The following is a 57,671-nucleotide window of genomic DNA, read 5'->3' on the forward strand; positions in this document are numbered from 1 at the left end:
GCAGAGCTTTTAAACCGAATTAAAAGTAAATTGCCAAAACCTACGGAAACAATTCCTTTTAAAAATGGTAGTTTTAATTTTGAAGGGGTGAATGTTCAAGTACATGGTTTCAAATATGCAGCACATACTGCCGATACAGGTGTTTGGTTAATTCCAAATGAGAAAGTTGCACATATTCCCGATCTAATAAATGCCGATCAATTACCTTATTGGGGTTTCGCTGGTGCTGAAGTTCCTCTTTATTTTGAAGAAAATTTAAAAGAATTAAAAAGTTTAAATTGGGTATTTCTGAGTGGTGGCCATGGAAATGTTGGATCTAAGGCTGATGTAGATTTCTATTTAGAGTTCCTAAAAGATATGAAACAAGCAGTGGGCCAATCATATGGCGTGGTGCAGTGGGGAGTAGGAGCTCCTGATCCTCAGAAAACAAATTCACATATGGCCCAGCTACCAGCATATCTTGATGCAATAGGTAATCAGGCAACTGAATATTTGCGACCAAAATATGGACAATATTATGGGTTTGAAACTTCAGTTCCAAAGAATGGTGAAATCACAGCTTTATTAGTAAGCATCCGGCTAACACAGCCTTACCAAGCGGTCCTATAAGCCTTAATTTAGTTCCCACCTAAAAACAAGTGGGGACTTAATCCATGAACATGGATATATATTCAGCAACACCTCCTGTTGCTAAAAAACGCAGAACATACAGCAAAGAATTCAAACTCAGTATTGTCAATGCCTGTAAAAATCCTAATACCTCGATCGCTTCGGTCGCACTGCAACATAGTATTAATGCCAACCTTGTCAGTCGTTGGATCAGGATCTTCAGCCATCATGAGGGTGCCGTGCAGGATCCTACTCATGTGAATCCAGCATTTATTGCTTTGCCTTACACTGCTGCAATCAGCCAACCTATTGATGAGAGGATCACGTTGTGTATCACCGTGCCTCATACGAATAATGATATTCAGCTAAAATGGCAGACATCAGAAATACCTGCCTTGGCAGAATTACTCAAGGCACTGGCAACATGATCCGTATCAATGAAATTTGGCTCTCTACCCAGCCCATGGATATGCGAGCAGGAATGGATACTGTCATGGCTCAGGTGGTGAGAGCCTTTGGCTACATCAAACCGCATTGCGCCTACCTGTTCTGTAATAAACGTGGTCATCGTATGAAAGTGTTGGTACATGATGGACTGGGCATCTGGCTGTGTGCCCGGCGTTTGGAACAGGGTAAATTTCACTGGGCTCAAGTTCACCAAGGTGAAACCGTGGCCCTCAGCCCGGAACAGTTACAGGCATTAATCCAAGGTTTGCCCTGGCAGAGAATTGGATTGCAGCAAGTGGTGAATATGCTCTAAACCAAGCTCGACCATTCTGCCATCCTCCAAACGTTCTATTTCATTCTCTTCATGACCTCAGGCATACTGCGGTCATGAATACGCTGCCTGACTTAAGCCAACTGACCCATGAACAACTGCTGGAATTCACCAGACAGTTGGCGATGCAGCATCAGTCTCTAGCACAATCAAACCAACAATTGGATGCCAAAGTTCAACATCTTTCTATTCTCAATCAAAAATACGAGCATGAACTGGCGCTGTTTAAAAAGCACAAATTCGCCCAAAAGAATGAACACTTAACGGCAAAACAAATCCACCTATGGGATGAAGCGGTTGAAGAAGATATTGCTGCTGTTGATCTGGAATTAGAACGATTAAATGCAGATAAAACCGATGCAGCGACACAGAAAGCCAAAACCAATAAACCTAAACGTCGACCACTGCCAGATCATCTACACACCATCCGTATTGAGCATGAACCTGCATCAACCCAATGCACTTGTGGATGCCAACTCCGTCGTATCGGCGAAGATGTCAGTGAGAAACTGCATTTCAGACCGGCACAGTTCTATAAGGAACAGCATGTGCGTGGTAAATGGGTCTGTGATCAGTGTGACACTCTGACTCAGCAAGCGATGCCCGCCTATGTGATTGATAAAGGCATTGCTTCACCTGAATTGCTCAGCCATGTGCTGGTATCGAAGTATGCCGATCATTTGCCGCTGTACCGTCAACGTCTGATCTATCAGCGGGCGGGAATCGAACTTTCTAGATCAACTTTATCTGACTGGATAGGTCGCTGCGGTGTAGAACTGGAACCTCTGGCCAATGCCTTAAAAGAGGTGGTGCTGCAACAGCGGGTGCTGCATGCAGATGAAACACCGGTCACCATCATGCGGATGGGTGAGAATGAGAAAAAACCGAAGAAAGGTTATGTCTGGGCCTATGCCACCACACAGTACAATCCAGTTCAGGCGGTGATCTATGACTTTCAGGATAGTCGTTCAGGCCAGCATGCTGCAGAGTTCTTGAAAGGCTGGCAGGGCAATCTAGTCTGTGATGATTACAGTGGTTATAAAGCACGCTTTAAATCAGGCCAGGTCATAGAGGTCGGCTGCATGGCCCATGCACGTCGTAAATTCCATGAACTGCATGTGACCGGGAAAAGTCAGGTCGCTGAACAGGCATTGGTGCTGATTCAGAAACTGTATGCGATAGAAGCAGAACTCAGGAAAAAGACCGATGGTACAGCGGAAGACCGCCGCGAATACCGACAACAGCATAGTCAACCAGTGATGCAACAACTATATGAATGGCTCAACCAACATCATCTGACAGTGCCATCGAGTTCTCCCACCGCCAAGGCCATCAATTACACTCTGAAGCGTTGGCCAGCCTTAAGCCGCTATCTGGATGATGGCAATCTACCGATATGCAACAATTGGGTAGAGAATCAGATGCGTCCCTGGGCGTTGGGGCGCAAGAACTGGCTGTTTGCAGGTTCGCTGCGCAGTGGTCAGCGAGCGGCAAACATCATGACTTTAATCCAGTCAGCAAAGCTGAATGGGCTGGATCCGTATGCCTATTTAAGTGATGTGCTGAAAAGGTTACCGACACATAAAGTGACCCAGATTGAAGAGTTACTGCCGCACTGCTGGAAACCTAAATCGAATTAAAAAATAGGTATGGGATTCAGCGGACGCTTACCTTTATTAATGTATGCCTATCAATAGTAAAAAATGTCTATACCTAAATCGGGTATAGACATTTTATATATTTATTTAAAACTCAATTGATTATGTTAATTTTAATTAAATATCCTGCATTTCTTTAAGTAGAGGAGGAATTTTTTCGATTAAAAAATCAAGAAAAACCTTTGATGCTGGTAAAGCACCGCTTCGAGATGGAAAGATTAAATGAAAATTTCCAGTTGGAAGTTCCCATTCAGGTAAAACGACGATAAGTTTCTTTTCTAGTATCAGGCTTTTGCATTTTAACAAAGGCAGCAAAGCAATACCTTTTCCATCGGTAGCTAAACAATTAAGCAAAGTTAAACTTGCAGCTTTGATAAATGGTTTTATAGGCAAACTTACGTTTTCATTAATAGTTTGATTGCTAAAGAACCAAGTTTGATTTTCATTTTCGATATTACTTAACAATTTATGCTTACTTAAATCGCTGGGATGCGTAGGTGTACCATATTGGTTGAGATATTGTGGACTGGCGACTAATACTGATTGTGTATAACCAAGATGTCTCATTACTAAATTATGATCGCTATCTAAGTTCTGTCGAATACGGATTCCGATATCGACAGATTCTTTAAGAATATCAACTCTCTTGTTAGTGACAATAAATTTAATTTCTACTTTGGGGTATCTATCCATAAATTCAGGAAGAATGAGGGGCATAATTCTTTCTGCAACATCTATAGGAATGCTTACAGTAATTGATCCAATCGGCTCGCCGCGCAACTGATCTATTAAGTCATAAACAGTTTGCGCTTCTAAAAGCATTGATTGTACATATTGATAAATCTGCTCGCCGATTGCCGTAAGCTTAATTTGTCTAGAGTCTCGTTGTAATAATTTAACGTTTAAATTTTTCTCTAAATTTGAGAGTCTTCGGCTTAATTTTGATTTAGATATACCTGTTTTTTGTTCTACTTTACTTAGACCACCATGTTCGACAATTAAAGCAAAAATATATAAATCATTTAAATCTTTCATCGGTGTTTTAACCTTAATGAACCAATAATTTATCTTACTTCGAACTTTATCTTTGTTGGTTGCATTTTTTACAACATATATTCCCGATTATAGGGCTTAAGTGGCAAATATAAAACGAATAAACTCATTTCACGACTTAAAACCCTTATAGGTATGAAATGAAACTTTTACATTTAGACTCAAGTGCTCTCGGTGAATTCTCGGCTACTCGGGAGATTGGGCAAGCAGTAGTTCAAGAGTTAAAAAAACATGGTCCTTTAGAGGTAACCTATCGAGATTTGCATGTAGAACCACTTCCACATTTTTCAAAACACTTTGATAGCTTGAGTGAAGAAGCACAAGTTGATGAACGTATTCTTCAACAATTTGAAGAAACGGATATTTTTGTACTAGGTGCACCAATGTACAACCTAAGTATTCCAACCACCTTGAAAGCTTGGATTGACCGAATTTTAATTGCAGGTCGGACTTTCAGATATACAGAGAATGGGCCACAAGGCTTAGTTTCAGCTAAGAAAGTTATTATTGTAAGTGCTCGTGGTAGTGCCTATGGTGATCAATTCCCTATGGATCATCAAGAATCATATTTAAAAGATATTTTTAATTTCTTAGGCGTACAAGAGGTATTTGTAGTACGTGCAGAAGGAATGGCTTTTCCGACTCGTTCTCAATCAATTAGTCAAGCAATTAATAGTATTCCACAAATGTTTGCTATGCCTGCTCAAAACTAAGGGAGAGAATAATCATGACTAGAATTAATAACGCAATCGAAAAAATTATCCAACATCCAAAAGTATATGCCTTTTCATCACTTCTAATGCGGCTAATGATATCTGTAATTTTCATCTTATCTGGATTAGGAAAGATATTTCAATATTCGAGTAATGCTGGGTATATGGAGTCTATGGGAGTGTCATCTGCATTACTGCCATTAGCAATTCTGGTTGAATTTGGAGGTGGTTTCCTTGTATTGATTGGCCTTCAAACACGGCTTGCAGCATTTCTATTGTTTGGTTTCTCGTTAGTGGCAGCAGTGCTATTTCATAGTGGTTCTGATATGAACGTAAGCATCCGGCTAACACAGCCTTACCAAGCGGTCCTATAAGCCTTAATTTAGTTCCCACCTAAAAACAAGTGGGGACTTAATCCATGAACATGGATATATATTCAGCAACACCTCCTGTTGCTAAAAAACGCAGAACATACAGCAAAGAATTCAAACTCAGTATTGTCAATGCCTGTAAAAATCCTAATACCTCGATCGCTTCGGTCGCACTGCAACATAGTATTAATGCCAACCTTGTCAGTCGTTGGATCAGGATCTTCAGCCATCATGAGGGTGCCGTGCAGGATCCTACTCATGTGAATCCAGCATTTATTGCTTTGCCTTACACTGCTGCAATCAGCCAACCTATTGATGAGAGGATCACGTTGTGTATCACCGTGCCTCATACGAATAATGATATTCAGCTAAAATGGCAGACATCAGAAATACCTGCCTTGGCAGAATTACTCAAGGCACTGGCAACATGATCCGTATCAATGAAATTTGGCTCTCTACCCAGCCCATGGATATGCGAGCAGGAATGGATACTGTCATGGCTCAGGTGGTGAGAGCCTTTGGCTACATCAAACCGCATTGCGCCTACCTGTTCTGTAATAAACGTGGTCATCGTATGAAAGTGTTGGTACATGATGGACTGGGCATCTGGCTGTGTGCCCGGCGTTTGGAACAGGGTAAATTTCACTGGGCTCAAGTTCACCAAGGTGAAACCGTGGCCCTCAGCCCGGAACAGTTACAGGCATTAATCCAAGGTTTGCCCTGGCAGAGAATTGGATTGCAGCAAGTGGTGAATATGCTCTAAACCAAGCTCGACCATTCTGCCATCCTCCAAACGTTCTATTTCATTCTCTTCATGACCTCAGGCATACTGCGGTCATGAATACGCTGCCTGACTTAAGCCAACTGACCCATGAACAACTGCTGGAATTCACCAGACAGTTGGCGATGCAGCATCAGTCTCTAGCACAATCAAACCAACAATTGGATGCCAAAGTTCAACATCTTTCTATTCTCAATCAAAAATACGAGCATGAACTGGCGCTGTTTAAAAAGCACAAATTCGCCCAAAAGAATGAACACTTAACGGCAAAACAAATCCACCTATGGGATGAAGCGGTTGAAGAAGATATTGCTGCTGTTGATCTGGAATTAGAACGATTAAATGCAGATAAAACCGATGCAGCGACACAGAAAGCCAAAACCAATAAACCTAAACGTCGACCACTGCCAGATCATCTACACACCATCCGTATTGAGCATGAACCTGCATCAACCCAATGCACTTGTGGATGCCAACTCCGTCGTATCGGCGAAGATGTCAGTGAGAAACTGCATTTCAGACCGGCACAGTTCTATAAGGAACAGCATGTGCGTGGTAAATGGGTCTGTGATCAGTGTGACACTCTGACTCAGCAAGCGATGCCCGCCTATGTGATTGATAAAGGCATTGCTTCACCTGAATTGCTCAGCCATGTGCTGGTATCGAAGTATGCCGATCATTTGCCGCTGTACCGTCAACGTCTGATCTATCAGCGGGCGGGAATCGAACTTTCTAGATCAACTTTATCTGACTGGATAGGTCGCTGCGGTGTAGAACTGGAACCTCTGGCCAATGCCTTAAAAGAGGTGGTGCTGCAACAGCGGGTGCTGCATGCAGATGAAACACCGGTCACCATCATGCGGATGGGTGAGAATGAGAAAAAACCGAAGAAAGGTTATGTCTGGGCCTATGCCACCACACAGTACAATCCAGTTCAGGCGGTGATCTATGACTTTCAGGATAGTCGTTCAGGCCAGCATGCTGCAGAGTTCTTGAAAGGCTGGCAGGGCAATCTAGTCTGTGATGATTACAGTGGTTATAAAGCACGCTTTAAATCAGGCCAGGTCATAGAGGTCGGCTGCATGGCCCATGCACGTCGTAAATTCCATGAACTGCATGTGACCGGGAAAAGTCAGGTCGCTGAACAGGCATTGGTGCTGATTCAGAAACTGTATGCGATAGAAGCAGAACTCAGGAAAAAGACCGATGGTACAGCGGAAGACCGCCGCGAATACCGACAACAGCATAGTCAACCAGTGATGCAACAACTATATGAATGGCTCAACCAACATCATCTGACAGTGCCATCGAGTTCTCCCACCGCCAAGGCCATCAATTACACTCTGAAGCGTTGGCCAGCCTTAAGCCGCTATCTGGATGATGGCAATCTACCGATATGCAACAATTGGGTAGAGAATCAGATGCGTCCCTGGGCGTTGGGGCGCAAGAACTGGCTGTTTGCAGGTTCGCTGCGCAGTGGTCAGCGAGCGGCAAACATCATGACTTTAATCCAGTCAGCAAAGCTGAATGGGCTGGATCCGTATGCCTATTTAAGTGATGTGCTGAAAAGGTTACCGACACATAAAGTGACCCAGATTGAAGAGTTACTGCCGCACTGCTGGAAACCTAAATCGAATTAAAAAATAGGTATGGGATTCAGCGGACGCTTACTATTTAAACAAATTTCAGGAATGTATATGATTAAAATAGATGTGAACGATATCGTAGATAGAGAAAAACTAGCTCCCCTCCAGTGGGTAGTCTTTGTTTTAGGTTTCTTAGTATTTTTCTGTGATGGACTTGATACTGGAATTATAGGTTTTATAGCACCACCTTTGTTAGATGAATGGCAAATTTCAAAGGCCGAATTAGCTCCTGTATTTGGTGCTGCTTTAATCGGCATGAGTATTGGCGCCTTAATATCAGGTATTTTTGCAGATAAGTTTGGCCGAAAGAAAATTATGATTAGCAGCATGCTAATCTTATCTATATTTACAATAATCTCGGCTTACTCGACCAATACAGCAGAACTCATTATCTATAGATTTATCACGGGACTTGGGTTAGGTGCGACGATGCCTAATGTAAGTACAATCGTTTCAGAATATATGCCTAAAAAGCATCGAGCATTTCTCACGGGTTTAGCTGGTTGTGGATTTCTAATGGGAGTATCTTCTGGAGGATTCCTTTCAGCTTATCTATTGAAAATTTTTAGTTGGTCTGAATTACTAATTATTATTGGTTTGATACCTGCATTACTTACCCTTGTACTCATTTTTACCCTCCCGGAATCCACACAATTTCTTATTATTAATAATCAAAAGAAAAAAGCTCTTTTAATTTTAGAAAAAATACATGGTAAAAAAATTGATAAAGAGCTTGTCTTATCTATAGCTGAAAAGGAACTTGTCGAACAGAATAATCCACTTAAAGATATCTTTAGCAAATACTTATTTGGTTCATTAATGTTATGGCTTTGCTCTTTTATGAGTTTATTAGTGTTTTATCTTTTTACGAGCTGGATGCCGACAATTTTAAAAACTGTTGGTTTTGATCTACAACAATTAAGTCTTATGTCTACTTTATTCCCATTCGGGGGCGTGATTGGAGCTATGATCATGTGTAGATTCATGGATAGATTAAATCCAACCAAAGTGATTACTTCCTCATATTTCTCAGCATTCTTATTATTCATTCTTCTTAGCTTTACGCATACAAACATTAGCATCTTTTCAATACTGATCTTTATGATTGGAGGCCTATTAGCAGGTGCCCAAACAGCATTATTTCCGTTAGCTACTCTTTTTTATCCAGCGAACTGTAGAGGCTCTGGCGTTTCATGGATGCATGGAATAAGCCGTATTGGGGCAATTTTAGGTTCATTTTTAGGTTCTTTCATTTTTACTTTAAAGCTAGATATGAGTTCAATTTTCTTAAGTTTAGCCATACCTACTTTTATTGCTTTTATTTGTTTAGCACTTAAGTGGTATGGGGAGCTAAATATAGCTAAACAAAAATTTAAAGTTGTCTGAACTAATTAATTACTATCTTTTTATTAAATAAATTGTTATCGAGGCTTATATGACAGACCTATTCTTCTCAAATCTTCAAGAAAGAGAAATTCAATACAATGCAAGAAATTCAGTGGCTGATTTTGATGCTTGTATGAAGGAATATGCACGACTTGCGCAGAAATCCAAAGATGCCATTACAGGCTTATATAATCTACATTACGGCTTAGCTAGAAGAGAAACATTAGATATTTTTCCAGCAAAGAAACAGCCTTCACCAATTTTTATCTATATCCATGGAGGCTATTGGCGGGCACAAAGTAAAGATGATGCTTGCTCTATGGCTGAAAATTTTGTAGCACATGGAATAGCGGTGTCTACAATTGAATATAGCCTCTGTCCTCAAGCATCACTTTTTGAAATTGTGAGAGAAGTAAGAACATCGATTGCTTGGATTTACCATAATGCTAAAAATTATGGCATAGACCCTGAGCAAATATATATAGGCGGGAGTTCAGCTGGAGGACATTTGGTTGCAATGCTGTGGAATGATTGTTGGCAGGAAGAATTTAATTTGCCAAAAAATGTCATTAAGGGCGTTCTTGGGTTAAGTGGCCTTTATAATTTATTACCTCTGTGCGATACCAACATTAATGAATGGCTTAATCTCAGTCCAGAACAAGCAACCAACCTCAGCCCTTATGAAAATTTACCATTGCCAGAAAATGCTGCACCACTCATACTCAGTGTAGGAGAGCTAGAGACAGAAGGTTTCCAAAATCAAACCAATTTTTTCTACTCAATATGCAAAGAAAAAGGATTAAACGTTTCATTAATTAAAGATGAAGGACATAATCATTTTGATATTGTGAATACCCTTGCCGACAAAGATAGTCTGCTATTTAAAAAAATGTATGAAATAATCTCTGACTAAGTTTATAAGATTATGGCTCTTTCAATAGAGCCATCTATTTATAAATGTATTTGCTTATTTGTAAAAAAACCTCTCCACCACTTCATCCCTTTCATCCAAACAATTTGAGCTTAAAATCTGGAACATCAAGCCATCAATTAGGTTTAAAACCAAATTAGCATCGGGCTTTAATGCATGAGTTTCTAAACTAAAAATGTAAGCATCCGGCTAACACAGCCTTACCAAGCGGTCCTATAAGCCTTAATTTAGTTCCCACCTAAAAACAAGTGGGGACTTAATCCATGAACATGGATATATATTCAGCAACACCTCCTGTTGCTAAAAAACGCAGAACATACAGCAAAGAATTCAAACTCAGTATTGTCAATGCCTGTAAAAATCCTAATACCTCGATCGCTTCGGTCGCACTGCAACATAGTATTAATGCCAACCTTGTCAGTCGTTGGATCAGGATCTTCAGCCATCATGAGGGTGCCGTGCAGGATCCTACTCATGTGAATCCAGCATTTATTGCTTTGCCTTACACTGCTGCAATCAGCCAACCTATTGATGAGAGGATCACGTTGTGTATCACCGTGCCTCATACGAATAATGATATTCAGCTAAAATGGCAGACATCAGAAATACCTGCCTTGGCAGAATTACTCAAGGCACTGGCAACATGATCCGTATCAATGAAATTTGGCTCTCTACCCAGCCCATGGATATGCGAGCAGGAATGGATACTGTCATGGCTCAGGTGGTGAGAGCCTTTGGCTACATCAAACCGCATTGCGCCTACCTGTTCTGTAATAAACGTGGTCATCGTATGAAAGTGTTGGTACATGATGGACTGGGCATCTGGCTGTGTGCCCGGCGTTTGGAACAGGGTAAATTTCACTGGGCTCAAGTTCACCAAGGTGAAACCGTGGCCCTCAGCCCGGAACAGTTACAGGCATTAATCCAAGGTTTGCCCTGGCAGAGAATTGGATTGCAGCAAGTGGTGAATATGCTCTAAACCAAGCTCGACCATTCTGCCATCCTCCAAACGTTCTATTTCATTCTCTTCATGACCTCAGGCATACTGCGGTCATGAATACGCTGCCTGACTTAAGCCAACTGACCCATGAACAACTGCTGGAATTCACCAGACAGTTGGCGATGCAGCATCAGTCTCTAGCACAATCAAACCAACAATTGGATGCCAAAGTTCAACATCTTTCTATTCTCAATCAAAAATACGAGCATGAACTGGCGCTGTTTAAAAAGCACAAATTCGCCCAAAAGAATGAACACTTAACGGCAAAACAAATCCACCTATGGGATGAAGCGGTTGAAGAAGATATTGCTGCTGTTGATCTGGAATTAGAACGATTAAATGCAGATAAAACCGATGCAGCGACACAGAAAGCCAAAACCAATAAACCTAAACGTCGACCACTGCCAGATCATCTACACACCATCCGTATTGAGCATGAACCTGCATCAACCCAATGCACTTGTGGATGCCAACTCCGTCGTATCGGCGAAGATGTCAGTGAGAAACTGCATTTCAGACCGGCACAGTTCTATAAGGAACAGCATGTGCGTGGTAAATGGGTCTGTGATCAGTGTGACACTCTGACTCAGCAAGCGATGCCCGCCTATGTGATTGATAAAGGCATTGCTTCACCTGAATTGCTCAGCCATGTGCTGGTATCGAAGTATGCCGATCATTTGCCGCTGTACCGTCAACGTCTGATCTATCAGCGGGCGGGAATCGAACTTTCTAGATCAACTTTATCTGACTGGATAGGTCGCTGCGGTGTAGAACTGGAACCTCTGGCCAATGCCTTAAAAGAGGTGGTGCTGCAACAGCGGGTGCTGCATGCAGATGAAACACCGGTCACCATCATGCGGATGGGTGAGAATGAGAAAAAACCGAAGAAAGGTTATGTCTGGGCCTATGCCACCACACAGTACAATCCAGTTCAGGCGGTGATCTATGACTTTCAGGATAGTCGTTCAGGCCAGCATGCTGCAGAGTTCTTGAAAGGCTGGCAGGGCAATCTAGTCTGTGATGATTACAGTGGTTATAAAGCACGCTTTAAATCAGGCCAGGTCATAGAGGTCGGCTGCATGGCCCATGCACGTCGTAAATTCCATGAACTGCATGTGACCGGGAAAAGTCAGGTCGCTGAACAGGCATTGGTGCTGATTCAGAAACTGTGTTAGCGGCAATGTAAAAATGACCCCCAACAGCATTTGAAAATTGACCCCCTTGGTTAATATAGTGGTCTTTTTGGACTGCTCAACATGTTAACTTTGGAGCAAGCAGTGACAATCCAAATACTTCATCAACAAGGTCAATCTATTAAGGCAATTAGCCGCGAACTCGGTATTTCTAGAAATACTGTGCGTAAATATTTACGATCTCAAGTAACACCTAAATATCAACGAACACAATCTAAAGTGAGTATTCTTGAGCCTTATAAACCGTATTTAATCAAACGTGTAAATGCCGCCGATCCAGAATGGATACCGGCTGCAGTGTTGTATCAAGAAATCTTGCAAAAAGGCTACACGGGGAAAATTAGAACACTACAAAATTATCTCAATACATTAAAGCCAACTAAACAACCAGAGCCGATTAAGCGATTTGAGACTCAACCAGGTCAACAAATGCAGGTTGATTTCACAAAAATTCGACGTCATCACACCACATTAAAAGCATTTGTTGCAACTTTGGGATACTCTAGAGCAACCTTTGTTAAGTTTTATGATCATGAACGTTCTGATGCATGGATTGATGGCTTAGAAAGTGCTTTTCAGTTCTTTGGTGGTGTTCCTAAAGATGTATTATTTGATAATGCTAAGGCCATTATGATTGAACGTGATGCTTATCAAGATGGTCAACATCGCTGGAATGCTAAATTACTTGATTGTGCTAAGAAATATAACTTCCGACCACGTGTTTGTAAGCCATATCGTGCGCAAACAAAAGGTAAAGTAGAACGCTTTAATAGTTATTTGAAATCAAGTTTTATCGTGCCATTAAAAGCAAGTTTAAAGGTGGTTGACCTTAGCTTAGATGTTGATATGGCAAATGCCTATATTGGTCGATGGCTTAGTGAAACAGCAAATCAACGCATTCATGCAACAACTAAAGAAAAACCAAGTACTCGTTTGCTTGAAGAACAACAATATTTTTCTTCATTACCTTTATTTAATGATGGTTCTAAAAAATCTGTAATTGATGATGTTAGCCCATCATCACTCATACCTCATGAGAGTGTTCAACACCCCTTATCAATCTATGATGAATTACTGGAGGTTTCTTAATGAATTTACAGTATGAGCGTATTGAACAGCTTTGCCGTCAGCTTGGTCTACAAACAGTGGCATCACAATGGTCACATCATGCACAACAAACCTTAGCAAAGGATGGCAGTTATGCAGATTTCGTTGAAGCTATGCTATTACATGAATACACAGCCAAGCAGCAACGTAGTCAACAGATTCTTTTACAACTTTCAGGTCTTACTCAAATCAAAACGTTGGAGGCTTATGATTTTAATTATGCTTTAGGTGCTCCAAAGGTAAGCGTCCGCTGAATCCCATACCTATTTTTTAATTCGATTTAGGTTTCCAGCAGTGCGGCAGTAACTCTTCAATCTGGGTCACTTTATGTGTCGGTAACCTTTTCAGCACATCACTTAAATAGGCATACGGATCCAGCCCATTCAGCTTTGCTGACTGGATTAAAGTCATGATGTTTGCCGCTCGCTGACCACTGCGCAGCGAACCTGCAAACAGCCAGTTCTTGCGCCCCAACGCCCAGGGACGCATCTGATTCTCTACCCAATTGTTGCATATCGGTAGATTGCCATCATCCAGATAGCGGCTTAAGGCTGGCCAACGCTTCAGAGTGTAATTGATGGCCTTGGCGGTGGGAGAACTCGATGGCACTGTCAGATGATGTTGGTTGAGCCATTCATATAGTTGTTGCATCACTGGTTGACTATGCTGTTGTCGGTATTCGCGGCGGTCTTCCGCTGTACCATCGGTCTTTTTCCTGAGTTCTGCTTCTATCGCATACAGTTTCTGAATCAGCACCAATGCCTGTTCAGCGACCTGACTTTTCCCGGTCACATGCAGTTCATGGAATTTACGACGTGCATGGGCCATGCAGCCGACCTCTATGACCTGGCCTGATTTAAAGCGTGCTTTATAACCACTGTAATCATCACAGACTAGATTGCCCTGCCAGCCTTTCAAGAACTCTGCAGCATGCTGGCCTGAACGACTATCCTGAAAGTCATAGATCACCGCCTGAACTGGATTGTACTGTGTGGTGGCATAGGCCCAGACATAACCTTTCTTCGGTTTTTTCTCATTCTCACCCATCCGCATGATGGTGACCGGTGTTTCATCTGCATGCAGCACCCGCTGTTGCAGCACCACCTCTTTTAAGGCATTGGCCAGAGGTTCCAGTTCTACACCGCAGCGACCTATCCAGTCAGATAAAGTTGATCTAGAAAGTTCGATTCCCGCCCGCTGATAGATCAGACGTTGACGGTACAGCGGCAAATGATCGGCATACTTCGATACCAGCACATGGCTGAGCAATTCAGGTGAAGCAATGCCTTTATCAATCACATAGGCGGGCATCGCTTGCTGAGTCAGAGTGTCACACTGATCACAGACCCATTTACCACGCACATGCTGTTCCTTATAGAACTGTGCCGGTCTGAAATGCAGTTTCTCACTGACATCTTCGCCGATACGACGGAGTTGGCATCCACAAGTGCATTGGGTTGATGCAGGTTCATGCTCAATACGGATGGTGTGTAGATGATCTGGCAGTGGTCGACGTTTAGGTTTATTGGTTTTGGCTTTCTGTGTCGCTGCATCGGTTTTATCTGCATTTAATCGTTCTAATTCCAGATCAACAGCAGCAATATCTTCTTCAACCGCTTCATCCCATAGGTGGATTTGTTTTGCCGTTAAGTGTTCATTCTTTTGGGCGAATTTGTGCTTTTTAAACAGCGCCAGTTCATGCTCGTATTTTTGATTGAGAATAGAAAGATGTTGAACTTTGGCATCCAATTGTTGGTTTGATTGTGCTAGAGACTGATGCTGCATCGCCAACTGTCTGGTGAATTCCAGCAGTTGTTCATGGGTCAGTTGGCTTAAGTCAGGCAGCGTATTCATGACCGCAGTATGCCTGAGGTCATGAAGAGAATGAAATAGAACGTTTGGAGGATGGCAGAATGGTCGAGCTTGGTTTAGAGCATATTCACCACTTGCTGCAATCCAATTCTCTGCCAGGGCAAACCTTGGATTAATGCCTGTAACTGTTCCGGGCTGAGGGCCACGGTTTCACCTTGGTGAACTTGAGCCCAGTGAAATTTACCCTGTTCCAAACGCCGGGCACACAGCCAGATGCCCAGTCCATCATGTACCAACACTTTCATACGATGACCACGTTTATTACAGAACAGGTAGGCGCAATGCGGTTTGATGTAGCCAAAGGCTCTCACCACCTGAGCCATGACAGTATCCATTCCTGCTCGCATATCCATGGGCTGGGTAGAGAGCCAAATTTCATTGATACGGATCATGTTGCCAGTGCCTTGAGTAATTCTGCCAAGGCAGGTATTTCTGATGTCTGCCATTTTAGCTGAATATCATTATTCGTATGAGGCACGGTGATACACAACGTGATCCTCTCATCAATAGGTTGGCTGATTGCAGCAGTGTAAGGCAAAGCAATAAATGCTGGATTCACATGAGTAGGATCCTGCACGGCACCCTCATGATGGCTGAAGATCCTGATCCAACGACTGACAAGGTTGGCATTAATACTATGTTGCAGTGCGACCGAAGCGATCGAGGTATTAGGATTTTTACAGGCATTGACAATACTGAGTTTGAATTCTTTGCTGTATGTTCTGCGTTTTTTAGCAACAGGAGGTGTTGCTGAATATATATCCATGTTCATGGATTAAGTCCCCACTTGTTTTTAGGTGGGAACTAAATTAAGGCTTATAGGACCGCTTGGTAAGGCTGTGTTAGCCGGATGCTTACCTCCAAAGTCGCAGTTGCTTGAACTATTTAATTTAAGCTTTATTCCAAGAGCTGAAAATGTTGTATTTATTGGTGCAAGTGGTGTTGGGAAAACACATCTATCAATGGCTTTAGGCTATAAGGCAATTATGAATAATATTAAGACTAAGTTTATTACTGCAGCTGATTTAATGTTGCAACTTAGCCTAGCTTATCAACAAGGTAAATTAAAAAACTACATGCAACGTGTTGTACTTGCTCCAAAGTTATTGATTATCGATGAAATAGGATATTTACCATTTGGTCGTGAAGAAGCAAATTTATTTTTTAATGTTATTGCCAAGCGCTATGAAAAAGGCAGTACGATTTTGACCAGTAATTTACCATTTAGCCAGTGGTCTAAATCATTCGCAGATGATGTTACTTTGACAGCAGCAATGTTGGATCGTTTATTACATCATTGTCATGTTGTACAAATATCTGGGGAAAGTTATCGTCTAAAAGATAAAAAGAGAGTAGGAATTCAACCACAAATTGAGTCTTAATAAATCATCAAAGGGGTCAATTTTACTTTGCTGTTTTAAGGTAAAAGGGGTCAGTTTTAAATTGCCGTTGACAACTGTATGCGATAGAAGCAGAACTCAGGAAAAAGACCGATGGTACAGCGGAAGACCGCCGCGAATACCGACAACAGCATAGTCAACCAGTGATGCAACAACTATATGAATGGCTCAACCAACATCATCTGACAGTGCCATCGAGTTCTCCCACCGCCAAGGCCATCAATTACACTCTGAAGCGTTGGCCAGCCTTAAGCCGCTATCTGGATGATGGCAATCTACCGATATGCAACAATTGGGTAGAGAATCAGATGCGTCCCTGGGCGTTGGGGCGCAAGAACTGGCTGTTTGCAGGTTCGCTGCGCAGTGGTCAGCGAGCGGCAAACATCATGACTTTAATCCAGTCAGCAAAGCTGAATGGGCTGGATCCGTATGCCTATTTAAGTGATGTGCTGAAAAGGTTACCGACACATAAAGTGACCCAGATTGAAGAGTTACTGCCGCACTGCTGGAAACCTAAATCGAATTAAAAAATAGGTATGGGATTCAGCGGACGCTTACCTAAAAATGAGGTCAAAAATCTCATGAAGTAACCATTTCCTATACTCAACCGCCATACGATAAGCGCTCGCATACATATGTTTAATTTCGAAAAAGGCTTTAAGCAAAAGGTAATACAGGCTATTAAAGTTAACATGTAAGTTTATAATTTCTTTGAGTTTGTCTTTTGAAGTGCGGTAACGACTTGAGTAAATAATGGCAAGTACTTCTTCTTTCAGCAGACTTTTTTGAAAAGCGATGCACATTTCAATTAACCGTTCTTTTGAGTGAAAGTAGTTATAAAAAGTTGCTTTAGTTATTTTGGCTTCTTTAATAATAAGGTCTACGCCCGTCGTGTGAAAACCATAAGTAACAAATAGACGTATGGCAGTATGAATAACCTGTAATTTTTTGAAAGAAGTTTTTAAATTTTGCATAGTTTTACCGTTATAAATTCTTGTTGTTTCTAAAAGAGATTAAAAAGCCTGTGCCTTTTCTGGGAGAAAAAAAGGCACAGCAAAGCCGTAAAGACTGTGCTTGGCACATCTCAAGTTTTATTGTTGCTAAGTTTTTGGTCGTGACGATTTAAAGCCTGAAAAGCCTATAGGCAATCAAGCTTCTTTAAAGTGTTTTAAGTTGTGTCGAGATAGATTTTGACAGTGACTGCCAATAATTTATGAATGTGCATAGCCAACTCCTTCTTTTGGGAGTTCTGCCGAAACATTATAAATTATGGTGGCAGAACGGAAGCAGGTTGACGGACTGGGTAAGACTCCAGCACACCCGAAGGTGTCCCACTCCCGTCCTACCGCTACGGGAGGGAACGGGGTGCGCACACATATAAGTATTCCTCAGAAGGAATAACTCTGATGTGGTCTTACTACTCGGTCCGTCAAAACCGACTGGCAATGTAGGCCAGCCCGCAAATGGTAATCTTCAATATTTGAGCTGTCAATGTAAAATTGGCTAGAAATTATTTAATTAATTATTGTTTTTCATTTAATTACATAATTAAGGAAAAATTTAAGTATAAGTCATGCTAATTTATGAACTTTTATTTATCAGTAAACAAAAGTATTTAACCCACTACTGTTAACGACATTCCAATGAAAAAATATATTTTGTTTATCTATGTCATTTTATCTGTACTAGCCCTACCAGCTTGTACTAAAAATACATTATATTTTACACCTGAAGTGACTGGTTATATTTATGATAGTAAAACTCATAAGCCATTAAGTAATCAAAGTGGAGATATGGGGTTTAATGGTCGAACTGATAGTGATAATGCTAAAGTTAATTTGAAGTCAGATGGTAATTTTACCATTCCTGCAGTTACAGCAACGTATTACTTTATAAAACCTGATGTAAAGCAATACACCAACTTCCCTCCAGAAATTTTTTAAGTTTTAAGAATTATCAACCTAAAATTATTGACTATTCAGAAGCATATAATCAACAAGTTTCAGAAGATATGTCTAGTTTTAGTCATTATAAAAAAATTGATTTAGGTAAAATTTATTTAGATCATGAGTAAGCATATTTTAGGGATTTAAAAAATGAAAAAATATTTAATATTCTTTTTTCTTATACTCTCGTGTTCAATTGCTTCGGGCTGTACAAAAAAAATATTATATTTAACTCCTGAAGCAACTGGATATCTTTATGACAGTAAAACTAAAGAGCCTCTACACAATGTAAATGGATATATTGGTTTCTATTTACCTGATGAGAAATCAACAACAATAAAAGTAAATAACGATGGTAGTTTTACTATTAAACCACTAATAAAAGAATACTTTTTCATTGAACCTAGTTTGGAGGATTATAAAAACCTCCCACCATTAATTTATATTAGCTTTAAAAATTATCAAAATAAAACATTAGATTACTCAGAAAAGTTTAATGAACAAGTTCCAGAAGAAAAAGCTAATTTTGAACATTATAAAAAAATTGATCTAGGTAAAGTTTACTTAGATCCTGAGTAAAAGTTTTACTCAGTCATATAACTCAATCCTAAAAGCCCTTCTTTAAGAGCTTTTTATTTAGCTTGCATTATTTCCATTTTTATTTATGATTGAGTAATCACTCAATTATTTTATTTGTATATGGCTCGTCCTCGTAGTGAAGATAAACGTAATGCAATTTTAAGCGCTGCTATCGAAACATTGGCAGAGCTTGGCGAGCGTGCGTCTACCTCAAAAATTGCCAAAGTTGCTGGCGTAGCAGAAGGTACTTTATTTACCTATTTTAGTAATAAAGAAGAACTGCTTAACCAATTATATCTTTCACTAAAGGCTGAACTACGTCAGGTGATGATGCTTAGTTACCCCACTAACGCTGACCTGCAAACACAAATGTCGCACATTTGGCAAAGCTATTTGGACTGGAGTTTAGAAGCTCCCCTTAAACGTAAAGTGATGGCGCAGCTTTCAACATCGGAACAAATTACTGAGCAAAGTAAACAAATTGGTATGCAAACCTTTTGTGACCTCACCCAAAACATTCAAGAATGTATTAACGATGGCAAATTAAGAGATTACCCGCCGTTATTTATTGCTTCAATTTTAGGTGCGCTTGCCGAAGTTACCCTCAATTTTATTGCCCAAGACCCTTCTCAAGCCGAGCGTTACCGCAAATCTGGTTTTGAAGCATTTTGGCATGCAGTTTCAATATAGATTAAAGTAAGGATGCACGGCGTCCTTATTTTTAAATCAATTAATGAGTGAGTAAATACTCATTTAAATGAATCGAAATAAGCACTTAATTCAAGTTCTTATTTGCACATTAGGTTTGTTCCAATAAGGAAAAATAAGATGACTATTTCAAATACAACAGACTTATCTTCTCCCCTAATGCCATCTCAACAACACAATGGCAAATTTAGAAATACACGTCCAAACCAACACCAGCCTTCTTTTGGCAAAACGCTTCAACTCATGTGGAAGTTTCTATTTAACAAACCTAAAGACACTGTTCCAAACACCGCAATTCCTGTTTTAAGTTTGTCAAAAGAACAATTATTAAGTGCGCCTGACCGCTCTCTATTTCGTTTGGGCCACTCAACCATTTTGTTAAAACTGCAAAATGAGTTTTGGTTAACCGACCCTGTTTTTTCGGAGCGTGCCTCACCTTTTCAATGGATTGGTCCAAAACGTTTTCACCAACCACCGATTAGTATTGCAAACTTACCACCCATTAAAGGCGTGATTTTGTCGCATAACCACTACGACCATCTAGACTACCATGCGGTCATGGAGCTTAACGATAAAGTTGAGCATTTCTTAACACCACTTGGTGTAGGCGACACCCTTATTAAATGGGGAATTCCAGCAGAAAAGGTTCAGCAGCTCGACTGGTGGGATACCACACATGTAGATGGACTCGAACTGGTGGCTACCCCTGCCCATCATTTTTCAGGCCGTGGAATGGGTGATAGCAATGCGTCGCTTTGGGCGTCGTGGGTGATTATTGATAACGACTTACGTGTATTTTTTAGCGGTGATACGGGATATTTTGACGGTTTTAAAGAGATTGGACATCGTTACGGTCCTTTCGATCTGACCATGTTAGAAACTGGTGCTTACGACCCCGAATGGCCCGATGTTCATATGCAACCAGAGCAAACTTTACAAGCACATCTCGATTTAAAAGGACGTCATTTGTTGCCTATCCATAACGGTACTTTCGACTTGGCGCTTCATGCTTGGGACGATCCTTTTGAACGTATCGTCGCTTTGGCTCAACAAAATAATTTAGCGATTAGCACACCGCAAATGGGTGAATTATTGAACTTAGAGGAACCAAATATTGAAAATTATTGGTGGCGTTCGTAAGTTTTCCGATAATTTTTTAAATTATTTATCCTATTAAATTTCAATTTAAAGGTATTTAAATTCAGTTATATACCCTACACATCTAACCTTAATACCACTTTCAAACAAAACTAGGACTAACTTTGTCTTAGTTTTATTGTTGACTTAAAACACAGACTACATTAGTCTGTGTTTATAGTTGATCAATTATGAAATTAAATGGCTTATATCACTAGTAGCGTCGAGTATGCGTTTCACTGTCTTCTTTTTCTTGTGAACAATGAAGATAAACCTTTGAGTAGTAAGGATCTTGCCGAATTACAAGGAGTCTCTCCGAGTTTTATGGCTAAGATTTTTCCTAAACTTGAAAAGGCAGGCCTTGTGGTCGCACAAGAAGGTGTTCGCGGCGGCTATTTACTGGCTCGATCTGCCCACGAAATAAGTTTTTTAGATATCGTGAATGCAATCGAAGGTGAAAAACCGCTTTTTGAGTGCCAAGAAGTGCGTGGTAAATGTGCAGTCTTTAACAATGTCCCGCCAGATTGGGCAACCAGTGGTGTGTGTGCCGTACATGCTGTCATGCTACAGGCCGAAAAAGCTATGCGAGACGCTTTAGGTGCTCATACACTTGGCGATATTGCAGACCGTTTTGGCCGTTATGCCCCCGACGTATTTTTTAGTGATGTAAATGGTTGGATCAATGAACGCATTGAAGGAAGAACAGCAAAAATGCGGAAAAGTAAAATATCGCGGGATACTCCCGACTAATGAGCTAATAACCCTCAAATACTAAAGTAAAACATCCCTAATCCGTTTTAAACGCCTTCTCAGATTTTTTCGGACAATCAGAGAATGGATTCGCTCACCCTAAATTTTATGATGAGCTGGAATGTGTTGTCCGAAAATCTATCAAAAGGATAATCCAATGAGTAAGCGTATTATTATTGCTGGTTCTGGCTTTGCAGGTTTATGGGCTGCACTCGCTGCACAAAGAGCAATTCATTTAGCATCACAAGAACAAAATATTGAAGTACTAATGGTTTCCCCTAGTCCAAATGTCGGGATTCGTCCTCGTCTTTATGAGGCCGTGCTTAAAAACATGAACCCTGATATTTCAGAGTTATTAAGTGTGGTGGGAGTTAAATTTCTGGCAGGTTGGGTAAATAAAATTGACTCAAACCAACAGACTATCGAAGTTGCAACCACCGATGGTAACAAACAAAATTTAAGCTATGACCGTTTTGTTCTGGCAACCGGAAGTACGACTTTTATGCCACCTATACCAGGTCTAAAAGAATATGGATTTAGCGTAAATACATTAGAAGATGCTGAAAAACTAGATCATCATCTTAAAAACTTAGCCACTAAACCTGCAAATGCAGCTCGTAATACTGTAGTCGTTGCTGGTGGTGGTCTTACTGGGTTAGAAACCGTGACCGAAATGCCTGAACGGTTGCGTAGCATTTTAGGTGAAACTGATGTCCGTGTGGTTTTGGTTGACTCCTCAACAGAAATTGGTGCAGCAATGGGCGACCAAGCTGCTAGTGTTATTCGAGAAGCCCTTAACGAACTCGGTGTTGAAGGTAAAGCTGGGCTAAGAGTTACTGCGCTAGATGCCACTGGCGTAACGCTTTCTAACGGCGAAAAAATTGAAACAGAGACCGTGATTTGGACTGCCGGTATGCGAGCCAACCCACTCACCTCTCAAATTGCTGGTGAAAAAGATAATTTAGGTCGTTTGATTGGGGATACTTATTTACATGCACCTGAAGCAAAAAACATTTTTGTGACTGGCGATACTGTAAAAGTTCCAACCGATGATTTAGGCAATTTTAATGTGATGTCGTGTCAGCATGCTATGAGCTTAGGCCGTGTGGCGGGTTATAACGCTGCGGCAGAATTGGTTGATTTACCACTTCATCCATACAGCCAACCAAAGTATGTCACTTGTGTTGACTTAGGTCCTTGGGGCGCACTTTATACTGAAGGTTGGGATCGACAAGTTCAATTTGTGCGTGAAGAAGCGAAAAAAATTAAACAGGAAATTAATACTGTTTGGATTTATCCACCAGTTGCACACCGTGAAGCAGTTTTTGCAATAGCAAACCCTGATTTTGTGATTGTTCCTTAAGCTTAATTTTTTACACCAATCCATTTATTTAAAACCCTAAAAGCAAGCCCATCGCTGTTTTGCTTTTAGGGTTTATATTTGAATCATTAAATTATGACTTTTCTAGCTCTTCTATTATCGCTAAAGCTGTCTTTTTAGCTGAAAACGGGTTTTGCCCCGTAATTAACTTACCGTCTTGAACGACATATGGTGCAAAAGGAATAAAAGCCTTTTCATAACGAGCACCATATTCTTTCGCTAACTCTTCGGCATTATATGGCACTTTTTTTGCCACCCCTGCCAAAACCTCTTCACTCCATGCAAAGCCTGTTAACTTTTTACCTTTTATAAGTCTTTCACCATTTGAAAGTCTGACATTGAGTAAACCGCAATAACCATGACATACACTTGAAACAATGCCGCCCTTTTCATAAATATTTTTGGTGATTTCTTGCAGTTCAGGGTTATCTAAAAAATCCCACATCACACCGTGACCACCCGTATAGTAGATCACATCATAATCTTCCCAATTAATATCGGAAGGCTTAAAAGTATTTGCCAGCAGCGTAATAAAAGCTTGATCTTTTTCTCGGTCTTTAACAGATTTATCTGCCACTAAAGGCACAAGCGATTTTGGTTCAATTGGAGTTTTTCCACCATTTGGACTCACAATATCTTGTATATAGCCTTGCTTTTCAAACTCATCATAAGCATGGGTGAGCTCACCTAACCACAGTCCTGTTTGTTGATCTACATCCTTATAGCGCGAAACATTGGTCACGATGTGTAATATACGTTTAGACATTTTCTCACCTCATTCTTCTTTATAGTTCTATCTTTTATCAATCAAAGCATAGAAAGTTGTTACTGAAAACGTGTGCTTGGTAAAGTTATGAACCTTGCTTTTATGTTACTATAAGTCTAAAGTTAGCTTGAATGTCAAGAGAGTATGTGGCTATGAATATTAGCGAGTTATCAAAACTAAGTGGTTTAAGTACCCCTACAATTCGTTATTACGAGCAAATTAAACTCTTACCCAAAGCCAAAAGGAAATCGAATGGCTATCGTGAATATACCGATAACGATTTGAAACAACTTTCTTTAATTCAGCAAGCTCAGCAAGTCGGGTTTTCTTTAGCAGAAATTAAAGCATTTTTGCCCTCGAAAGTTGCTGTTTGGGACCATGATGCTCTTATTCGAACGATTGAAACCAAAATTCAGGAAATAGAGCTTTTAGAACAAAAGCTAAAAATCAGTAAGCAAAACTTACATACCATGATTGATGCAATCAACAACAAACCTGATGAAATTACATGTGAGCAAAATGCAGAACGTCTTATGAATCTGTATTTTGACAAGGTAAAAACACCCTAGTTTTTAAGTTCAAAACGAGTTAAGGCTTCTCACATTGAAACTACAACGCGTATTGTTATCAACCAAGTAATTCAAGCGATTAAGTAGCATTTCATAAATTTAAAAAACGAATTACAGAATTAATCAGTAATTCGTTTTTTATATACATGTTATAGAAAAAATCAGCTTATCTTTTGATAGTGAAGACCGATAGCTCCAGAAGCAAACGTTTTATTTTCAATGAGTTTAAGACCGATCTTTTGCTCAATACCTTGAAATAGTGGCAAGCCACTACCAAGCAGCACGGGCGAAACTGTAATTTTATATTCATCAATTAAACCAAGTTGCATCAGATAGTGCGCGAACCGTGGACTACCCAAAATCACCATATCCTTACCCGGTTGCTGTTTGAGTTTATTAATTTCTTCTTCAACATGGTCTTTTACAAGTCTGGAATTATTCCATTCAACTGTATCTAATGTGGTTGAAAAAACGATTTTCTCTGTCTTTTCAATCCATTCTGCATGATTTCGTTCATGCTCTGAAGCTTCTGGGTTTGAAAGCATAGTTGGCCAATAATTATGCATCATCTGGTATGTCGCACGTCCCCAAATTACCGTATCAGCAGAGCTCAAGATTTCATTTGCATGATTTGCCAAATCGGCATCGTAAGCAATCCATCCTATATCCATTGCCCCATTTGGCCCTTCAACAAAACTGTCAAGCGATGCATGTAGAAATAGTATGAGTTTTCTCATTCTTCTCATTCCTTTGTTATAAAAAATTTATCGTTTTTAGTATATTCAATTTATATGATTTCTTATGGAGTATTTTGTTTTCTGTTTTTCTTATACTTATGCACTGTATTCTTTTGAAATATTTATAAATTCCCCGAACAAGAATGACTCCTTATTCGGGCTATCTATAAACGTCCTTTTAATAAAGGCTTTATTAAATAATAACCAGCGGCCCTGAACCCGGCAGCTCGGTCACTAGCTTATAACCCATCAGTTTTGCAGGCGTATATGTACCGCCCTTAACGGTGTTTTTGAGTAAATAATTCACCACAGTCAGTGAGCCATTTACGGTAAGGCTATAAGCGTTTTCCGTTTGGATGCGAGCAGTTTTGATTTCCCCACGTGAATTTCTTGCTTCTCCCCAAACATAGGTGGGTACTTTCGCGCGGAGTTCCTCATTTGGTCCAACAATCGTTTTTTCAATACGTGATTTAATAAACTTTTGCACGGCATTGAGTTTTAATACAGGGCGGAAGCAGTTCATCATTTTCGCACCAAAAATCATTTTGGGAGACGCAGGAACAAATACTTCAATGTTTGGAATACCCGTTGTATAAAACGCTGTAGATACATCTCCCCACGGAACGCTCATAGCACTTTTTTTACCATCACCGAAATCGATAGTACGGACATAATGTGCTAATGGAACAGTGGTAATTTTTCCGTCTTTACGAATTTTGCCGCCTTCGGCCATACCTTCTGTACTTGTTTTTGCCGTACCCGGTGAAAGTCCTGTTTTTGAATCAAAACCAAGCGCCAAATGGGTCGCATCTGGCAGAGCTTCTTTGAGCGCAGCGGCAACGCAATCTGTCGGAATCACATCAAAGCCAACACCTGGACAAAGCACAACATCGGCTTTTTCGGCTTGGCTGTTAAGTGACTGTGCCAACTCAAATACTGAGATTTCGCCCGTAATATCTAGATAGTGAGCACCTGCCTTTATACAAGCTTCCATCATGGGTTTCGATGTCGCGGAAAATGGCCCTGCACAGTGCATGACCAGTTTAAAGCCTTGGAGTTGTTCACTTACCGCATCCACGTTATCGAGCCCAAAAGCCTTATAACCAAGCCCCAACTCTTGAGCAAGTGCTTCAACCTTAGCTTTGTTACGACCAGCCAAAGTTGGTTTTAGACCTTGGCGTACAGCTTCACGAGCGATTAACTCGCCCGTGTAGCCATTTGCTCCATAAATTATCCAGTTTGAATCGATCGTATTTGTCATAACACAACTCACTTATTAAGAAGCAAATGAATAGTCACGCATGCCTTTTTTGTATTGGCGAGTACGGCATGACATAGCTGATTGTTGCAAAATTAAAGCCCAAGCTGGTGAAACATTTGGTTTTGTTTTTTTACCTGCGCTTAAATTACGTAACTGGAATTTGACCACAGCCATATTGGCAAGTGAAGCAAGTGTTTTGTTCTTCCAAGTAATTGGTTTTAACTCAGGAGTAAGATTCTGGCCTTGTTTCCAAGCATTTGGCAAATTAGGTTCAATTGCTAGAGCTGTGGCAATACCGACCATATCTACACCACTTTCAATCACTTTCTCTGCCACTTGTTTACGGCGTATCCCACCTGTCACCATAACAGGCATTTTGGCAACTTTACGAATCTCTTGCGCAAATTCTAAAAAGTAAGCTTCACGAGCAAGTGTACGGCCATCACGTGCTTGACCTTGCATTGCAGGTGCTTCATAGCTACCGCCTGAAAGTTCAACCAAATCGACTGCATGCTCATTTAACATTTTAACCACTTGTTGAGCATCTTCAGCGCTAAACCCACCACGTTGGAAATCGGCTGAGTTCAGTTTTACTGCAACAGTAAACTGAGGCGAAACCACTTTACGAACAGCTTCAACAATCTCAATTAAAATGCGAGCGCGGTTTTCTAAAGAACCACCCCATTGATCTTGGCGTTTATTACTCAGTGGAGAAAGAAACTGACTTAATAAATAACCATGTGCTGCATGAATTTCCACACCGGTAAACCCTGCTTTTTCACCTAAACGCGCCGTGTTTGCAAAACGCTGAATCACTTCTGCAATCATAGATTCAGTCATTTCGATTGGCGTGTTGAAGCGATTTGACATTTTGCCAAGATCAAGTGAAATAGCGGATGGTGCCCACGTCTGCTGACCAAGATTGGCTTGCATTTGGCGACCCGGATGGTTAATTTGAAGCCACATCTGAGCACCTTTTGAGCGCCCAATTTGTGCCCATTTTTTAAAAGTATCTAGATGCTTTTCATCTTCAAGCACTACGCCGCCTGGTCCAGTCATTGCTCGGCGGTCTACCATTACATTTCCGGTAATGATTAGACCTACGCCACCATTTGCCCAAGCCTGATATAAACGCATTAATTCTTCTGATGGTGCATGGTTTAAATCAGCCATGTTTTCTTCCATTGCTGCTTTAGCAATACGGTTAGGAACATATGAGCCATTTGGGAATACTAATTTTTCGAACACTTTCATTGGAATGACCTCATTCAGTATGGCTTTACTTTAAGATTAAAGCCAACTTTAATGTCAATACCTTTTATTATTCCCCTATTTAAAGAGTTGTATTCATTAATTTTTTATGTAAAAAAGAGGCCTTAAAATGCCTCTTTTTTTTAAAGTTTAAAGCTTCAAATTATTTGCAGATAAAAATTATTTTCAGTTAAAGAAAACTTTATAAATCTTCCAATAATTTCAAAGAAAGCTTTCTCAGCATAGTCAGCTCCTCATCATTCATATGCATTGAACATCGCAATTGATTGGGTAGATCAATCACTTTTTCTTTTATCTCTAAAGCTTTGTCCGTCAATATTACTTTTTTTACCCGCTCATCTTCTTTGATTGATACCCTCTTCAAAAACTCTTTTGCTTCAAGTTTTTGAACCAACGGCGTTAAGGTGCCTGAGTCAAATAAGGTCTTTTCACTGAGTTCTTTTAGGGAAATATCATCTTCTTCGTAAAGAGCTAAAAGAACGATGAACTGAGGGTAAGTTAAATCGAAATCTTTAAGTAATGGACGATACTGACGTGTAAGTGCATTCGCTACTGAATAAAGCGAAAAACAGAGTTGATCACCTAATATCTTGTTTTCTTTCATATTTAAACCAAAAAATAAAATTATCTAAAAATTATTATAAATAATTCTTGACCATAAGTATCTTGCGTGCAAGTATTATATACACAAGATACTTATTGAACTGAGCTTTCGATAGAACCAGCTTGATCTTGGACGAAAAGCCTTGGCTCAAAGTTGTATTTCAAATTTTTAACTTAAAGTGAGTTTTCACCATGAAAATCGCAACAGCTTTATTAACATCTGCTCTTTTCACTACAGCTGTTTCAGCTGAAGCTATCAATACTCCTACTCCGACTGTGGGTGTACAAGCATTCCTAGACGTACTCAATTCGGGTAACGGTAAACCAATGGAATTGATGACACCAACCGAAGCTCGTCAAGTTTTAATAGATGCACAAAAAGGAGCAAAACTACCACCAGCACAAGTTTCAGATAAAACTATTCAAATAAATGGTCAAAGCATTCAGCTAAAAATTGTTAAACCAGAAAATGCTAAAAGCGTTCTTCCTGTATTCATGTTCTTCCATGGTGGCGGTTGGGTGTTAGGTGACTTTGCTACCCATGAACGCTTAATTCGTGATTTAGTTCGTGAGTCTGGTGCAGCGGCTGTATACGTGAACTATACGCCTTCCCCAGAAGCTCATTTCCCTGTAGCAATTAATCAGTCATATGAAGCAACCAAATGGGTCGCTAAACATGGTAAAGAAATTGGTGTTGATGGTAGCCGTCTAGCTTTAGTAGGTAATAGCGTTGGCGGCAACATGGTGGCTGCTGTTGCTCTTCAGATTAAACAATCTGGCGGTCCAAAAGTGCGTTACAACGTAATGTTATGGCCTGTTACCAATGCTGGTTTCGACAATGCTTCTTACAATCAGTATAAAAAAGGATACTTCTTGACTAAGAACATGATGAAATGGTTCTGGGACAACTACACAACCAATGCCAATGATCGCAACAATATTTTGGCATCACCACTTCGTGCTACAAGCGAACAGTTAAAAGACTTCCCACCAACATTAATTCAAACAGCTGAATTAGATGTATTGCGTGATGAAGGTGAAGCTTTTGGCCGTAACTTAGATAAAGCGGGTGTACCAGTGACTGTAACTCGTTATAACGGTTTGATTCATGACTATGGTCTGTTAAATCCGTTAAGCAACGAACCATCTGTGAAAACTGCGTTATCACAAGCTGGATCTGAACTTCAAAAGCATTTGAAATAATGATTTAGTGCGGTGCTAATTAATGTAAATCTTATAAAGAAAGCATGTCATCATGCTTTCTTTATAATTTACCTGAATCATTAACTTCCTAATCTCTGACTAATCATTTTTCCATTCATCGGTCATTTTTTAAAAAAGCTTGACCTTACACCTAACTTTAATCTTAGCATTCCTAATAGGTAAATATGAGGAGCCTAACGTGTCTAAAGTTTGGAGTTTTCAGCGTTGGTTGATTGCCTTTTTTATGGCTTTTTTATTAGTAAGCTATGCAAATGCATCTGACCAAGTACAAAATCAAGAAACGGCTAAAAGCAAAGGTAAAATTTTAGTCGTTATGACCAATCATTCAGCCTATCCGACTCGTTCAGATAAAACTGGCTTATGGCTTACTGAATTAACTCATTTTTATGATGTCGCTAAAGTTGCTGGCTATGACATGGATTTTGTCAGTCCTCAAGGTGGAGTTGTACCAATTGATGAACGTAGTATGAAGCCTATTTATGTTGATAAATCAGCTCGAAAACTTTTAGCAGATCGTCAGTTTATGTATCGCTTAAACCACACTTTGGCACCAAGCAGTATCGATCCAACACACTATAAAGCAATTTATTATACGGGTGGACATGGAACAATGTGGGATTTCCCGGATAATAAGGAACTAAAAAATATTAGTGAAACTATTTACCGCCAAGGTGGTATCGTTTCAGCGGTTTGTCATGGTGTGGGAGGCTTATTACCGTTGGTAGGTGAAGATGGTAAACCACTCATTTCAGGTAGAACTGTTACTGGGTTCGCGAATAAAGAAGAAACTTTATCTGGAATAAAATCTCAAGTTCCTTTTTCCTTACAAAATAGCTTAATTAACCACGGCGCTAAATATAAGCAAGGCTTTCTTCCATTTACTTCATATGTCGTATCGGATGACAGAATCATTACTGGACAAAACCCTCAATCTAGTAAAGAAATTGCCGAAGCTGTTGTTAAACGCTTAAGTACTCTTAAGTAATTATTGAAATAGTTTGAAAAAGAGAACCAGAATTTTATATTCTGGTTCTCTTTTTTAATGCATAAAAAATCATATATTTTATTTTTTAATATTCTAATTTTATTTTTAATAAAATTTAAAATAATTATAAAAACGCTTGACCTTAAACCTTACTTTAATCTTAGCATTAATACATGGTCTATAGGAGGAACATATCAATGTTCAACAAGCTTAATCTCCCTCGAACAGTTACTGCTTTATCCGTAAGTTTATTATTGAGTTTTTCAGCTCAAGCGGTTGAGACTAACTCAAGTTCTGTACAACAACCATCAAACTCAAGCACTTCACAGGAAACAACTGTTGTAGAGTTTGGGCCTTATAAAGTTAATGTTCCAAAAGGCGGCTATTACGATCGTTTTCGTATGAACCCGAATCTAGACGAAGTTGCAAAAGATCCTGCAGCTGGAAATATTGATTATTTCCGTACCATCCCAAAAAAACTTGTAGATACTAGAGTGGGTAAAGTATGGTCTCCGAATTTTTATTACCGTACTAGCAATATCCAACTCTTGATGCTTGCTCCGATTTCTAAAGTAAAAGCAAAACTCCCTGCTCCACTTGAACCATTACAACCTATCCCAGGCTATGGTTTGGTTTCATTAACATTCTTCTCTTATGCAGTCGGTGATGTCGACCCATATGATGAAGTTTCGGTTGCTGTGGTTGTACGCCAACCTGGTGCTCATCATTTCAATACCACAGAATTATTGAGCTCAATGCGTAACCATAAATATTATGGTCATGTACTCGCATTACCAGTAAATACAGAAATTGCTCGTGTTCGCGGTGTGTATGGTTACCAATTACCAAAATGGTTAACACCTATTGATATGAAAATTGGCGATAAATCAGTTCAAGCTCATATTTATAATACTGATGGTAAACCTGATTTAAGTGTAGCTGCGCCATTGCCAGAAATTAAAACTGTGAAACCACAATCTCGTATTGAAACAAAAACCATGTATCAATTGGTAGATGGGAAATGGCACAGCACTTCTGTAGAGTCTAATACTTTGGCATTTGGACAAAAGCTTTTTCCAAAGAACGTTCAAGTTGTAAAAAGTGGTGGACCGCTGAGTAAATTACTTGATGAACTAGGAGCTAATAAAGTTCTACGTTTTGATGTAGTGAAAGATGCACAATTGGCATTAAATATGCCTGTTCCATATCCATCACTTGATAAATCGACAGCTAAAAAATAATTTTAAAGAGCCCTTTCTACTTATTATAAGAAGAAAGGGCTACGATTATTTTTGTTATATACAATAATATTTTTTATATTTTAATTTATTTATAAAAATTCTAGTTACTTTAAATATATTATCTGGAAACAATAAAGTTCTATTCTCTTTTAAATAATATTAGTTAAACCGAATCTTTGAAGATGAATTTTGAGTTAATATACCAAAATCTAAATCTAATAAAGGTATGGCTGTTTCAGGTAAAGCTAAAGCCTCTTTATAAGCAGTCTTTGCTTGAGGCGTTAAATATAAATGAATCTGATTTGGTAAAACCCACAGGAATGGTCAGCCCTGCTTATACATTACTTGTGAAGAATAATGATGGAATACCGAGACTGAGTGTAGATATTAATTTTTTCATTCGATGCTATAAAATAGTTAAGTACATAAAGCTATTATTGACATAGCCTTATGTACTGTTTTTAAAGATTTAAATAAAACTTGGTAAACCACGTGCAGGGTCAGTTTCTCTAGCTGCTTGAGCATTTTCAACTGTCAAACCAAGCGCCTTAGCCACACCTTCGCCATAAGCTGGATGACATGCGTAACAGTTACGAATGTGGCGATATTTAATGAAATCAAGAGCATCACCCATTGCGCGTGCAGTATTATCAAATAAAGCCTGTTGTTGCTCTGGAGTCATAAGTTCAAACAAAGCACGAGGTTGACTGAAATAATCGTTGTCATCTTCACGATAGTTCCAGAAATCAGCATCCCCATTGATTTTTAACGGTGGTTCTTTGTACTGAGGCTGCTCTTGCCATTGCCCAAAACTATTTGGTTCGTAATGTGGAAGACCACCATAATTGGCATCGATGCGTCCTTGACCGTCACGGTGATTACTATGAACTGGGCAACGTGCCGCATTTACAGGTATTTGCTGATAATTCACACCTAAACGATAACGCTGAGCATCTGCATAGTTAAATAAACGGGCTTGCAACATGCGGTCTGGTGAGGCGCTAATGCCAGGAACCAGATTACTTGGTGCAAAAGCAGATTGCTCAACATCTAAGAAGAAATTTTCAGGGTTTCGATTCAGCTCGAACTCACCCACTTCGATTAATGGATAATCTCCATGAGGCCAGACTTTTGTTAAATCAAATGGATGATATGGAACCTTTTCAGCATCTTGCTCAGGCATTACCTGTACATACAAAGTCCACTTAGGGAAATCTTTTCGTTCAATCGCATCGAATAAATCACGTTGATGACTTTCACGATCATGCCCCACTAATTCACCAGCTTCGGCATCTGTTAAATTTTTAATTCCCTGTTGGGTCCGGAAATGAAATTTCACCCAGAAACGTTCATTCGCACTATTGATGAAACTATAGGTATGGCTACTAAAACCGTGCATATGACGGTAGGAAGCAGGAATACCTCGATCAGACATGACAATAGTGACCTGATGTAAAGCTTCAGGTAATAAAGTCCAGAAATCCCAGTTATTCGTTGCGCTACGCAAGTTAGTTTTAGGATCGCGTTTTACTGCTTTATTTAAATCTGGAAATTTACGTGGATCACGTAAGAAGAACACTGGTGTATTGTTCCCCACCATGTCCCAGTTACCTTCTTCTGTATAAAATTTTAAAGCAAAGCCGCGAATATCACGTTCAGCATCTGCTGCTCCACGTTCACCAGCTACAGTGGTAAATCGGGCAAACATTTCTGTTTTTTTACCAATTTCACTAAAGATTTTAGCGCGGGTATATTGAGTAATATCATGAGTCACCGTGAAAGTGCCGAATGCACCTGAACCTTTTGCATGCATACGACGTTCTGGAATTACTTCACGAACAAAGTTAGCTAATTTCTCGTTTAGCCATAAATCTTGAGCAAGTAGAGGCCCTCTTGCACCTGCCGTCATACTATTCTGGTTATCTACAACTGGAGCCCCAAAATCAGTAGTAAGTTGGGAAAAAGGACATTTTTTAGTATCGTCATTCATTAATATGCACCCGAAAAAAATAATCAATCGAATCAATAAAAAGGGCAGTCAATTTTGGCTGCCCTCTTTTTTAAACTTAACTTCTAATAAATGCTAAAAGATCTTTGTTAATTGTTTCTGCTTCTGTAGTTGGCATTCCGTGAGGAAATCCTGGATAACTAATTAAAGTACCGTTTTTAACGAGTTCCGCAGATTTTTTACCTGAAATTTCAAAAGGTACAACCTGATCATCTTCACCATGCAAGATGAGAACTGGAACTTCAATCTTTTTGAGGTCTTCAGTAAAATCTGTTTGAGAGAAAGCAACAATTCCATCGTAATGAGCTTTTGCTCCGCCCATCATGCCCTGACGCCACCAATTTAACACCACAGGTTCTGATACTTTTGCTCCTGGTCGGTTATATCCATAAAATGGACCTGCAGGTACGTCATGATAAAATTGTGAACGATTTTTAAAAAGTTGATTTTGAAGGTCATCAAAAACTTCTTTTGGTAAACCATCCGGATTACTTTCAGTTTTCACCATTAATGGTGGAACGGCACTAATTAAAACAGCTTTAGCAACAGGGTCATTAGGATAACGAGCAACATAATGTGCTACTTCACCACCACCTGTTGAATGCCCTACATGTACCGCACCTTGTACACCTAAATGCTCAACCACAGCAGCAACATCATCTGCATAATGGTCCATATCATGACCATCCCAAACTTGAGTGGAACGACCATGACCACGGCGGTCATGAGCAACTACACGAAAACCTTCTTTAAGAAAAAAAAGCATTTGCGCATCCCAGTCATCTGAACTGAGCGGCCAACCATGGTGGAAGAAAATTACAGGAGCATCGCGAGGGCCCCAATCTTTATAAAAAATATCTACGCCGTCTTTTGTTGTGACATATCCCATTTTTGTTTCTCCTGTGTAAAAGTTACACTATCGATTTACTGTATATGCTCTAATTAATTCGTAATAAGTACATATAAAATTTTCAATCCTACCCTCATGGATAGTCATAACATAGTAAGGTTAAAGTTCACTTTAAGGTCAATAGATTTTAGAGAAAACAGCGTTTAAAAAATGTAAAAAAATAATTTCTACAGTCCTAAAAACTAAGGGTTTTCTTTAGATCATCTAAAAGCTAATCAACTCTACCTATTCTTATTAAAAGTTATTCTAAATTCGTTACAAGCAGTTTTAATTCTTAGAGAAATAGCATATTGACATTCAAGTGAACTTTAAACTTATAGTAATCCTACAGACAGAAAGTTGATATCTGCTTTTAAAGATTATCAGCTACTCAGTCGATCAATTTAAAGGTTAACCAATTATGAATACAAATAAAGCGTTCACTGAAGTTGAATTTGGTCAACAGAAAGTTAAAGTTCCAAAAGGTGGTTATTATGACCGCTTTAGAATGAATCCTGATTTAGATGAAGTTGCAAAAGATCCTGCAGCTGGAAATATTGATTTTTTCCGTAGCATTCCTAAAAAGTTAGTTGAATCAAGAGTTGGACCTGTCTGGGCTCCCAACTTTTATTATCGTAGCGGCAATGTGCAAGTTTTGATGCTTGCACCCGTTAAGCTGTTAAAGAAAAAATTACCTTCGCCTCTAGTACCCTTGGAAGCTTTTCCAGGTTATGGACTAGTTGCACTCACCTTTTTCACTTATACAGTTTGTGATAATGATCCATACAATGAAGCGTCTGTCGCTATTGTCGTGCGTAAACCTAAAGCTCATGGTCCGCATGCTTTAGAGCTGATTAACTCGATTCGTAAACGTCACTTTTATGCGCATGTATTAGCTTTACCTGTCGACACTGAAATAGCACGTGTACGTGGCGTATATGGTTATCAACTTCCAAAATGGCTAGCCGAAATTGATGTAAAGATTGATAAGAAAAAAGTTGAAGCAACACTTTCAACTTACAACAAATTAGATATCAGCCTAACAACCGCAACTCCGTCATTAAAAAGAGTTAAGTCTGAATCCCGCATGGGTAAAGCCACGATGTTGCATTTAGTCGATAACGAGTGGCATCAAACTCTAGTGCAAACCAATGTTCTCTCGTTTGGTGAAAAACTTTTCCCGCGCAAGGTAAAAGTGACACGCCATGGCGGCCATGTGAGCCAGCTTCTAGACCAGTTGGGCGCATCTACTATTCTTCGTCTCGATGTTATTGAAGATGCTCAGGTCGTATTAAATCTACCGACTAAACTTTAATCATCAGTCAGTTAGCTTAGGATCGTTAAGCTATGTTTTGAGGTTTAAGATGAATACTCTCAATGAAGTAAGCAGCACTTTAAATGCATCAGAGATACTCTCTCGACAACGCAAAGCATTTTTGAAAGCTGAACCACCAACACTTCAACAGCGTAAAGCAAGTCTTGCAAAACTTCGTGCTGCAGTCATTGAATATCGTAGTGAATTACAAGTTGCTGCAAGCGAAGACTTTGGACACCGTTCATATCATGAAACAGATGTCATGGAACTTGTTGGTATTGTTCAGTCCATCGATTATTTAACGCGTAATTTACGTCGTTTCATGAAACCGGAAAAGCGTCATGTCAGCTTATTCTATCGCTCGGCTAGTGCTCACATAGAATATCAGCCTAAAGGGGTTATTGGGGTCATGGCTCCTTGGAACTACCCTATTTCTCTTACGCTTATTCCTCTTGCTACAGCGATTGCTGCCGGTAACCGAGCAATGCTTAAACCCTCAGAACTCACCCCTCGAATAAGTGAAGTGATTTCACGCATGCTTGCGGCGAACTTTTCTATAGAAGAAGTTGCGGTTATTTTAGGTGGGCCTGAAGTTGGTGCTGAATTTAGTGCACTGCCTTTCGACCATCTATTGTTTACAGGAAGTACACCTGTGGGCCGTAAAGTCATGAAAGCAGCAAGTGATAACCTCGTTCCGCTCACTCTTGAATTAGGTGGTAAAAGTCCAGCGATTGTAGGTCGAGGCCACGTAAACTCGAGAACCATGACTAGTATTGCCTATGGAAAATTATCCAATGGTGGGCAAACATGTGTTGCTCCAGATTATGCTCTTGTTCATGAAGATGATTTAGAAGCATTTATTGAAGAATACAACGCGACAGTCTCTCGATTCTATCCAAACGGGCCAGATTGTGATGATTACACTTCAATTGTCAATGAACGTCACTATGCTCGTTTACAAGGCTTACTTGATAGTGCAAAACAAAATGGCGCACGAATCATTGAACTAGGAGTCAAACCTGAATCGGCAAAGAATCGCGCTCGTACTCTTGTTCCAACACTTGTTGTAGGAGCAAAAGATGATGATGCAATTATGAAAGAAGAAATCTTTGGCCCAATTCTACCCGTGCGTACCTACCGTGATATTGATGAGGTTATTAACTACATCAATGAAAGAGACCGTCCACTCGCCTTATATTATTTTGGTGAAAAAGATGCAGATTGCAAAAAACTACTACGACGTACGACTTCAGGTAACGTTGGTATTAACAATACCTTAATTCATGTGGCGCAAGACGATCTACCGTTTGGTGGTATCGGTCCAAGTGGTATGGGTGCTTATCACGGAATTGAAGGTTTCCGTTCTATGAGCCATGCAAAAGGTATCTTTGATCAGGGCCGCTGGAATTTCCCAAGTTTCTTACATGCTCCTTTTGGAAAATTCATGGAGTTAGCGCTTGCCATTACCTTGGGTAAGAAAAAAGCTAGATCTTAATTATTTTTCATCCTAAGCAGGATTGCGCACTCAGTCTCAATTCCGCTTATTTAATTAACAATATCTAATAAGGAAACAACTTTATGAAATGTATCACTTTTAACGGTGCTGGCGGCCCTGAAGTTATTACGGTTAGTGAAAGACCTATGCCTGAGTTAACAGATGATGGGATATTAATTGAAGTTGTTGCAGCAGGTATTAACGGTCCAGATGTAATGCAACGAAAAGGTTTGTATGCACCACCGCCTGGTGTAACTGACATTCCTGGCCTTGAAGTTTCCGGAATTGTTAAACAAGTAGGCAAGCAAGTTACTAAGTTTAAAGCTGGAGATGAAGTCTGTGCATTAGTTCCGGGCGGTGGCTATGCTGAATATGTAGTTGCCCATCAAGATAATGTACTCTTCATTCCTGAGGGTCTGACATTAATTGAAGGTGGAATTTTACTAGAAACTTTTATGACAGTTTGGTCACATCTTTTTCAACATGCAAAATTCCGTCCAAACAGTTCAATTTTAATACATGGCGGTACTTCAGGAATTGGTACTACCGCAACGATGTTAACTCGAGCTTTTGGAGCAACCCAAATTTTTACAACAGTTTCGAGCAAAGAACATCAAGAAGCGAGTTTAAAAATTGGTGCTGATGTAGCCATAAATTATAATGAAGATGACTTTGTTGAAGTTGTAAAAAAACATACTGATGGTAAAGGTGTAGATTTTGTTTTGGACATTATTGCTGGAGATTACATCCAGCGAAATTATGAAGTCGCTGCAATGAACGGCACAATATTGCAAATAGGTGTGCTTAAAGGGTTAGCGGATAAAGTCAATATTTTTCCGATGCTTGCTAAACGCCTAACTCATACAGGCGCTACCCTACGCTCTCAATCTGCAGAAGCGAAAGCAGAAGTGATGGCAGCATTGCAAGAAAAGGTATGGCCTTTAATTTCAAAAGGACAGATAAAACCCTTGTTATATAAAACATTTGATCTTGAAGAAGCTCGCCAAGCTCATGAATTTCTTGATCAAGGACAACATGTTGGTAAGTTAGCCTTAATCGTCAAAAAATAAAAACTGAAAGTAAAAAAGACCAGTTAATACTGGTCTTTTTTACTTAATAAGTCCAAATTATTATTAACTTATATAGGGAGTCATCTCTCTTTCCTTTACTCTCATAATCCACTCCAGCTATCTTACTTTTGGGATTATTTAATAGACTTAATGCAAAGGCATTTTTTCAAACGACCCTTGTTGAGCCCCAAGCTCTGAACGCACCACTTGTAATTCAAAACCCTGTTTATCTAACTTGGCTCTTTCACTTTTATCAGTCAAAGACACAACAATACTCACTAAAAAAGCGAGGGGCATTGAAAATAATGCTGGATTATCAAATGGGAATATTGCTTTTTCATGCCCTAAAACACCTACCCAGACCGTAGGTGATAAAACTACAAAGGTAATTGCGGAAATGATTCCTACAAACCCACCAAATATGGCGCCACGGGTAGTTAAATCTTTCCAGTACATAGAAAGAATAAGTACAGGAAAGTTAGCGGAAGCAGCAATACCAAATGTAAGTCCCATTAAAAAAGCGATGTTCATTTTTTCAAATAAGATTCCACATGCTATGGCAATCACACCTAGAACCACTACAGAAAGTCGAGATACAACCATTTCCTGCTTTTCAGTTGCCTTGCCTTTCTTAATGACTTTTTGAAATAAATCATGGGAAATCGCAGAAGCTCCAGCAAGTGCCAAGCCAGCCACCACAGCTAAAATCGTTGCAAATGCTACAGCAGATAAAAAGCCGAGTAATAGATTTCCACCAAGGGCTTTTGCTAAATGCATAGCAACCATGTTACTGCCGCCAATTAAATCTCCACCGAGTTGCCCATCTACAAAATATTGAGGATTAGTGCCTACTATGGCGATGGAAGCTAAACCTAAAATACAAACTACAATGAAGAAGTAACCAATATAACCAGAAGCATAAAAGACTGAACGGCGTGCTTCAGCAGCATTTGGAACCGTAAAAAAGCGCATCAGAATATGTGGTAAACCTGCCAAACCGAAGATCAACCCAATAGACATAGAGAGTGTATTAATCGGGTTGGATAGCATTGGACCTGGTTCTAACACCTTTTGTCCTAATTTATGTGCATTTACGGCAGCCTCAGCCATATTATTTAAACTAAAACCAAACGCTTTAAATGCCAGAAAGACTAAAACGGTTCCGCCAAAGAGCAAAAGAATAGCTTTAACTATTTGTATCCATGTGGTTGCAAGCATTCCTCCGAAAATGACATACACCAGCATTAGACAACCGACCAACATAACGGCAATTTTATAATCTAGACCAAACAATAATTTAATGAGCTGACCAGCACCCACCATTTGCAAAATTAAATAGCAACACACAACAATAAGTGAACCACACGTTGCCAAAATACGGGTGCGCTGTGGATCTAATCGATACGAAACAATATCTGCAAAAGTATATTTGCCAAGGTTTCTTAGTCTTTCAGCCATTAAGAAAGTTAAAATGGGCCAGCAAACAAAAAAGCCTGTCACATAGATAAAACCATCATAGCCTTTGAAGAAAACCATACTAGAAATACCGAGTAAGGTTGAGGCAGACATATAGTCTCCCGCAATCGCCAAACCATTTTGCTTAGCTGAAATAGCATTACCCGCTGTATAAAAATCTTCTTTCGATACTGTTTTCTTTGCAGCTTTAAAAGTAATAAGTAGTGAAATACCAACTACACATGCAAACATAATAATTGCGGTCCAATTCCTTGGCTCGCTTTGTGAAGCCCAAGCACCGGAGCTAAATAAGGTCAAAATAGTAAAAGCAAAATATTTATTCATAACGATATTCCTTTCTTAATTTTTCTTTTTGTTTGTCAAAGTATTGATTCGTAATAAATATATAAAATCCCGTTATAATCCAGCTCAATACAATAACAATTGCAGCAATTGGTAAACCAATGGTGACTTTGCTTGCTTCTAATGGAATTGCAAGTAATTCGGGATGAAATGTGGCTGTTCCTATAAAAATAAAGTAAATGCTGAGTACAATTAAGCTTAAGATAACGGCGAATCGATTTCTCTGCTTTACCATCTTTTTAAATTTCGCATCTAAAACGATATTTGCTTCCTGAGGGATGTTCATATAAAAAATCCTTTTTTATGTTGATCATTATTTACATTCAGCAAAAGCACTATTGGTGAAATAGTCGTGATAACGTTCTCTCAATATTTTTTTACTGATTTTTCCAGTGGGCGTATGCGGTATTTCTTCAACCAATATGGTTGCTGACGGAATGGCCCATTTATGTAATTTGGATGATAGAAAAACGACAATTTCTGAATGTTCAATTTTTTCTTGTGGAGACTTTGGCACCAATATTAAAAGTGGGCGTTCTCCCCATTTCGGATGATTGGCGGCAATAACAGCGGCTTCGGCAACCTTTTCATATCCCATCGCTGCATTTTCAACTTCAACACTACTGACCCACTCTCCTCCTGACTTGATCATATCTTTGGCACGGTCTGTAATATGCATATATCCATATTCATCTATGCACGCGATATCTCCTGTATCAAACCATTTGTCTTCTTCTACTGCTTTGGTTTGATTGATATATTGTTTGGCAATTGTATGGCCGCGTACTTCTAAAATACCTTCATGCATCCCATCGTGAGGAAGCAATTGATGGTTCTCATCGCGCAATCTCATTTGAACGCCGAAGATAGGTTTGCCGCATTTAATTGATTGGGTTTCGACATTATTTTTGATTTGATTTACTCGATTACAGACTGCCATTGAACTGGTTTCAGTCATTCCCCAAGCATTTTCAACAGAAATTCCATAATGGCTCAAAGACTCAATAAGCGAATATGGCGCAGCTGAACCACCAGATATTGCCCTTTTTAAACTGACTGACGAAATATGGTGGTCTTCAAGATAATTTTTAAAAGAATTCCAGATGGTCGGAACAGCCATAGAAATATCGACGTGTTCTGATTGGATCAGATTAAAAATTTTCTCGGTTTGACCTGCAAATGAATGAGGCCAAACAATTTTCGCCCCCGATAAAACCGCATTAAATGGCATTCCCCAAGCACTAATATGATAAAGCGGAACCAAAGGCATAATGCAGCTATCATGCGTTAAGCCAATCGCATTTGGCATAGCGAGTATTAATGCATGCAATACGGTACTACGATGTGAGTAAAGAACACCTTTAGGGTCACCTGTTGTCCCCGATGTATAGCAAAGGCCACTTGCACGTTCTTCAGGGATATCTGGCCAATCATAATAAGACTGCTCTAGAGCAATGAGTTCTTCATAAAAGGCAAAATCAAATTGTGCTTTTAGGTTTTTATTCGGATCACCAAGCACAATAAAATGTTTTATGACTGGCTTGATATTGTCATAAATAGAATCAACTAATGCCAAACAATCTGGTTCAATAATGAGTACTTCATCTTCAGCAGAATTGATAATTTGAATGAGCTGTTCAGGCGCCAATTTAGGGTTAATTGTATGGTAAATTCTTCCCGTACATGGAATAGCATAATGTAATTCAAAATGCTGATATGAGTTCCATGCCATCGTCCCGACTTTAGCATCAGAACTTATATTTAATCGGTCTAGCGCATTGGCAAACTGAGCTACACGTTCGAAAGCATCTTTATATGTATATCGGTGTTTAGTTATCCCATCTGCTTTCAAAGTCACAATTTCTTGATCTGCGTAAACTGTCAAAGCATGCTGCATTATTGAAGTAATGTTTAAATTACAATGCATCATTAATCCATTCGTCATTCTTATTTCCTCACACAATTTAGCAACTGATTCAGATGCTTATATGAGTCAATGCAACTATGATGCCAAATTATTTTTATATTATTTTCAATTACTTAATCACTTTTATCATTTTTCTTTTTTGAAAAAATTTCAATTTTGAAATTAGTTATTTATGAGTTTCATTCTACGCCATAAGGTGGTTCGACTAATCCCGAGTTTTTGTGCAGCAAGATCTAAATCACCATCTACTTCTGCAAGTGTTTGCTCAATTAAACTCAACTCTTGATTAACTTTTACTTCTTTTAATAAAGGTTGCGCCGTATAGTGGTTTTGAGATTGAAATAGCTCGGGTAATTGTTGCTTTAAAAACTCTGGAGTTAAAATTTCATGATCAAGCTGTAATAGCACATTGATTCTTTCAACAATATTTTCAAGTTCGCGGATATTGCCCGGCCAAGAATAATGTAAAAAAGCCTTCTGTAAAATATTTGGCAAATCATCCAATGATTTTCTATATTTCTCTAGAAAGGAATTTGCTAAATACAAGATATCTTCTTTTCGTTCTTTTAAAGACGGCGTATACACTCTTAAAATATTTAAACGATAGTAGAGATCTGCCCGAAAGGTTCCATTTCGTACTAACTCTTCTAAGTTCGCATGAGTTGCAGCAATCACACGTATGTCTAAATGATGACTTACCACTGAGCCTAAGCGGTTAATTTGTCTTTCTTGTAAAACTCGTAAAAATCTAGTTTGTAGATGTAATGGCATATCTCCAATTTCATCTAAAAAAAGCGTCCCGGTATGTGCCGCTTCAATGAGACCAATACGCCCATTTTTCTTAGCTCCAGTAAAAGCACCTTCCTCATAACCAAATAATTCGCTTTCTAATAAGCTTTCGGGAAAAGATGCGCAGTTGATTGCAACAAACGGCGCTTTATAACGACTGCTATGATTATGAATACTTTGTGCTAAAACTTCTTTACCTGTACCACTTTCACCAGTAATGAGAATGGTACTATCGGTTTTTGCATATGCTTTGGATAACTTAATGATTTGTTGAAAATTTGGATTTTGCGTCAAGATCTGGTCAAAGGTATATCTTGTATTAAAATTCTTTGATGAAACCTTTCTAAACTGACTATTAGACTGCTCTAATGCATTTAGTTCCTGCACTCTTAAGATATAGCCATCTATGTAGTCATTTTTTAATTTGGAAATATATACAGCAAGTTTTAAATTTTTAAATTGGACGAGTTGATGACTATTTTCTTGATCGATATCAAAGTTTAAACCTTCAAAAATTTCGAGTGCTGATTTGTTTAAAACGTCTGAAGAGTCTTTTTCAAGTAACGAACTCATTGAATTATTAATTAAAGAAATCTTTTTTTGCTTTGTAATAAAACAAATGCCTTCATTTAAGTGATTAAAGATCTCGGTTAAACGTAAGGTTGAATACTGTTCTCTACGAATCTTTTCAAGGGTACGTAAGGCATTTTGCAGAAGGTCTTTTAAAGACGGCACACTAATCGCCAAATGTCCGACTAGGTTTTCATTCAGAGCTAACTCTACTGCAACAGGCGAACCAATAATGGCATCAAAGCCTTGATTTTTAATTAAATGAATTGTTTTTTTAGCATCTAAATATGAGTCATAGTTAAACTGTTGTATATCTAAAGCAAAAATATCAGAGTAGTTCTCAAGATCGACTGTGGACGTATTACCCACCAAAGCAATTCGCTTATATTGTTTTAAGTTTGATATGGCTTGAATGACATCAAAAGTACCAGTTCGAATAACCTGTATATCAATGTTTAATTTCTTTTGTAGAAAACTCGCAGTTGCACCAGTACATAGAAGAATCTGACAGCCATTTTCTACCAAGCTTTGAGCAACGTCTTGCACATCTGAAATATGGCATTCCACCAAATCAATTTCGTTCGACTCTACTTCACTAATCGCCTGCTCAACCAAAGAACGAAAACCATTAATATTAGGTTTTTTAATATAGGTGACCAAAATATTAATTGGTTTTCGATTAAGCATTTTTTACTCCATTAAAAAACGTTTTATATAGGCGCAGCGCTATGACCGCCATCGACTTTAATTTCGATACCTGTTATGCCTTGACCCGCTTGCGAAGCAAGTAACAGTAAAGGCCCATTTAAGTCATCAAACTCTACAAACTTCCTTGTAGGAATTTTCTTTAAAAGCTGTTGGCCTGCCTCACTCGTTAAATATTCTTCATTAATTTCAGTAATCATATAGCCTGGCGCGATGGCATTTACATTTATACCAAATCTAGCCAACTCTACTGCCATAACTTCTGTTAAATGACGTAAGCCAGCCTTCGATGCACAGTATGGGCTAACACCAAGGTTGGTAGACTGAGACAGAATTGATGTAATGTTGATAATAGACCCTTTACGTTCAGCTTTAATCATATGCTGCACAACTTCTTGTGCACATTGCCAAGGGGCTTTAAGGTTAGTATCTACAATCTTATCCCAATCTTCATCGTTATAGTCTAAGAAACGCTTGGTATCACTCACCCCGGCATTATTAATTAGCACATCTACTGTGACTCCTTCTGCTTCTAAAGAACTAAGCATATCTTTCACAGCGGAACGATCATTTACATCTAACGCAAAGGTATAAACTTTCACTCCAAATTCATTTTTTATATGCGATTCTAATTCTTTCAATCGCTCTAACCGTCTGGCACAAATAACGATATTCGCACCTTCTTTTGCAAATAATTCAGCTATGTGATGCCCCAAACCACTTGAAGCACCCGTAATTAAAATATATTTATCTTTTACATCAAAAATATTCATTCTCTTATCCCTGTTTTATTATGCCTGTTTCCCTAATAGTTTTTTGGCTATGCTCATGCGGTGAACTTCATTTGCGCCATCATAAATTCTAAAACCTCGCGCATCTTTAAAAATCTTGCAGACCACTGATTCATCCGTCATGGCCTGTCCACCTAAAATCTGAACTGATCGGTCCACCACACGCCAGATACCCTCAGAGCTGATCACTTTAACTAGGCTCGACTCGTAATTTCCTTTCTCACCCAAATCTAAAACCTGCGCACAATAGTGAACAGCTAATCGAGTCGTTAAAATATCCATTTCATTGTCGGCAAGCATAAAACCAACGCCTTGGTGGTCTCCTAATCTCTTACCAAAAGATTGGCGTTCTCGTGCATATTGAGTAGCGATATCATGTGCTCTCCTTGCTTGTCCCAGCCATCTCATACAATGTGTTAAACGTGCTGGTGCAAGGCGAACTTGAGCATATTTAAAACCTTTACCAATTTCACCCAAAACGTTTTCTTTAGGTATACGTAAATTCTCAAAGCGTAAAATACCGTGCCCGCCTGAGAAGCATGAGTCCATAGCATTCATATTTTTTTCTAATATAAAGCCTTCAACGTTTGTATCTGTTAGAAACATTGAAGCGGAGCCATCTTCCATTTTTGCCATAATAATCGCAACGCTCGCTCCATCGGCCCCTGTAATTAACCATTTACGGCCATTAATAATATAGTCATCGCCATCTGCAATTGCCGTTGTTTGAAGCATGGATGGATCCGAGCCAGCACCTGGTGCAGGTTCTGTCATGGCAAAGCAAGATCTAATTTCTCCAGCTACCAGTTTTTTTAACCATTTTTGTTTTTGTGCATCATTTGCCACAACATCTAAAAGATGAATATTCCCTTCATCTGGCGCATGAATATTTAACGCGATTGGGCCTAAAGCAGAGTATCCTGCTTCTTCGAAAGCTACAGCCTTTTGCAGATGCGACCAACCAAGTCCTCCCATTTCTCGACTTGCATGAGGAGTTAGCAGCCCCCAACTACGCGCCCGACTCACTAATTCTTGGCGTAAAGCTTCACTAGGGCCATGGCTATCTTGGCGAGGATCACTTTCTAATGGAATCACCTCTTGCTGAATAAATTCTCTAACTTTCTGTTGTAGTTCTAATAATTCATTAGATAGTGTGATCATGAGCTGAGCTCCTTTAATTTAAAGCCTTGAGTCGCGATATAAGTTTCATACACATCATCCATAGCGCTATTAAATAGCTCATTTTTAATCAGATTGTACGGCGTGAAATTTTGAAGCTTGATTCGTTTGCTTATTACCTTTTGATTTTCAATCGTTAGATCAAGAATATTTAAGCAGCCATAATCTTGTTCCTGCGAATAAACATCTTTGAAGTCATGTCCATAAACCCAATTAATGAGTATTCGATTTACAATATCGTGTGAAGAAATTAGGATATTCTGGTCTTTGTTTGCCGTTAATATCATGCCTTCAAACCAAGTCAGTACACGACTAATAAAGTGAGTCCAACTTTCGCCTTGTACAAATAATTCAAGGTTATTTTTATGGAACTGATAGGCCTTTTTGATTTCCAGCTCAGCGCGATCCAACGAAATTTCTCTTAAACGTCCTGCTCTTATTTCCCGAATATCATCGAATGACTGAATGTCCTTATGCTCGTTTTGATAGCGCTTCAAAATTTCGGCTGTCTGAATCGAACGAGGCATAGTAGACGAGTAAATTTTTTCAAAACTAACATCTCGTAATTGATGGGCCAGCTGTTGTATTTGCTCTATGCCTTGTTCGGATAACTGAGCAAATTTCGGATTAATCGGATTATTAGCTGCATCAAAGTATGAAACATGCCCATGTCGAACCAAATAAATTCGTAGCCGATATTTATCCATGATTGGCCACCTTCGGTTCAGTAATTTTTAATTCTTCCAAATTCAGGGCTTTTAATGTCTCAAAAGTTTGATCCGATTGTTTACCTTCACGGATATCGCTAATAAACAATTGAGTTGCCTCATCAATATCTTTAATTGGAAAAGAAAAATAATCTTGTAAAATGCCTGAACGATGCAATGTACAGGTATCTTTTTGCAAAATATAAGCCTGCAAAATTTCTAAGCTTCTCATGAGCATTAACAAGTTATATTTCTGACTGCCCGATTGCGGTAAAAGCTCATTTTTAATGACGGCTTGGCTAGCTTTGATCAGATCAATTATCTTTTGCTCGCTCATTCTTTTTCTCCCAATATTTCCAAGATATTTTTTTCAAGGCGGGGAACTAAAAATTCCGTTAGGGCTAATTCGAGTGATGGAGTATCCATCTCGTTGTTTCGGTCAGACTGCTGCATCGCAATAATTGCCCATCGAACATGAGACAGTACATGCCAAAATTTCATTTCAAATTCAGGGATATAAATATCGGAAATCTCAGCGTAAGCTTTCGCAAAGTCCTTATATGAACCTATTCCCCCAGCTATATTTTCATCTTGACCAAAACGCCAACATTTAGAGGTAAACCATCCTAGATCTTCTCTTCGATCACCCCATTGCGTAAATTCCCAATCTAAGATTCCTGAAATTTGGTCATCATTAATCATGATGTTACCGATGCGGTAGTCGCCATGAACTAACACCAAATCATCGACTTTTGGAAGATTGTTGAACATCCACTGAATAGCGTACTCTAAGATTGGACGATGTCTTTGTAAGTGATCTAGTTGCACCAGAAAATCTGTAAGCTTGTTTTCTAGATATTGATCTTTATCCGGTTTAGGAAGTAGTTTCTCTAACACGTCATCAGATTGAATGGCATGAATTAAGGCAAGTTGTTTACCAATGTCTTGAGTAATCTTTTTACGTTTTTCTTCTTCTGCAATTCGAACTAATTTATGGCCTTCTGTGACACCTTCAATTTTTTTCATAATGAAGAAATCACTATTTAAAAAGTTAGGCGACTTCTTAAAATAAAGTGGTTCTGGCACCTTAATACCAAAATGATATAACCGATCTAAAAGTAAAAATTCTTGCTCACGATCTGAGCTGGCCTCTACACTAGATTCGGCATTTTTTCGTAACACTAATTCGAAATCTGGAGATTGAACTAGCCAATTTTCTTGGATAGCTCCACCACTCATTTTTCTTAACTGAATTTCATGAGGTATTAGCCCTAAACTCTCCTGCAATATCCCACTTAATTGCAGTATATGATTAGCATTCATTATTCACTCCTTGTAACTATTTTAATTGGAGCAAATTGCATGCCACTATTTTCAATATTAAAATCAATCACTTAAAAACAAAATATTATTTCAAATATGAAAATTATTTCACATTTGAAATTGACTATTAAAAAGAGACCAACTTGTGGTCTCTTTTTATTCTTAGATCGCTTCTTTAGTCATTTCACCATTCACCAGTCTTAAAATCTGCAACGGGTTGCTGTCTTTTAAGGCTTCCGGCAATAAACTCTGTGGATAGTTCTGGTAACACACAGGGCGCAAGTAACGGTCAATGGCTAAGGTTCCGACTGAAGTGCCTCGTGCATCTGAAGTGGCTGGGTATGGCCCGCCGTGTACCATCGCATCACAGACCTCAACACCTGTTGGGTAGCCATTTATAAGTAATCGCCCAGCTTTTTCTTCTAATACAGGAACCACATCTGCAAACTCGGTTAAGTCAGCTTCATCGGCAATTAAAGTCGCAGTCAGTTGTCCATTCATGCTTTGTAAGGCCTGAATGAGTTGGGCTTTATCTTTAACTTCAATGATGACCGTGGTTGGCCCAAAGATTTCTTCCTGTAAAAGCTGATCACCTGCCAGTAAAAGCTCAACATCAGCTTTAAACAGCTGTGGCTGCGCCTGATTGCCTTGTTGAGTTTGACCTGCCAAATGCTTAATGCCTTGATGCTGGGTTAAGTGCTCAAGACCAGCGGTATAGCTTTTTAAGGTGCCAGCATTGAGCATAGTCTGTGCAGGCTTAGCCCCCATAATTTCGGTCAGGTTGCTAATGAGCTGGCTAAATTCAGCTGATTTAATACCTAAAATCAAACCCGGATTGGTACAGAACTGACCACAGCCTAAAACCACTGAATCAGCCAAGTCCTGTGCAATTTTTTCTCCACGGTTTTTTAAGGCTTCTGGCAACATCAACATCGGGTTAATACTGCTCATTTCAGCAAACACAGGAATCGTTTGTGGTCGGGCTGCCGCCATGTCACATAAAGCTCGTCCGCCACGCAATGAACCTGTAAAACCCACAGCCTGAATTAAAGGATGCTTCACTAAAGGTTCACCCACGCCATTACCGTAGATCATATTAAACACACCTTTTGGCATATTTGATTTTTCTACGGCACGTTCGATTGCCTGCGCTACAAAGTCTGCTGTGGCCATATGTCCACTATGAGCTTTCACCACTACAGAGCAACCTGCTGCCAGTGCCGAAGCAGTGTCACCACCCGCAGTTGAGAATGCTAAAGGAAAGTTACTTGCCCCAAAGACTGCAACAGGGCCAACACCGATTTTAATCTGGCGCAGGTCTGGGCGAGGTAAAGGCTGGCGCTCAGGCAAAGCGGTATCAATACGGGCACCTAAAAAATCACCACGGCGCAGCACTTTGGCAAACAAACGCATTTGCCCACTGGTCCGGGCACGTTCACCTTGTAAGCGTGCAAGTGGCAAAGCGGTTTCTTGTGAGACAATTTCAAGAAAATCTGTACCCAAAGCATCGAGCTCATCGGCAATGTTTTCTAAAAAAACAGCACGCTGTTCAGGTGTGGTATGGCGGTAAGTCTTAAACGCTTGACTGGCTGCTTCACAAGCCTGATTCACTTCTTGCTCGGTGGCATGGTGAAACTCATAAGGCAGAGCTTCACCAGTCGTAGCATGAATACTTTTTATTAAAGTGGAACTTTGTGCGCTGCGTGAACCGCCAATAAAGTTGTGTCCAATGACCATTTTTATATTCCTTAGAGAGTAATAACTGAACCGATCGGTAACTCGGGTTGCATATGAGCAAGTTTGTTTTTGAGTGGATGGCCGAACTCTTTCATTTCTATTTCAAACTCATCATTAACCTGCGCTTGAATACCATCGGCAAAAGATAGAGTCGCTGTACCGAAATAATGGATATGTACATCCCCTGCTTTTAAAAATTGTTGATACTTAAAGTGGTGATATTCCAGATTTGCCAAGCTATGGCACATATTGTCCTCACCCGACAAAAACTCTTTTTCCCAAATAATTTGTCCATCACGGCGCAAGCGGCTGGTTCCGACTAAATGTTTTGGTAACTCGCCCGTCCGTAAAGCTGGACCAAAACTGCAAAAACGCAATTTTGAATGGGCCAGATATAAATAGTTACGGCGCTCCATCACGTGATCAGAATATTCATTGCCCAGCGCAAACCCGATTCGGTAAGGCTTTAAATCTTCGCCAATAACATAGAGGCCTGCGATTTCAGGTTCTTCGCCGCCGTCTTCAGCAAATGGGGGTAAAGGTAATTCAGCTCCCGGTCTTACCACAATTGAACCATCGCCTTTATAAAACCATTCCGGTTGCGCACCGATCTGACCTTCTGCTGGACGCCCCTTTTGTAGCCCCCATTGAAATATCCGCATAGTGTCGGTCACCGAGTTGTCATCACTTAAATTTTGTTGATGCATTTTGTCGCGTGCAGATGCAGAACCTAAATGGGTTAAACCTGTACCGGAAATTAAACAATGCGTTGAATCTGGATGGTCTAAAGGCGGCAGTACCTTTAAATCTGCTAATAAAGATGAATAATCATAAGTTTCGGACTCAAACCCTAACGCCTCAACTTGTTGTTCCAGTGAAACTTTATTGCGGATTGCTAAAAGTGCTAAATCACGAACCGATTGAATATCTTTAACCGGATATGCCATGTTGCCTTCTACTTTCGCGACGGCACGTTGATTTGCACGATTTTCAAATTGAATAATTTGCATGTTTTATTCCTTACAAAGGCTTTTGAATATTCACTGTTTGTGTTTTTTGACGTTCGAGCTTGGCATAGACGATGTAGGTCAAAATCAAGCCAAAAAGCATGACGATAGATAAGAAATACAAACCAGCAGCCATATTTCCCGTGTATTCTTTTAAAAGTCCGATCCCAAATGGACCGACATAGCCACCTAAATTTCCAACAGAGTTAATTAAGGCAATACCAGCTGCTGCACTTGCACCCGTTAAGAAACGACCCGGTAGTGTCCAAAACACGGCAGTCGATGAAAATAGACAGAACGCAACTACAGCCAAAGCTGCCAACTGCATAACTGGAGAATTTAGCCAACCACTTAAAAACATTGCACAAGCACCTAGTGCATACAGAAAACTTAAGTGTCCATAACGATCGTTTAGGCGGTCAGTACTACGCGGAATAATGAGAAGTCCAATAATTCCAAAAATATAGGGAATGCTAGATAAGAACCCAATTTGAATATCACTACCTCCGCCAAATTGCTTAATAATGGTAGGAAGCCAGAGATTTAAACCATAAATACTTAACGTTACCGGTAAGTAGTAAAGTGCTAATAAAAGTACGCGTTTGTCTTTTAAAGCATGTAGTGGATTGGCATGTCGGGTTTGGTCATATTCGGCTTCATCTTTAACGAGTTCATTTTTAAGCCATTGTTTTTGTTCAATGCTTAACCATTTTACTTTATCAATGTTATCGGGCAGCCACAAAAAGGTAGGTAAAGCCAATAAAACCGCGGGCAAGCCAACTGCAACAAACAACCATTGCCAACCGTGCAAATTTGCAATGCCATCCAATCCAAGTAATAGACTAGCTAAAGGCCCTGCAATCATCATGGCAATCGGTTGTGAAAGTACAAACATTCCCATGATTTTTCCGCGATGCCGCACCGGATACCACTGTGTAATTAGGTATAAAACACCAGGGAAAAAACCCGCCTCTGCTACACCGAGTAAAAACCTTAAGAGATAAAAACTTTTAGGGCCTTGAATAAGCGCCATGGCCATGGTGATGAGGCCCCATGTTAATAAAATGCGGGTAAACCATTTACGAGCACCAAATTTGTCTAAAAGCAAATTACTTGGAACTTCAAAAAGAAAATATCCAATAAAAAATAAGCCAGCTCCTAGACCATAGGCAGCATCACCAATTCCTACATCGGCACCCATATGCAAATGAGCGAACCCGACAGCGGCCCGATCAATATATGCCACCAGATATAGTATGACTAATGCAGGTATCAGCTTAAACGTGACCGTCCGTATTACATCCTTTTCGAAATCCATGTTCGACTCCATTTCCTATTATTTACTTATAGAGCATCTTGCTCGTAAATTATCCTTTCAATTTAAAATATAGTAATACTATTTAAATTTCAAACCTTTTAAAAATAAAATTTATGGTGTATTTTTAATTTAATTAATTCTAATAGTAATACTATATAGGGAAATTTGTATGAATAACAAACAAGTTCTTCGTTCGGCTGCCTGGTTTGGTACAACGGATAAAAATGGCTTTATGTATCGCAGCTGGATGAAGAACCAAGGAATTCCAGATCATGAGTTTCAAGGCAAGCCTATCATTGGGATTTGTAATACGTGGTCTGAACTCACCCCATGTAATGCGCATTTTCGAAAAATTGCCGAACACGTAAAAAAAGGAATTTTAGAGGCGGGCGGCTACCCTGTTGAGTTTCCTGTATTTTCAAATGGTGAGTCGAATTTACGTCCTACCGCCATGTTTACCCGTAACTTAGCCAGTATGGATGTTGAAGAAGCGATTCGTGGTAACCCTATTGACGGTGTGGTGTTACTGACAGGTTGTGACAAAACCACCCCTGCATTATTAATGGGAGCTGCAAGTTGTGATATTCCTGCCATTGTAGTGACTGGTGGACCAATGCTGAATGGTAAGCACAAAGGTAAAGACATTGGTGCAGGTACCATCGTTTGGCAAATGCATGAAGAGTTAAAAGCAGGCAAAATTGATTTAAATGAATTTTTATCTGCCGAATCTGGTATGTCACGCTCAGCTGGTACATGTAATACCATGGGCACGGCTTCTACAATGGCTTGTATGGCTGAAGCCCTAGGCACTTCTTTACCCCACAATGCGGCCATTCCAGCGGTAGATTCTCGCCGTTATGTGTTGGCTCATCTTTCAGGTATGCGCATTGTTGACATGGTTCATCAAGATTTACGCCTTTCTAAAATCTTAACCAAAGAAGCCTTTGAAAATGCGATTAAAGTCAATGCAGCTATTGGTGGTTCAACCAACGCCGTGATTCATTTAAAAGCAATTGCTGGACGCATTGGGGTTGATTTACAACTGGATGACTGGAACCGTGTTGGCCGCGGCATGCCAACCATTGTTGACTTACAGCCTTCGGGTCGTTTTTTAATGGAAGAGTTCTATTATAGCGGCGGCTTGCCAGCCGTGATTCGTCGCATGGGTGAAGCCAGTCTCTTACCACATCCACAAGCCTTAACCGTAAACGGTCAAACCATTTGGGAAAACTGCCAACAGTCACCTATTTATAACGATGAAGTGATTCGGAAAATAGATAATCCAATTCGACAAGATGGCGGTATGTGTATTTTGCGCGGAAATTTAGCGCCTAAAGGTGCGGTGCTTAAACCATCTGCTGCCACACCGGAGTTGATGAAACACCGTGGTCGTGCAGTCGTATTTGAAAACTTCGATGATTATAAATCCCGTATTAACGACCCAGATCTAGATGTCGATGAAACTTGTATTCTTGTGATGAAAAATGCCGGCCCTAAAGGTTATCCCGGCATGGCCGAGGTTGGAAATATGGGACTACCGCCAAAGATTTTAGCTAAAGGCATTACCGATATGGTTCGTATTTCCGACGCACGGATGAGTGGAACAGCGTATGGCACGGTCGTTTTACATGTTGCCCCTGAAGCTATGGCGGGTGGGCCTTTGGCCGTAGTTCAAAATGGTGACTTTATCGAACTTGATGCCTATGCTGGAAAACTTCACCTAGAAGTGAGTGATGAAGAACTTAAGCAACGTCTTGAAAATTTAGCGCCACCAGCTCCACCAAGTTTTATTGGCGGCTACCGTAAGCTCTATGTAGAACATGTTTTACAAGCCGACGAAGGTTGTGATTTTGATTTCTTGGTCGGTTGCCGTGGCTCAGAAGTTCCACGTCATTCCCATTAATATTTATTCTTGAAAAAGATGATCTTGTTAAAACACAAGGTCATCTATACCATAGGATATTCAACATGTCGTAATAGTGAAATATGAGTAAAGCTGACTATAAAAATCCTATTCCAAGCAAAAGCCAACATGCATTAATCGTACAACAATTGGGATTAAAAATTGTTTCTGGAGAAATTTCAGAAAATGCAAAACTCCCAAGTGAAGTTGATTTGTGTGAGGAATATAAAGTCAGCCGCCCTGTCTTTCGCGAAGCAATACGCGTTTTAAATGCGAAAGGCTTAACTTATTCAAGGCCCAAAATCGGAACAGTAGTTCGACCTAAAGAAGAATGGCATTTACTCGATCCGGATGTATTGTTTTGGCTAATTCAAACGACGCCTGAGCACGAGTTTTTTAAAACACTTTCTACCGTACGACGCGTTTTAGAACCGGAGTTAGCCTATATTGCGGCAAGTACAGCAAATGAAGAAGATATTGAACGTATTAAGCAAGCCTATGAAGGAATGGAAAAGGCAACAACAGTTGAAGAATTTATAGAGCCAGATATCCAGTTTCACTTAGCAATTGCCAAAGCAACGCATAATGACTTATTGGCTTATATGTCAAAAATGCTGGTTTTACCTTTGCAGCAATCGATTCAAGTCACCAGTCTACGCCCAAATTTACAAGGTCATTCATTACCAAGACATAAAGCTATTTTGACAGCAATTGAAAATAAAGATCCGCTCTCTGCTCGTCATGCTTCACTGGTTCAGCTAGACGATACTAAAATGGCTTATGATTTAATTAAAAAATAATTTTCTCTATGTATTACAAAAAGCCTGCTGACTCCAAATTAAAGTGATCAGGCTTTTTATGTATAAATTAGAACACCTTTTTTACAGATACTGTAAAGGTCGAATCAATCGGATTTGAAATTGGTGCATCTGGTTCACCATTACTATAATTTCTATAGTATCCGTCTTTGTCCCACGCTTTGGTATAAGCTAACCCTGTAGTCCAGCCATCACCTAAATCTTTAATAAGTTCAACTTTCATATCCTGAAAATTAGCTTCAGAGAAATTTTTAATTCTTTCATAGCCATAGTGCGCACCAAAAGTCCAACTTTCATTGATCGGCTGTGTAAAGTTGAGGTCTAAATAAGTTGTTCCTCGTGAACGTTTACCTTCCGGTCCACCCATCGTATTTGAGTTATAACCTGCGTAATCTGGGGTATAAGTAATAAAATATTTGAGACTTAAAGGACCATAGCTAATTTGAGGCACAATTTCGCCATAGTTATAGCTTGTACTCCCCGTTTCAGCCGTACTTTTTGCACCTGGGTAATAATAATAAAAAACAGACATTCCAATTGAGAATTTATCGATGGTTTTTAAATAACCTGCATAAAAGTCCCATTCAACTGAAGCATCACGGAGATAGTTAGAACTTACATTGGATGCCCAAGTACCCACAAATAGCCCATTCGGATTTGCATAGTCGAAACCAATTTGTAGTGCAGGCTTACCCCAAGTTTGTTGAAAACCACGCGAAATATATTGACTTGCAAAAGTCACATTCGCACTATACGGAGAAATTTGTTCTTGTTCATTTAATTGTTCAGCATGTACAACACCTGTAGACATAATGAGAGAAGCTATACCTAAAATTTTTCTCATTTAATAATTCCTTTTACATATTACCTATAGGTTTAAAGTTTTAAAATAACATGATAATTCAATTTAAAGCGTATTAAAAATTTATAAATTCAAATTTCTGGATACTTCTTCTTCGCTATAGATCTCTTCAATACAATCTAAGATTTTAGGAATATAGGAACTTTGGTCCATGTTACGCATAGATAGAGAAATGGGACTATAGGCTTCTAAGTCTAAGATATTTAAATAAGTTAGATTCTTCATTCCAATGTCGCAGGCGCTTTCCGGAATAATACAAATACCCTCTCCAGATGCCACCAAGCCAAGTGCCATATGAATTTCTCGTACTTCAGTCAGCTTGGCCGGAACAAGACCTAATTTGGTAAATAAAGCTTGAATAGTGGTCGAAAAATTTGGTTTAGGTGTGGTTGGATAAGAAAAAATTGTCTCATTGATAATTTGAGATAAATAAATTCCTGACTCTTGGAAATCACTTAATGGGTGTTTTTTATGGATTGCGAGTTTTAATTTTTCTTTTCTGAGTAAAAGTCGCTTAATGGCTGGATCACTAATTGGTAATCGACCAAAACCTAAATCAATTTTACCGAGTTTTAATGCTTCCACCTGATCTCGTGTACCACATTCAATAAGCTCGACATGAATGTCAGGATTTTTTTGCCTAAATAGATAAATGACCTGTGGTAATCGCCCATAAAGAAGCGAACTCACATAACCAACTTTAACAACATTCTCGACCAGCTTCATTTTTTTAGCCATCGAAGCAGCTTGAGCGGTGTGCGTCAAAATTTGTACCGCATGCTGGTAAAAAAACAGCCCTGCTTCCGTTACTTTTAATGGACGAGAGCCTTTTTCGAATAAATCGATCCCTAATTCTTCTTCTAGTTTTTTGATTTGGCGTGTTAAAGGTGGCTGAGCAATAAAAAGCTTTTCTGCAGCTTTCGTCAGACTCTGTTCTTCAACAACGGTAACAAAATAACGTAGATGTCTTAATTCCATTAATATACCTTTTTAGTATCTTAAAATACCGTTCTATATCTATTTTAGGCTATTACATTCTTCTATGGTATACAAACAAGTTCGTAATAGTTGAAACTTCATGTATAGAACCATAGAAACCATACTTGTGGATATTCCAACTATCCGTCCTCACCAGTTGTCTGTGACTACCATGCGTATTCAGACTTTGGTACTCGTTAAAATTACGACCACGGATGGTATTGTCGGTTGGGGTGAAGCCACCACCATTGGTGGGCTGAACTATGGTGAAGAAAGTCCTGAGAGTGTCAAAGCCAATATTGATACTTACTTTGCACCATTACTGACATCAGTTAAAGATTTAAATGTTGCACAAACACTAAAACTGATTCGTAAAAATATTAATGGTAACCGCTTTGCTAAGTGTGCCATTCAGACTGCCCTACTTGATATTCAGGCCAAACGTTTAGGTGTGCCATTAAGCGAAGTTTTAGGTGGACGTCTGCGTAATAGTTTACCTGTGCTTTGGACGCTTGCGTCTGGTGATACGGAAAAAGATATTGCTGAAGCTCGCAAAATGATTGAGCTAAAGCGCCACAACACGTTCAAACTTAAAATTGGTGCACGTCCTTTACAGCAAGATGTTGACCATGTGATTGCTATTAAAAAAGCATTAGGTGCTGATGTTAGTGTACGTGTAGATGTAAACCGTGCATGGTCAGAACTTGAGTGTATTCATGGTATTCAACAGCTCCAAGATGGTGGAATCGATTTAATCGAACAGCCATGTGCAATTCAAAATACCGAAGCACTTGCTCGCCTCACC

At 39.5% G+C, this 57,671-nt stretch carries 55 protein-coding genes and 6 pseudogenes (2 of these 61 running past the window's edge); 34 read left to right on the forward strand and 27 right to left on the reverse strand.

Features of this window, described 5'->3' with window-relative positions; all coding sequences use genetic code 11:
- From EGS71_RS03070 to EGS71_RS03085, 4 genes are all read left to right on the forward strand, one after another.
- Window positions 1-609, forward strand: partial view of an MBL fold metallo-hydrolase gene (locus EGS71_RS03070; protein ID WP_002009972.1) — the 3' portion only. Its footprint begins 477 nt before the window's first position; only the last 609 of its 1,086 coding nucleotides appear in the window; the start codon falls outside the window, past its left edge; its stop codon occupies window positions 607-609.
- Window positions 610-653: 44 nt separating this feature from the next.
- Window positions 654-1,037, forward strand: coding sequence for a transposase (locus EGS71_RS03075; RefSeq protein ID WP_001055589.1), 384 nt, complete (start codon window positions 654-656; stop codon window positions 1,035-1,037).
- Entirely contained in the window at window positions 1,034-1,369 is a 336-nt protein-coding gene (tnpB, locus tag EGS71_RS03080; protein WP_000619347.1) for an IS66 family insertion sequence element accessory protein TnpB, read from the forward strand. The genes EGS71_RS03075 and tnpB (EGS71_RS03080) overlap by 4 nt, the downstream gene beginning before the upstream one ends.
- A 74-nt stretch (window positions 1,370-1,443) precedes the next feature.
- Complete coding sequence (locus EGS71_RS03085; RefSeq protein ID WP_001094424.1) at window positions 1,444-3,027, forward strand: IS66-like element ISAba25 family transposase; 1,584 nt, start codon at window positions 1,444-1,446, stop codon at window positions 3,025-3,027.
- Between the two features lie 135 nt (window positions 3,028-3,162).
- Here EGS71_RS03085 and EGS71_RS03090 read toward each other — a convergent pair whose 3' ends face one another.
- Entirely contained in the window at window positions 3,163-4,080 is a 918-nt protein-coding gene (locus EGS71_RS03090; RefSeq protein ID WP_000654049.1) for a LysR substrate-binding domain-containing protein, read from the reverse strand.
- A 158-nt stretch (window positions 4,081-4,238) separates the two neighbouring features.
- Between EGS71_RS03090 and EGS71_RS03095 the strand changes: the two genes are divergently transcribed.
- The 7 genes from EGS71_RS03095 to EGS71_RS03125 all read left to right on the forward strand — a co-directional run bounded on the left by EGS71_RS03095 (window position 4,239) and on the right by EGS71_RS03125 (window position 9,908).
- A complete protein-coding gene (locus EGS71_RS03095; protein WP_000770685.1) occupies window positions 4,239-4,811 on the forward strand; it encodes an FMN-dependent NADH-azoreductase in 573 nt (190 codons plus the stop codon).
- An 86-nt stretch (window positions 4,812-4,897) separates the two neighbouring features.
- Window positions 4,898-5,185: a DoxX family protein gene (locus EGS71_RS03100; protein WP_265936750.1), complete on the forward strand. Its 288-nt coding sequence runs from the start codon at window positions 4,898-4,900 to the stop codon at window positions 5,183-5,185.
- A 44-nt stretch (window positions 5,186-5,229) separates the two neighbouring features.
- Window positions 5,230-5,613: a transposase gene (locus EGS71_RS03105; RefSeq protein WP_001055589.1), complete on the forward strand. Its 384-nt coding sequence runs from the start codon at window positions 5,230-5,232 to the stop codon at window positions 5,611-5,613.
- The gene (gene tnpB, locus EGS71_RS03110; protein ID WP_000619347.1) at window positions 5,610-5,945 is read left to right on the forward strand and encodes an IS66 family insertion sequence element accessory protein TnpB; all 336 of its coding nucleotides are present in this window, start codon (window positions 5,610-5,612) and stop codon (window positions 5,943-5,945) included. The genes EGS71_RS03105 and tnpB (EGS71_RS03110) overlap by 4 nt, the downstream gene beginning before the upstream one ends.
- A 74-nt stretch (window positions 5,946-6,019) precedes the next feature.
- Window positions 6,020-7,603, forward strand: a complete 1,584-nt coding sequence (locus EGS71_RS03115; RefSeq protein WP_001094424.1) for an IS66-like element ISAba25 family transposase — start codon at window positions 6,020-6,022, stop codon at window positions 7,601-7,603.
- Window positions 7,604-7,660: 57 nt separating this feature from the next.
- Entirely contained in the window at window positions 7,661-8,995 is a 1,335-nt protein-coding gene (locus EGS71_RS03120; protein ID WP_000590100.1) for an MFS transporter, read from the forward strand.
- Window positions 8,996-9,044: 49 nt separating this feature from the next.
- Window positions 9,045-9,908, forward strand: coding sequence for an alpha/beta hydrolase (locus EGS71_RS03125; protein ID WP_000130606.1), 864 nt, complete (start codon window positions 9,045-9,047; stop codon window positions 9,906-9,908).
- 54 nt (window positions 9,909-9,962) lie between these two features.
- Here the strand turns inward: EGS71_RS03125 and EGS71_RS22745 are convergent.
- A pseudogene (locus tag EGS71_RS22745) lies at window positions 9,963-10,103 on the reverse strand (TetR family transcriptional regulator); the annotation flags it as partial.
- Window positions 10,104-10,189: 86 nt separating this feature from the next.
- Between EGS71_RS22745 and EGS71_RS03135 the strand changes: the two are divergent.
- The 5 genes and pseudogenes from EGS71_RS03135 to istB (EGS71_RS03155) form a co-directional block, all read left to right on the forward strand.
- Window positions 10,190-10,573, forward strand: a complete 384-nt coding sequence (locus tag EGS71_RS03135; RefSeq protein ID WP_001055589.1) for a transposase — start codon at window positions 10,190-10,192, stop codon at window positions 10,571-10,573.
- The gene (gene tnpB / locus EGS71_RS03140) at window positions 10,570-10,905 is read left to right on the forward strand and encodes an IS66 family insertion sequence element accessory protein TnpB (protein WP_000619347.1); all 336 of its coding nucleotides are present in this window, start codon (window positions 10,570-10,572) and stop codon (window positions 10,903-10,905) included. Before EGS71_RS03135 ends, tnpB (EGS71_RS03140) begins: the two co-directional genes overlap by 4 nt.
- Before the next feature lie 74 nt (window positions 10,906-10,979).
- A pseudogene (locus EGS71_RS03145) lies at window positions 10,980-12,095 on the forward strand (IS66-like element ISAba25 family transposase); the annotation flags it as partial.
- A gap of 87 nt (window positions 12,096-12,182) precedes the next feature.
- Window positions 12,183-13,208, forward strand: coding sequence for an IS21-like element ISEc57 family transposase (istA, locus tag EGS71_RS03150; RefSeq protein WP_002009888.1), 1,026 nt, complete (start codon window positions 12,183-12,185; stop codon window positions 13,206-13,208).
- Window positions 13,208-13,465 (forward strand): annotated as a pseudogene (gene istB / locus EGS71_RS03155) (IS21-like element ISEc57 family helper ATPase IstB); the annotation flags it as partial. The gene istA and the pseudogene istB (EGS71_RS03155), both read left to right, overlap by 1 nt.
- A gap of 31 nt (window positions 13,466-13,496) precedes the next feature.
- Here istB (EGS71_RS03155) and EGS71_RS03160 read toward each other — a convergent pair.
- From EGS71_RS03160 to EGS71_RS03170, 3 genes are all read right to left on the reverse strand, one after another.
- Window positions 13,497-15,080, reverse strand: a complete 1,584-nt coding sequence (locus EGS71_RS03160; RefSeq protein ID WP_001094424.1) for an IS66-like element ISAba25 family transposase — start codon at window positions 15,078-15,080, stop codon at window positions 13,497-13,499.
- A gap of 74 nt (window positions 15,081-15,154) precedes the next feature.
- Window positions 15,155-15,490 (reverse strand): IS66 family insertion sequence element accessory protein TnpB, encoded by a 336-nt coding sequence (gene tnpB, locus EGS71_RS03165; protein WP_000619347.1) that lies wholly within the window; start codon window positions 15,488-15,490, stop codon window positions 15,155-15,157.
- On the reverse strand, window positions 15,487-15,870 hold the full coding sequence (locus EGS71_RS03170; RefSeq protein WP_001055589.1) for a transposase: 384 nt from the start codon (window positions 15,868-15,870) through the stop codon (window positions 15,487-15,489). Before EGS71_RS03170 ends, tnpB (EGS71_RS03165) begins: the two co-directional genes overlap by 4 nt.
- 88 nt (window positions 15,871-15,958) lie before the next feature.
- Here EGS71_RS03170 and istB (EGS71_RS03175) point away from each other — a divergent pair.
- Together istB (EGS71_RS03175) and EGS71_RS03185 are read left to right on the forward strand one after the other, a co-directional pair.
- A pseudogene (gene istB / locus EGS71_RS03175) lies at window positions 15,959-16,480 on the forward strand (IS21-like element ISEc57 family helper ATPase IstB); the annotation flags it as partial.
- Window positions 16,481-16,551: 71 nt separating this feature from the next.
- Window positions 16,552-17,025: pseudogene (locus EGS71_RS03185) on the forward strand (IS66 family transposase); the annotation flags it as partial.
- 33 nt (window positions 17,026-17,058) lie between these two features.
- Here the strand turns inward: EGS71_RS03185 and EGS71_RS03190 are convergent.
- Window positions 17,059-17,472, reverse strand: a pseudogene (locus EGS71_RS03190) (TetR/AcrR family transcriptional regulator); the annotation flags it as partial.
- A 669-nt stretch (window positions 17,473-18,141) separates the two neighbouring features.
- On the opposite strand from EGS71_RS03190, the gene EGS71_RS03200 reads away from it, so the two are divergent.
- The 6 genes from EGS71_RS03200 to EGS71_RS03225 all read left to right on the forward strand — a co-directional run bounded on the left by EGS71_RS03200 (window position 18,142) and on the right by EGS71_RS03225 (window position 22,981).
- Window positions 18,142-18,441 carry a hypothetical protein gene (locus EGS71_RS03200; RefSeq protein ID WP_000759957.1) on the forward strand — a complete coding sequence of 100 codons (300 nt, stop codon included), beginning with the start codon at window positions 18,142-18,144 and terminating at the stop codon, window positions 18,439-18,441.
- A 153-nt stretch (window positions 18,442-18,594) separates the two neighbouring features.
- Window positions 18,595-19,023: a hypothetical protein gene (locus EGS71_RS03205; protein WP_000760341.1), complete on the forward strand. Its 429-nt coding sequence runs from the start codon at window positions 18,595-18,597 to the stop codon at window positions 19,021-19,023.
- Between the two features lie 120 nt (window positions 19,024-19,143).
- Window positions 19,144-19,713, forward strand: coding sequence for a TetR/AcrR family transcriptional regulator (locus EGS71_RS03210; protein WP_000113715.1), 570 nt, complete (start codon window positions 19,144-19,146; stop codon window positions 19,711-19,713).
- Between the two features lie 138 nt (window positions 19,714-19,851).
- Window positions 19,852-20,871, forward strand: coding sequence for an MBL fold metallo-hydrolase (locus tag EGS71_RS03215; protein ID WP_000155969.1), 1,020 nt, complete (start codon window positions 19,852-19,854; stop codon window positions 20,869-20,871).
- 198 nt (window positions 20,872-21,069) lie between these two features.
- Window positions 21,070-21,618, forward strand: a complete 549-nt coding sequence (locus tag EGS71_RS03220; protein WP_000323478.1) for an RrF2 family transcriptional regulator — start codon at window positions 21,070-21,072, stop codon at window positions 21,616-21,618.
- A 157-nt stretch (window positions 21,619-21,775) separates the two neighbouring features.
- The gene (locus EGS71_RS03225; protein ID WP_000044132.1) at window positions 21,776-22,981 is read left to right on the forward strand and encodes an NAD(P)/FAD-dependent oxidoreductase; all 1,206 of its coding nucleotides are present in this window, start codon (window positions 21,776-21,778) and stop codon (window positions 22,979-22,981) included.
- A gap of 91 nt (window positions 22,982-23,072) precedes the next feature.
- On the opposite strand, the gene EGS71_RS03230 is transcribed toward EGS71_RS03225, so the two are convergent.
- Window positions 23,073-23,765 (reverse strand): type 1 glutamine amidotransferase domain-containing protein, encoded by a 693-nt coding sequence (locus tag EGS71_RS03230; RefSeq protein ID WP_000044201.1) that lies wholly within the window; start codon window positions 23,763-23,765, stop codon window positions 23,073-23,075.
- Window positions 23,766-23,917: 152 nt separating this feature from the next.
- Here EGS71_RS03230 and EGS71_RS03235 point away from each other — a divergent pair, with 152 nt between their 5' ends.
- The gene (locus tag EGS71_RS03235) at window positions 23,918-24,334 is read left to right on the forward strand and encodes a MerR family transcriptional regulator (RefSeq protein WP_001026787.1); all 417 of its coding nucleotides are present in this window, start codon (window positions 23,918-23,920) and stop codon (window positions 24,332-24,334) included.
- A 161-nt stretch (window positions 24,335-24,495) separates the two neighbouring features.
- Here the strand turns inward: EGS71_RS03235 and EGS71_RS03240 are convergent, their stop codons facing one another.
- The 4 genes from EGS71_RS03240 to EGS71_RS03255 form a co-directional block, all read right to left on the reverse strand.
- Window positions 24,496-25,071 carry a dihydrofolate reductase family protein gene (locus EGS71_RS03240; RefSeq protein ID WP_001228600.1) on the reverse strand — a complete coding sequence of 192 codons (576 nt, stop codon included), beginning with the start codon at window positions 25,069-25,071 and terminating at the stop codon, window positions 24,496-24,498.
- Window positions 25,072-25,264: 193 nt separating this feature from the next.
- Entirely contained in the window at window positions 25,265-26,332 is a 1,068-nt protein-coding gene (locus tag EGS71_RS03245; protein WP_000185572.1) for a saccharopine dehydrogenase family protein, read from the reverse strand.
- A 15-nt stretch (window positions 26,333-26,347) separates the two neighbouring features.
- The gene (locus EGS71_RS03250; protein ID WP_000862286.1) at window positions 26,348-27,586 is read right to left on the reverse strand and encodes an NADH:flavin oxidoreductase/NADH oxidase family protein; all 1,239 of its coding nucleotides are present in this window, start codon (window positions 27,584-27,586) and stop codon (window positions 26,348-26,350) included.
- A gap of 199 nt (window positions 27,587-27,785) precedes the next feature.
- Complete coding sequence (locus tag EGS71_RS03255) at window positions 27,786-28,208, reverse strand: MarR family winged helix-turn-helix transcriptional regulator (RefSeq protein ID WP_000662198.1); 423 nt, start codon at window positions 28,206-28,208, stop codon at window positions 27,786-27,788.
- Window positions 28,209-28,399: 191 nt separating this feature from the next.
- Between EGS71_RS03255 and EGS71_RS03260 the strand changes: the two genes are divergently transcribed.
- From EGS71_RS03260 to EGS71_RS03270, 3 genes are all read left to right on the forward strand, one after another.
- On the forward strand, window positions 28,400-29,410 hold the full coding sequence (locus EGS71_RS03260; RefSeq protein WP_000685012.1) for an alpha/beta hydrolase: 1,011 nt from the start codon (window positions 28,400-28,402) through the stop codon (window positions 29,408-29,410).
- 199 nt (window positions 29,411-29,609) lie between these two features.
- Entirely contained in the window at window positions 29,610-30,416 is an 807-nt protein-coding gene (locus tag EGS71_RS03265; protein WP_000049440.1) for a type 1 glutamine amidotransferase domain-containing protein, read from the forward strand.
- Between the two features lie 197 nt (window positions 30,417-30,613).
- Complete coding sequence (locus EGS71_RS03270; RefSeq protein ID WP_000482356.1) at window positions 30,614-31,657, forward strand: acetoacetate decarboxylase; 1,044 nt, start codon at window positions 30,614-30,616, stop codon at window positions 31,655-31,657.
- A 469-nt stretch (window positions 31,658-32,126) separates the two neighbouring features.
- Here EGS71_RS03270 and EGS71_RS03280 read toward each other — a convergent pair whose 3' ends face one another.
- The gene (locus EGS71_RS03280) at window positions 32,127-33,647 is read right to left on the reverse strand and encodes a catalase (RefSeq protein WP_000997200.1); all 1,521 of its coding nucleotides are present in this window, start codon (window positions 33,645-33,647) and stop codon (window positions 32,127-32,129) included.
- A gap of 76 nt (window positions 33,648-33,723) precedes the next feature.
- Window positions 33,724-34,554, reverse strand: a complete 831-nt coding sequence (locus tag EGS71_RS03285) for an alpha/beta fold hydrolase (protein ID WP_000542599.1) — start codon at window positions 34,552-34,554, stop codon at window positions 33,724-33,726.
- Between the two features lie 421 nt (window positions 34,555-34,975).
- Here EGS71_RS03285 and EGS71_RS03290 point away from each other — a divergent pair, with 421 nt between their 5' ends.
- From EGS71_RS03290 to EGS71_RS03300, 3 genes are all read left to right on the forward strand, one after another.
- Window positions 34,976-35,869 carry an acetoacetate decarboxylase family protein gene (locus EGS71_RS03290; RefSeq protein ID WP_001095375.1) on the forward strand — a complete coding sequence of 298 codons (894 nt, stop codon included), beginning with the start codon at window positions 34,976-34,978 and terminating at the stop codon, window positions 35,867-35,869.
- Window positions 35,870-35,918: 49 nt separating this feature from the next.
- Complete coding sequence (locus EGS71_RS03295) at window positions 35,919-37,364, forward strand: coniferyl aldehyde dehydrogenase (protein WP_001094387.1); 1,446 nt, start codon at window positions 35,919-35,921, stop codon at window positions 37,362-37,364.
- Window positions 37,365-37,447: 83 nt separating this feature from the next.
- Window positions 37,448-38,434: an NAD(P)H-quinone oxidoreductase gene (locus EGS71_RS03300; protein ID WP_000649782.1), complete on the forward strand. Its 987-nt coding sequence runs from the start codon at window positions 37,448-37,450 to the stop codon at window positions 38,432-38,434.
- A 147-nt stretch (window positions 38,435-38,581) separates the two neighbouring features.
- Here the strand turns inward: EGS71_RS03300 and actP are convergent, their stop codons facing one another.
- The 12 genes from actP to abaQ all read right to left on the reverse strand — a co-directional run bounded on the left by actP (window position 38,582) and on the right by abaQ (window position 52,305).
- The gene (gene actP, locus EGS71_RS03305; protein WP_001045990.1) at window positions 38,582-40,234 is read right to left on the reverse strand and encodes a cation/acetate symporter ActP; all 1,653 of its coding nucleotides are present in this window, start codon (window positions 40,232-40,234) and stop codon (window positions 38,582-38,584) included.
- Window positions 40,227-40,538, reverse strand: a complete 312-nt coding sequence (locus EGS71_RS03310; protein WP_001025143.1) for a DUF485 domain-containing protein — start codon at window positions 40,536-40,538, stop codon at window positions 40,227-40,229. Before EGS71_RS03310 ends, actP begins: the two co-directional genes overlap by 8 nt.
- A gap of 27 nt (window positions 40,539-40,565) precedes the next feature.
- Window positions 40,566-42,197, reverse strand: coding sequence for a long-chain-fatty-acid--CoA ligase (locus EGS71_RS03315; RefSeq protein WP_000181291.1), 1,632 nt, complete (start codon window positions 42,195-42,197; stop codon window positions 40,566-40,568).
- Between the two features lie 144 nt (window positions 42,198-42,341).
- Window positions 42,342-44,225, reverse strand: coding sequence for a sigma 54-interacting transcriptional regulator (locus tag EGS71_RS03325; RefSeq protein ID WP_000934675.1), 1,884 nt, complete (start codon window positions 44,223-44,225; stop codon window positions 42,342-42,344).
- 23 nt (window positions 44,226-44,248) lie between these two features.
- Complete coding sequence (locus tag EGS71_RS03330) at window positions 44,249-45,016, reverse strand: SDR family NAD(P)-dependent oxidoreductase (RefSeq protein ID WP_001019898.1); 768 nt, start codon at window positions 45,014-45,016, stop codon at window positions 44,249-44,251.
- An 18-nt stretch (window positions 45,017-45,034) separates the two neighbouring features.
- A complete protein-coding gene (locus EGS71_RS03335; RefSeq protein ID WP_000631824.1) occupies window positions 45,035-46,195 on the reverse strand; it encodes an acyl-CoA dehydrogenase family protein in 1,161 nt (386 codons plus the stop codon).
- Window positions 46,192-46,920 carry a histidine phosphatase family protein gene (locus tag EGS71_RS03340; protein WP_000362237.1) on the reverse strand — a complete coding sequence of 243 codons (729 nt, stop codon included), beginning with the start codon at window positions 46,918-46,920 and terminating at the stop codon, window positions 46,192-46,194. Before EGS71_RS03340 ends, EGS71_RS03335 begins: the two co-directional genes overlap by 4 nt.
- Complete coding sequence (locus EGS71_RS03345) at window positions 46,913-47,257, reverse strand: hypothetical protein (protein ID WP_000003220.1); 345 nt, start codon at window positions 47,255-47,257, stop codon at window positions 46,913-46,915. The genes EGS71_RS03340 and EGS71_RS03345 overlap by 8 nt, the downstream gene beginning before the upstream one ends.
- Window positions 47,254-48,243, reverse strand: a complete 990-nt coding sequence (locus EGS71_RS03350) for a phosphotransferase family protein (protein WP_000993270.1) — start codon at window positions 48,241-48,243, stop codon at window positions 47,254-47,256. The genes EGS71_RS03345 and EGS71_RS03350 overlap by 4 nt, the downstream gene beginning before the upstream one ends.
- Window positions 48,244-48,405: 162 nt before the next feature.
- The gene (locus EGS71_RS03355) at window positions 48,406-49,980 is read right to left on the reverse strand and encodes an aldehyde dehydrogenase (NADP(+)) (RefSeq protein WP_000234444.1); all 1,575 of its coding nucleotides are present in this window, start codon (window positions 49,978-49,980) and stop codon (window positions 48,406-48,408) included.
- Between the two features lie 11 nt (window positions 49,981-49,991).
- Window positions 49,992-50,990 carry an AraD1 family protein gene (gene araD1 / locus EGS71_RS03360; RefSeq protein WP_001165783.1) on the reverse strand — a complete coding sequence of 333 codons (999 nt, stop codon included), beginning with the start codon at window positions 50,988-50,990 and terminating at the stop codon, window positions 49,992-49,994.
- Window positions 50,991-51,000: 10 nt separating this feature from the next.
- A complete protein-coding gene (gene abaQ / locus EGS71_RS03365) occupies window positions 51,001-52,305 on the reverse strand; it encodes a multidrug efflux MFS transporter AbaQ (protein WP_000345075.1) in 1,305 nt (434 codons plus the stop codon).
- A 169-nt stretch (window positions 52,306-52,474) separates the two neighbouring features.
- Between abaQ and EGS71_RS03370 the strand changes: the two genes are divergently transcribed.
- Complete coding sequence (locus EGS71_RS03370; RefSeq protein ID WP_001060822.1) at window positions 52,475-54,208, forward strand: IlvD/Edd family dehydratase; 1,734 nt, start codon at window positions 52,475-52,477, stop codon at window positions 54,206-54,208.
- A gap of 83 nt (window positions 54,209-54,291) precedes the next feature.
- A complete protein-coding gene (locus tag EGS71_RS03375; protein WP_000029957.1) occupies window positions 54,292-55,008 on the forward strand; it encodes a FadR/GntR family transcriptional regulator in 717 nt (238 codons plus the stop codon).
- Window positions 55,009-55,075: 67 nt separating this feature from the next.
- Here the strand turns inward: EGS71_RS03375 and EGS71_RS03380 are convergent, their stop codons facing one another.
- Both EGS71_RS03380 and EGS71_RS03385 read right to left on the reverse strand, forming a co-directional pair.
- Window positions 55,076-55,870 carry a TorF family putative porin gene (locus EGS71_RS03380; protein WP_001226547.1) on the reverse strand — a complete coding sequence of 265 codons (795 nt, stop codon included), beginning with the start codon at window positions 55,868-55,870 and terminating at the stop codon, window positions 55,076-55,078.
- 81 nt (window positions 55,871-55,951) lie between these two features.
- A complete protein-coding gene (locus EGS71_RS03385) occupies window positions 55,952-56,866 on the reverse strand; it encodes a LysR family transcriptional regulator (protein WP_000423293.1) in 915 nt (304 codons plus the stop codon).
- 100 nt (window positions 56,867-56,966) lie between these two features.
- Here EGS71_RS03385 and EGS71_RS03390 point away from each other — a divergent pair, with 100 nt between their 5' ends.
- Window positions 56,967-57,671, forward strand: partial view of a muconate/chloromuconate family cycloisomerase gene (locus EGS71_RS03390; protein ID WP_000286343.1) — the 5' portion only. The gene runs 402 nt beyond the window's last position; the window shows 705 of its 1,107 coding nt (coding positions 1-705); the start codon lies at window positions 56,967-56,969; the stop codon falls past the right edge of the window.

This window comes from Acinetobacter sp. FDAARGOS_559 (assembly GCF_003940475.1).
In the GTDB taxonomy this organism is placed as follows: domain Bacteria; phylum Pseudomonadota; class Gammaproteobacteria; order Pseudomonadales; family Moraxellaceae; genus Acinetobacter; species Acinetobacter baumannii.

Coding starts and splice junctions, on each gene's coding strand:
- EGS71_RS03075 (WP_001055589.1), top strand. CDS start 654: ATGAACATGGATATATATTCAGCAACACCTCCTGTTGCTAAAAAACGC.
- tnpB (WP_000619347.1), top strand. CDS start 1,034: ATGATCCGTATCAATGAAATTTGGCTCTCTACCCAGCCCATGGATATG.
- EGS71_RS03085 (WP_001094424.1), top strand. CDS start 1,444: ATGAATACGCTGCCTGACTTAAGCCAACTGACCCATGAACAACTGCTG.
- EGS71_RS03090 (WP_000654049.1), bottom strand. CDS start 4,080: ATGAAAGATTTAAATGATTTATATATTTTTGCTTTAATTGTCGAACAT.
- EGS71_RS03095 (WP_000770685.1), top strand. CDS start 4,239: ATGAAACTTTTACATTTAGACTCAAGTGCTCTCGGTGAATTCTCGGCT.
- EGS71_RS03100 (WP_265936750.1), top strand. CDS start 4,898: ATGCGGCTAATGATATCTGTAATTTTCATCTTATCTGGATTAGGAAAG.
- EGS71_RS03105 (WP_001055589.1), top strand. CDS start 5,230: ATGAACATGGATATATATTCAGCAACACCTCCTGTTGCTAAAAAACGC.
- tnpB (WP_000619347.1), top strand. CDS start 5,610: ATGATCCGTATCAATGAAATTTGGCTCTCTACCCAGCCCATGGATATG.
- EGS71_RS03115 (WP_001094424.1), top strand. CDS start 6,020: ATGAATACGCTGCCTGACTTAAGCCAACTGACCCATGAACAACTGCTG.
- EGS71_RS03120 (WP_000590100.1), top strand. CDS start 7,661: ATGATTAAAATAGATGTGAACGATATCGTAGATAGAGAAAAACTAGCT.
- EGS71_RS03125 (WP_000130606.1), top strand. CDS start 9,045: ATGACAGACCTATTCTTCTCAAATCTTCAAGAAAGAGAAATTCAATAC.
- EGS71_RS03135 (WP_001055589.1), top strand. CDS start 10,190: ATGAACATGGATATATATTCAGCAACACCTCCTGTTGCTAAAAAACGC.
- tnpB (WP_000619347.1), top strand. CDS start 10,570: ATGATCCGTATCAATGAAATTTGGCTCTCTACCCAGCCCATGGATATG.
- istA (WP_002009888.1), top strand. CDS start 12,183: ATGTTAACTTTGGAGCAAGCAGTGACAATCCAAATACTTCATCAACAA.
- EGS71_RS03160 (WP_001094424.1), bottom strand. CDS start 15,080: ATGAATACGCTGCCTGACTTAAGCCAACTGACCCATGAACAACTGCTG.
- tnpB (WP_000619347.1), bottom strand. CDS start 15,490: ATGATCCGTATCAATGAAATTTGGCTCTCTACCCAGCCCATGGATATG.
- EGS71_RS03170 (WP_001055589.1), bottom strand. CDS start 15,870: ATGAACATGGATATATATTCAGCAACACCTCCTGTTGCTAAAAAACGC.
- EGS71_RS03200 (WP_000759957.1), top strand. CDS start 18,142: ATGAAAAAATATATTTTGTTTATCTATGTCATTTTATCTGTACTAGCC.
- EGS71_RS03205 (WP_000760341.1), top strand. CDS start 18,595: ATGAAAAAATATTTAATATTCTTTTTTCTTATACTCTCGTGTTCAATT.
- EGS71_RS03210 (WP_000113715.1), top strand. CDS start 19,144: ATGGCTCGTCCTCGTAGTGAAGATAAACGTAATGCAATTTTAAGCGCT.
- EGS71_RS03215 (WP_000155969.1), top strand. CDS start 19,852: ATGACTATTTCAAATACAACAGACTTATCTTCTCCCCTAATGCCATCT.
- EGS71_RS03220 (WP_000323478.1), top strand. CDS start 21,070: ATGGCTTATATCACTAGTAGCGTCGAGTATGCGTTTCACTGTCTTCTT.
- EGS71_RS03225 (WP_000044132.1), top strand. CDS start 21,776: ATGAGTAAGCGTATTATTATTGCTGGTTCTGGCTTTGCAGGTTTATGG.
- EGS71_RS03230 (WP_000044201.1), bottom strand. CDS start 23,765: ATGTCTAAACGTATATTACACATCGTGACCAATGTTTCGCGCTATAAG.
- EGS71_RS03235 (WP_001026787.1), top strand. CDS start 23,918: ATGAATATTAGCGAGTTATCAAAACTAAGTGGTTTAAGTACCCCTACA.
- EGS71_RS03240 (WP_001228600.1), bottom strand. CDS start 25,071: ATGAGAAAACTCATACTATTTCTACATGCATCGCTTGACAGTTTTGTT.
- EGS71_RS03245 (WP_000185572.1), bottom strand. CDS start 26,332: ATGACAAATACGATCGATTCAAACTGGATAATTTATGGAGCAAATGGC.
- EGS71_RS03250 (WP_000862286.1), bottom strand. CDS start 27,586: ATGAAAGTGTTCGAAAAATTAGTATTCCCAAATGGCTCATATGTTCCT.
- EGS71_RS03255 (WP_000662198.1), bottom strand. CDS start 28,208: ATGAAAGAAAACAAGATATTAGGTGATCAACTCTGTTTTTCGCTTTAT.
- EGS71_RS03260 (WP_000685012.1), top strand. CDS start 28,400: ATGAAAATCGCAACAGCTTTATTAACATCTGCTCTTTTCACTACAGCT.
- EGS71_RS03270 (WP_000482356.1), top strand. CDS start 30,614: ATGTTCAACAAGCTTAATCTCCCTCGAACAGTTACTGCTTTATCCGTA.
- EGS71_RS03280 (WP_000997200.1), bottom strand. CDS start 33,647: ATGAATGACGATACTAAAAAATGTCCTTTTTCCCAACTTACTACTGAT.
- EGS71_RS03285 (WP_000542599.1), bottom strand. CDS start 34,554: ATGGGATATGTCACAACAAAAGACGGCGTAGATATTTTTTATAAAGAT.
- EGS71_RS03290 (WP_001095375.1), top strand. CDS start 34,976: ATGAATACAAATAAAGCGTTCACTGAAGTTGAATTTGGTCAACAGAAA.
- EGS71_RS03295 (WP_001094387.1), top strand. CDS start 35,919: ATGAATACTCTCAATGAAGTAAGCAGCACTTTAAATGCATCAGAGATA.
- EGS71_RS03300 (WP_000649782.1), top strand. CDS start 37,448: ATGAAATGTATCACTTTTAACGGTGCTGGCGGCCCTGAAGTTATTACG.
- actP (WP_001045990.1), bottom strand. CDS start 40,234: ATGAATAAATATTTTGCTTTTACTATTTTGACCTTATTTAGCTCCGGT.
- EGS71_RS03310 (WP_001025143.1), bottom strand. CDS start 40,538: ATGAACATCCCTCAGGAAGCAAATATCGTTTTAGATGCGAAATTTAAA.
- EGS71_RS03315 (WP_000181291.1), bottom strand. CDS start 42,197: ATGACGAATGGATTAATGATGCATTGTAATTTAAACATTACTTCAATA.
- EGS71_RS03325 (WP_000934675.1), bottom strand. CDS start 44,225: ATGCTTAATCGAAAACCAATTAATATTTTGGTCACCTATATTAAAAAA.
- EGS71_RS03330 (WP_001019898.1), bottom strand. CDS start 45,016: ATGAATATTTTTGATGTAAAAGATAAATATATTTTAATTACGGGTGCT.
- EGS71_RS03335 (WP_000631824.1), bottom strand. CDS start 46,195: ATGATCACACTATCTAATGAATTATTAGAACTACAACAGAAAGTTAGA.
- EGS71_RS03340 (WP_000362237.1), bottom strand. CDS start 46,920: ATGGATAAATATCGGCTACGAATTTATTTGGTTCGACATGGGCATGTT.
- EGS71_RS03345 (WP_000003220.1), bottom strand. CDS start 47,257: ATGAGCGAGCAAAAGATAATTGATCTGATCAAAGCTAGCCAAGCCGTC.
- EGS71_RS03350 (WP_000993270.1), bottom strand. CDS start 48,243: ATGAATGCTAATCATATACTGCAATTAAGTGGGATATTGCAGGAGAGT.
- EGS71_RS03355 (WP_000234444.1), bottom strand. CDS start 49,980: ATGGTCATTGGACACAACTTTATTGGCGGTTCACGCAGCGCACAAAGT.
- araD1 (WP_001165783.1), bottom strand. CDS start 50,990: ATGCAAATTATTCAATTTGAAAATCGTGCAAATCAACGTGCCGTCGCG.
- abaQ (WP_000345075.1), bottom strand. CDS start 52,305: ATGGATTTCGAAAAGGATGTAATACGGACGGTCACGTTTAAGCTGATA.
- EGS71_RS03370 (WP_001060822.1), top strand. CDS start 52,475: ATGAATAACAAACAAGTTCTTCGTTCGGCTGCCTGGTTTGGTACAACG.
- EGS71_RS03375 (WP_000029957.1), top strand. CDS start 54,292: ATGAGTAAAGCTGACTATAAAAATCCTATTCCAAGCAAAAGCCAACAT.
- EGS71_RS03380 (WP_001226547.1), bottom strand. CDS start 55,870: ATGAGAAAAATTTTAGGTATAGCTTCTCTCATTATGTCTACAGGTGTT.
- EGS71_RS03385 (WP_000423293.1), bottom strand. CDS start 56,866: ATGGAATTAAGACATCTACGTTATTTTGTTACCGTTGTTGAAGAACAG.